Annotated in this window: 52 protein-coding genes and 3 tRNA genes (1 of these 55 running past the window's edge); 41 read left to right on the top strand and 14 right to left on the bottom strand. The window is 59.7% G+C overall.

Translation table 11 applies throughout. The features are described from left to right. The 6 genes from speB to HGP12_RS30775 all read right to left on the bottom strand — a co-directional run. Window positions 1-98, bottom strand: the 5' end (the start) of a protein-coding gene (gene speB / locus HGP12_RS30800; RefSeq protein WP_168843735.1) for an agmatinase. Its footprint begins 856 nt before the window's first position; the window shows 98 of its 954 coding nt (coding positions 1-98); it begins with the start codon at window positions 96-98; its stop codon lies off the left edge, out of view. Beyond that, window positions 79-456: an antibiotic biosynthesis monooxygenase gene (locus tag HGP12_RS30795; protein ID WP_168843734.1), complete on the bottom strand. Its 378-nt coding sequence runs from the start codon at window positions 454-456 to the stop codon at window positions 79-81. Before HGP12_RS30795 ends, speB begins: the two co-directional genes overlap by 20 nt. 467 nt (window positions 457-923) lie before the next feature. Beyond that, a complete protein-coding gene (gene rpsI / locus HGP12_RS30790) occupies window positions 924-1,391 on the bottom strand; it encodes a 30S ribosomal protein S9 (RefSeq protein WP_168843733.1) in 468 nt (155 codons plus the stop codon). Window positions 1,392-1,393: 2 nt separating this feature from the next. Further along, window positions 1,394-1,858, bottom strand: a complete 465-nt coding sequence (rplM, locus tag HGP12_RS30785; protein WP_168843732.1) for a 50S ribosomal protein L13 — start codon at window positions 1,856-1,858, stop codon at window positions 1,394-1,396. A 237-nt stretch (window positions 1,859-2,095) separates the two neighbouring features. After that, a complete protein-coding gene (locus HGP12_RS30780) occupies window positions 2,096-2,932 on the bottom strand; it encodes an EamA family transporter (protein WP_168843731.1) in 837 nt (278 codons plus the stop codon). 836 nt (window positions 2,933-3,768) lie between these two features. Further along, window positions 3,769-4,095, bottom strand: coding sequence for a hypothetical protein (locus HGP12_RS30775; protein ID WP_168843730.1), 327 nt, complete (start codon window positions 4,093-4,095; stop codon window positions 3,769-3,771). Between the two features lie 111 nt (window positions 4,096-4,206). Between HGP12_RS30775 and HGP12_RS30770 the strand changes: the two genes are divergently transcribed. The 7 genes from HGP12_RS30770 (at window position 4,207) to pstB (ending at window position 10,629) form a co-directional block, all read left to right on the top strand. Beyond that, window positions 4,207-4,635 carry a CoA-binding protein gene (locus HGP12_RS30770; RefSeq protein ID WP_112344184.1) on the top strand — a complete coding sequence of 143 codons (429 nt, stop codon included), beginning with the start codon at window positions 4,207-4,209 and terminating at the stop codon, window positions 4,633-4,635. Window positions 4,636-4,801: 166 nt separating this feature from the next. Beyond that, window positions 4,802-6,085 carry an O-acetylhomoserine aminocarboxypropyltransferase gene (locus HGP12_RS30765; protein ID WP_168843729.1) on the top strand — a complete coding sequence of 428 codons (1,284 nt, stop codon included), beginning with the start codon at window positions 4,802-4,804 and terminating at the stop codon, window positions 6,083-6,085. Window positions 6,086-6,225: 140 nt separating this feature from the next. Further along, on the top strand, window positions 6,226-6,570 hold the full coding sequence (locus tag HGP12_RS30760) for a cupin domain-containing protein (protein ID WP_168843728.1): 345 nt from the start codon (window positions 6,226-6,228) through the stop codon (window positions 6,568-6,570). A gap of 255 nt (window positions 6,571-6,825) precedes the next feature. Continuing rightward, entirely contained in the window at window positions 6,826-7,851 is a 1,026-nt protein-coding gene (gene pstS, locus HGP12_RS30755) for a phosphate ABC transporter substrate-binding protein PstS (RefSeq protein ID WP_168843727.1), read from the top strand. A gap of 75 nt (window positions 7,852-7,926) precedes the next feature. Continuing rightward, window positions 7,927-8,898: a phosphate ABC transporter permease subunit PstC gene (pstC, locus tag HGP12_RS30750; protein WP_168843726.1), complete on the top strand. Its 972-nt coding sequence runs from the start codon at window positions 7,927-7,929 to the stop codon at window positions 8,896-8,898. 10 nt (window positions 8,899-8,908) lie between these two features. Next, window positions 8,909-9,763 (top strand): phosphate ABC transporter permease PstA, encoded by an 855-nt coding sequence (pstA, locus tag HGP12_RS30745; protein WP_168843725.1) that lies wholly within the window; start codon window positions 8,909-8,911, stop codon window positions 9,761-9,763. A gap of 107 nt (window positions 9,764-9,870) precedes the next feature. Next, entirely contained in the window at window positions 9,871-10,629 is a 759-nt protein-coding gene (gene pstB / locus HGP12_RS30740) for a phosphate ABC transporter ATP-binding protein PstB (protein ID WP_205926741.1), read from the top strand. Between the two features lie 126 nt (window positions 10,630-10,755). Here the strand turns inward: pstB and HGP12_RS30735 are convergent, their stop codons facing one another. Then, on the bottom strand, window positions 10,756-12,009 hold the full coding sequence (locus tag HGP12_RS30735) for a GGDEF domain-containing protein (RefSeq protein WP_312862957.1): 1,254 nt from the start codon (window positions 12,007-12,009) through the stop codon (window positions 10,756-10,758). Window positions 12,010-12,412: 403 nt separating this feature from the next. Here HGP12_RS30735 and clpP point away from each other — a divergent pair, with 403 nt between their 5' ends. The 4 genes from clpP to hupB all read left to right on the top strand — a co-directional run bounded on the left by clpP (window position 12,413) and on the right by hupB (window position 17,937). Further along, window positions 12,413-13,045 (top strand): ATP-dependent Clp endopeptidase proteolytic subunit ClpP, encoded by a 633-nt coding sequence (gene clpP, locus HGP12_RS30730; RefSeq protein ID WP_120663582.1) that lies wholly within the window; start codon window positions 12,413-12,415, stop codon window positions 13,043-13,045. A 295-nt stretch (window positions 13,046-13,340) separates the two neighbouring features. Beyond that, complete coding sequence (gene clpX, locus HGP12_RS30725) at window positions 13,341-14,618, top strand: ATP-dependent Clp protease ATP-binding subunit ClpX (protein WP_015339478.1); 1,278 nt, start codon at window positions 13,341-13,343, stop codon at window positions 14,616-14,618. Between the two features lie 420 nt (window positions 14,619-15,038). Continuing rightward, a complete protein-coding gene (lon, locus tag HGP12_RS30720) occupies window positions 15,039-17,459 on the top strand; it encodes an endopeptidase La (protein ID WP_168843722.1) in 2,421 nt (806 codons plus the stop codon). A 202-nt stretch (window positions 17,460-17,661) separates the two neighbouring features. Beyond that, window positions 17,662-17,937, top strand: coding sequence for a DNA-binding protein HupB (hupB, locus tag HGP12_RS30715; RefSeq protein WP_015339480.1), 276 nt, complete (start codon window positions 17,662-17,664; stop codon window positions 17,935-17,937). A gap of 169 nt (window positions 17,938-18,106) precedes the next feature. Here hupB and HGP12_RS30710 read toward each other — a convergent pair whose 3' ends face one another. Beyond that, window positions 18,107-18,748, bottom strand: coding sequence for a dihydrofolate reductase family protein (locus HGP12_RS30710; RefSeq protein ID WP_168843721.1), 642 nt, complete (start codon window positions 18,746-18,748; stop codon window positions 18,107-18,109). An 89-nt stretch (window positions 18,749-18,837) separates the two neighbouring features. On the opposite strand from HGP12_RS30710, the gene HGP12_RS30705 reads away from it, so the two are divergent. Further along, entirely contained in the window at window positions 18,838-19,356 is a 519-nt protein-coding gene (locus HGP12_RS30705) for a helix-turn-helix domain-containing protein (protein WP_168843720.1), read from the top strand. Window positions 19,357-19,508: 152 nt separating this feature from the next. Here the strand turns inward: HGP12_RS30705 and HGP12_RS30700 are convergent, their stop codons facing one another. Next, window positions 19,509-20,246, bottom strand: coding sequence for an SDR family oxidoreductase (locus HGP12_RS30700; RefSeq protein WP_168843719.1), 738 nt, complete (start codon window positions 20,244-20,246; stop codon window positions 19,509-19,511). Window positions 20,247-20,320: 74 nt separating this feature from the next. Beyond that, window positions 20,321-21,307: an aldo/keto reductase gene (locus HGP12_RS30695; RefSeq protein ID WP_168843718.1), complete on the bottom strand. Its 987-nt coding sequence runs from the start codon at window positions 21,305-21,307 to the stop codon at window positions 20,321-20,323. A 224-nt stretch (window positions 21,308-21,531) separates the two neighbouring features. On the opposite strand from HGP12_RS30695, the gene HGP12_RS30690 reads away from it, so the two are divergent. Next, window positions 21,532-22,767 carry a DNA repair exonuclease gene (locus HGP12_RS30690; protein WP_168843717.1) on the top strand — a complete coding sequence of 412 codons (1,236 nt, stop codon included), beginning with the start codon at window positions 21,532-21,534 and terminating at the stop codon, window positions 22,765-22,767. Between the two features lie 2 nt (window positions 22,768-22,769). Then, window positions 22,770-26,225, top strand: coding sequence for a YhaN family protein (locus tag HGP12_RS30685; RefSeq protein WP_168843716.1), 3,456 nt, complete (start codon window positions 22,770-22,772; stop codon window positions 26,223-26,225). A 22-nt stretch (window positions 26,226-26,247) separates the two neighbouring features. Here the strand turns inward: HGP12_RS30685 and HGP12_RS30680 are convergent, their stop codons facing one another. Next, window positions 26,248-26,670 carry a glycosyltransferase family 2 protein gene (locus tag HGP12_RS30680; protein ID WP_246703603.1) on the bottom strand — a complete coding sequence of 141 codons (423 nt, stop codon included), beginning with the start codon at window positions 26,668-26,670 and terminating at the stop codon, window positions 26,248-26,250. Between HGP12_RS30680 and HGP12_RS30675 the strand changes: the two genes are divergently transcribed. Further along, a complete protein-coding gene (locus tag HGP12_RS30675; protein ID WP_246703602.1) occupies window positions 26,663-27,304 on the top strand; it encodes a hypothetical protein in 642 nt (213 codons plus the stop codon). The two genes, HGP12_RS30680 and HGP12_RS30675, sit on opposite strands and share 8 nt — an antisense overlap. A gap of 343 nt (window positions 27,305-27,647) precedes the next feature. Here the strand turns inward: HGP12_RS30675 and HGP12_RS30670 are convergent. Then, window positions 27,648-27,723, bottom strand: a tRNA-Val gene (locus HGP12_RS30670). Between the two features lie 392 nt (window positions 27,724-28,115). Here HGP12_RS30670 and HGP12_RS30665 point away from each other — a divergent pair. The 25 genes from HGP12_RS30665 to HGP12_RS30545 all read left to right on the top strand — a co-directional run bounded on the left by HGP12_RS30665 (window position 28,116) and on the right by HGP12_RS30545 (window position 52,390). After that, window positions 28,116-28,192: transfer RNA gene (locus HGP12_RS30665), tRNA-Asp, on the top strand. Between the two features lie 51 nt (window positions 28,193-28,243). Continuing rightward, window positions 28,244-28,320, top strand: a tRNA-Asp gene (locus HGP12_RS30660). A 257-nt stretch (window positions 28,321-28,577) separates the two neighbouring features. Continuing rightward, window positions 28,578-28,943, top strand: a complete 366-nt coding sequence (locus tag HGP12_RS30655; protein ID WP_112344271.1) for an NADH-quinone oxidoreductase subunit A — start codon at window positions 28,578-28,580, stop codon at window positions 28,941-28,943. Beyond that, a complete protein-coding gene (locus tag HGP12_RS30650) occupies window positions 28,934-29,515 on the top strand; it encodes a NuoB/complex I 20 kDa subunit family protein (protein ID WP_168843715.1) in 582 nt (193 codons plus the stop codon). The genes HGP12_RS30655 and HGP12_RS30650 overlap by 10 nt, the downstream gene beginning before the upstream one ends. An 18-nt stretch (window positions 29,516-29,533) precedes the next feature. Further along, on the top strand, window positions 29,534-30,136 hold the full coding sequence (locus HGP12_RS30645; protein ID WP_168843714.1) for an NADH-quinone oxidoreductase subunit C: 603 nt from the start codon (window positions 29,534-29,536) through the stop codon (window positions 30,134-30,136). Between the two features lie 67 nt (window positions 30,137-30,203). Next, entirely contained in the window at window positions 30,204-31,394 is a 1,191-nt protein-coding gene (locus tag HGP12_RS30640; RefSeq protein ID WP_168843713.1) for an NADH-quinone oxidoreductase subunit D, read from the top strand. Continuing rightward, window positions 31,394-31,711: a hypothetical protein gene (locus HGP12_RS30635; RefSeq protein WP_168843712.1), complete on the top strand. Its 318-nt coding sequence runs from the start codon at window positions 31,394-31,396 to the stop codon at window positions 31,709-31,711. The genes HGP12_RS30640 and HGP12_RS30635 overlap by 1 nt, the downstream gene beginning before the upstream one ends. Window positions 31,712-31,726: 15 nt before the next feature. Then, on the top strand, window positions 31,727-32,863 hold the full coding sequence (locus HGP12_RS30630; RefSeq protein ID WP_168843711.1) for an NADH-quinone oxidoreductase subunit E: 1,137 nt from the start codon (window positions 31,727-31,729) through the stop codon (window positions 32,861-32,863). A gap of 10 nt (window positions 32,864-32,873) precedes the next feature. Next, a complete protein-coding gene (gene nuoF, locus HGP12_RS30625; protein WP_149636600.1) occupies window positions 32,874-34,178 on the top strand; it encodes an NADH-quinone oxidoreductase subunit NuoF in 1,305 nt (434 codons plus the stop codon). Between the two features lie 6 nt (window positions 34,179-34,184). Then, window positions 34,185-34,943: a 5' DNA nuclease gene (locus HGP12_RS30620; protein ID WP_409526873.1), complete on the top strand. Its 759-nt coding sequence runs from the start codon at window positions 34,185-34,187 to the stop codon at window positions 34,941-34,943. Between the two features lie 241 nt (window positions 34,944-35,184). After that, window positions 35,185-37,266 carry an NADH-quinone oxidoreductase subunit NuoG gene (nuoG, locus tag HGP12_RS30615; RefSeq protein WP_168843710.1) on the top strand — a complete coding sequence of 694 codons (2,082 nt, stop codon included), beginning with the start codon at window positions 35,185-35,187 and terminating at the stop codon, window positions 37,264-37,266. 12 nt (window positions 37,267-37,278) lie between these two features. Then, window positions 37,279-38,322 (top strand): NADH-quinone oxidoreductase subunit NuoH, encoded by a 1,044-nt coding sequence (gene nuoH, locus HGP12_RS30610; RefSeq protein WP_168843709.1) that lies wholly within the window; start codon window positions 37,279-37,281, stop codon window positions 38,320-38,322. A 39-nt stretch (window positions 38,323-38,361) separates the two neighbouring features. Beyond that, on the top strand, window positions 38,362-38,853 hold the full coding sequence (gene nuoI, locus HGP12_RS30605; RefSeq protein WP_112803099.1) for an NADH-quinone oxidoreductase subunit NuoI: 492 nt from the start codon (window positions 38,362-38,364) through the stop codon (window positions 38,851-38,853). A gap of 151 nt (window positions 38,854-39,004) precedes the next feature. Next, window positions 39,005-39,619 carry an NADH-quinone oxidoreductase subunit J gene (locus tag HGP12_RS30600; RefSeq protein ID WP_168843708.1) on the top strand — a complete coding sequence of 205 codons (615 nt, stop codon included), beginning with the start codon at window positions 39,005-39,007 and terminating at the stop codon, window positions 39,617-39,619. Between the two features lie 31 nt (window positions 39,620-39,650). Beyond that, window positions 39,651-39,959: an NADH-quinone oxidoreductase subunit NuoK gene (gene nuoK / locus HGP12_RS30595; protein WP_120703848.1), complete on the top strand. Its 309-nt coding sequence runs from the start codon at window positions 39,651-39,653 to the stop codon at window positions 39,957-39,959. Between the two features lie 7 nt (window positions 39,960-39,966). Beyond that, entirely contained in the window at window positions 39,967-41,961 is a 1,995-nt protein-coding gene (nuoL, locus tag HGP12_RS30590; protein ID WP_168843707.1) for an NADH-quinone oxidoreductase subunit L, read from the top strand. After that, on the top strand, window positions 41,961-43,472 hold the full coding sequence (locus HGP12_RS30585; protein WP_168843706.1) for an NADH-quinone oxidoreductase subunit M: 1,512 nt from the start codon (window positions 41,961-41,963) through the stop codon (window positions 43,470-43,472). Before nuoL ends, HGP12_RS30585 begins: the two co-directional genes overlap by 1 nt. Window positions 43,473-43,490: 18 nt before the next feature. Next, window positions 43,491-44,933, top strand: coding sequence for an NADH-quinone oxidoreductase subunit NuoN (gene nuoN, locus HGP12_RS30580; RefSeq protein WP_168843705.1), 1,443 nt, complete (start codon window positions 43,491-43,493; stop codon window positions 44,931-44,933). Beyond that, on the top strand, window positions 44,933-45,697 hold the full coding sequence (locus HGP12_RS30575; protein ID WP_168843704.1) for a biotin--[acetyl-CoA-carboxylase] ligase: 765 nt from the start codon (window positions 44,933-44,935) through the stop codon (window positions 45,695-45,697). The genes nuoN and HGP12_RS30575 overlap by 1 nt, the downstream gene beginning before the upstream one ends. Window positions 45,698-45,711: 14 nt before the next feature. Further along, complete coding sequence (locus tag HGP12_RS30570) at window positions 45,712-47,385, top strand: ribonuclease J (protein ID WP_168843703.1); 1,674 nt, start codon at window positions 45,712-45,714, stop codon at window positions 47,383-47,385. 30 nt (window positions 47,386-47,415) lie between these two features. Next, window positions 47,416-47,820, top strand: coding sequence for a methylmalonyl-CoA epimerase (gene mce / locus HGP12_RS30565; protein WP_168843702.1), 405 nt, complete (start codon window positions 47,416-47,418; stop codon window positions 47,818-47,820). Between the two features lie 201 nt (window positions 47,821-48,021). Next, the gene (locus tag HGP12_RS30560; protein WP_168843701.1) at window positions 48,022-48,297 is read left to right on the top strand and encodes a DUF1467 family protein; all 276 of its coding nucleotides are present in this window, start codon (window positions 48,022-48,024) and stop codon (window positions 48,295-48,297) included. 624 nt (window positions 48,298-48,921) lie between these two features. Continuing rightward, window positions 48,922-50,244 (top strand): proline--tRNA ligase, encoded by a 1,323-nt coding sequence (gene proS, locus HGP12_RS30555; RefSeq protein WP_168843700.1) that lies wholly within the window; start codon window positions 48,922-48,924, stop codon window positions 50,242-50,244. A gap of 137 nt (window positions 50,245-50,381) precedes the next feature. Then, entirely contained in the window at window positions 50,382-51,692 is a 1,311-nt protein-coding gene (locus HGP12_RS30550) for a lipoprotein-releasing ABC transporter permease subunit (protein ID WP_168843699.1), read from the top strand. A gap of 14 nt (window positions 51,693-51,706) precedes the next feature. Beyond that, entirely contained in the window at window positions 51,707-52,390 is a 684-nt protein-coding gene (locus HGP12_RS30545; RefSeq protein WP_168843698.1) for an ABC transporter ATP-binding protein, read from the top strand. A gap of 108 nt (window positions 52,391-52,498) precedes the next feature. On the opposite strand, the gene HGP12_RS30540 is transcribed toward HGP12_RS30545, so the two are convergent. Both HGP12_RS30540 and HGP12_RS30535 read right to left on the bottom strand, forming a co-directional pair. Then, window positions 52,499-52,966 carry a DUF5680 domain-containing protein gene (locus HGP12_RS30540; RefSeq protein WP_168843697.1) on the bottom strand — a complete coding sequence of 156 codons (468 nt, stop codon included), beginning with the start codon at window positions 52,964-52,966 and terminating at the stop codon, window positions 52,499-52,501. A gap of 78 nt (window positions 52,967-53,044) precedes the next feature. After that, window positions 53,045-53,638, bottom strand: coding sequence for a hypothetical protein (locus HGP12_RS30535; RefSeq protein ID WP_168843696.1), 594 nt, complete (start codon window positions 53,636-53,638; stop codon window positions 53,045-53,047). Window positions 53,639-53,994: 356 nt separating this feature from the next. On the opposite strand from HGP12_RS30535, the gene dnaE reads away from it, so the two are divergent. Continuing rightward, a complete protein-coding gene (dnaE, locus tag HGP12_RS30530) occupies window positions 53,995-57,489 on the top strand; it encodes a DNA polymerase III subunit alpha (RefSeq protein ID WP_168843695.1) in 3,495 nt (1,164 codons plus the stop codon). Window positions 57,490-57,671: the final 182 nt, after the last annotated feature.

Genomic DNA, 57,671 nt, shown 5'->3' with positions numbered 1-57,671 from the left:
CGGCGCATGAAGGAGAGGGCGCCTGCGAAGGTCGGGTCGCTGGCGGCCGAAGTCAGGCTGGTCGCCGTAAAGGCATGATCAATCGACGTGCTCGGCAAGAGTATCTCCTTTGCTTGCCTGAAAGTCATAGTCTCGTTCTACCCGTGCTATGCGAACCTTATATTGTTCGTACCAACGTTCGCGCCCGAGTTTTTGGGCGGCCAGATGCGCGACGACGTTCTTCCAGGCAAGGATGCTCTCCTCGTCCCGCCAGAAGGAGTTGGTGATGCCGAAGCCATCGGCGCCTCTTGCGCTCTCAAGCCCGAGACAGCCGTCTTGCGCCAGCGCCAACGCTTCCATGCGCTCGCCCATGGCGCCGTAACCATTGTCTCCCTCCGTTCGGATCGAAGCGAAGGAAACGATGTAGTAGGGCGGCTCGGGAGTGACCGCAAAAGGAGATGCTCTGTGCGTGTTCATGGCGTGCCTCAGGGGAGCGAACGGAACTCCGATTCTATGAATCGCAGACAAGTGCGTTGATGCTTATTTGCCCGATGTGGCGGTGCATTGATATGCCTTTTTCACGCAGGCGATCTGCGGTGTCGAGCAATCGGCTCGCCCGTCCGTCACGACACAATAAGAGCAGCTGTCATTGAACTCTCGGCAATTCGGGTTCGCCTGAAGAAAATCCTTCATGCTCTGCATATCCGCCGCCCTTTCGGCTGGCTCGGCCGGTTTGGCATCGTCGCATAGAACCGGCGAGACGCTGACGATCAAGAGCAGAAGCGAAAAGATGAATCTATGCATGGAATTCCCCCGATGCTTGTGGTCGGACTTTGCCACAAAACATGCCTCTTGCCTTGGCGGAACTGCATCTTTTTCCAAAATTGCAAAAGAAAAAGGCCGGGAAACCCCGGCCTTTCCAATGTCCGATCTCGGATAAGCGATTAACGCTTGGAGAACTGGAACGAACGACGTGCCTTTGCGCGGCCGTACTTCTTACGTTCGACGACGCGGCTGTCACGCGTCAGGAAGCCGCCCTTCTTCAGGATCGAGCGCAGGCCCGGTTCGAAGTAGGTCAGCGCCTTGGACAGGCCGTGGCGAACGGCACCGGCCTGGCCGGAAAGGCCGCCGCCGGCAACGGTTGCGATGATGTCGAACTGGCCGTCACGGGCAGCAGCGACGATCGGCTGACGCAGGATCATCTGCAGAACCGGACGGGCGAAGTAAGCCGTGTAGTCCTTGCCGTTGACGATGATCTTGCCGGAGCCGGCCTTGAGCCATACGCGGGCGACGGCGTCCTTGCGCTTGCCGGTCGCGTAGGAGCGGCCGAACGAGTCGACCTTGCGGACGTGAACCGGAGCAGCAACTGCTTCAGACGTGCCGAGATCCTTCAGGGAGGAGAGGTCAGCCATTATCAGGCGCTCCTTACGTTCTTCTTGTTCAGCTTGGCGACGTCGAGGACGGCGGGCTGCTGGGCTTCGTGGGGATGGTTCGAGCCGGCGTAGACACGCAGGTTCTTCATCTGGCGACGGCCGAGCGGGCCGCGGGGAACCATGCGCTCGACGGCCTTTTCAACGACGCGCTCCGGGAAGCGGCCTTCGATGATCTGGCGAGCCGTGCGCTCCTTGATGCCGCCGGCGTAACCGGTGTGCCAGTAGTAAACTTTGTCTTCATACTTCTTGCCGGTGAAGACGACCTTATCGGCATTGATGACGATGACGTTGTCGCCGTCGTCGACGTGCGGCGTGAAGGTAGCCTTATGCTTGCCGCGCAGACGCATTGCGATGATAGAAGCGAGACGGCCAACGACCAGCCCTTCGGCGTCGATGAGAACCCACTTCTTCTCCACCTCTGCAGGCTTCTGGGAGAAGGTTGCCATGTTGCATACTCTCTTTTGGAACCCTTGGCCCGAAGGCGTATGGGCGTTTCTTGTTGCTTGGTTTGACGCGCATGGATGCGTGCCAAAAAGAAAGCAGCCCGGTGAGGCTGCGATCTGTGGCGGCTTATAGAGTGATTAATCGCGAGGGTCAATATTGCAGAATTGGATGCCTTAAAAAAATAGCGATAAAAATCAATAGTTTACTTATGTGGTATAATAAAACCACACATTTTGCCGTCAACCCAGCCGCAAAACCAGCACTCCGGCGGCGATAATTGCGCCGGCAATATAGCGCCAGACGCTGGATCGCTCCTTCAAGACGACGACGGATATGACCAGCGCAAAGAGGATCGACGACTCGCGCAGGGCGGCAACCATTGCCACCGGCGCCTTCGTCATCGCCCACAATGCCAGTCCATACGAGGCGATCGAGCCGCCGCCGCCGATAAGACCGCGCCACCAGTTATAACGGATATGGGCGGCGACCGGCCCGATGCCGCGTTGCGAGATCGCCCAGATAAACAGAAGGACCGGCGGCAGAAGCGCCATCCACAGCGTATATGAGACCGAATTGCCTGAAATCCGTGCGCCGATACCGTCGACATAGGTATAGGTCGCGATGACGACGGCATTGGCAAGCGCAAGAATGATGGCCCTCCGTCCACCCTTTCGTGCCTCGAAGGCCAGCGTCAATATGCCGGCGCAGATCGTCATCGTACCGATCAGCGCGCCGCCCGAGAGCGTCTCCTTGAGGATGAAGCTGCTTGTCGAGACAATGATGAGCGGCGCCACGCCGCGCATCAGCGGATAGACGAGCCCGATGTCCCCAGCGCGATAGGCGGCGGCGACAAGCTGGAAATAGGCAAATTGGAGGATAGCGGAAGCGCCGATGAACGGCCAAGCGGGAGCGGCCGGCAATGGAAGGAACGGCAGCAAGGGCAGGGCCGCAACCGCGCCTCCGGCCGAGACCAGCGCCGCATCGAGCGATTTATCGGTTCCGGCCTTGATGATCGCATTCCACGTCGCATGCAGCAAGGCGCCAAAAAGGACGAGCGCGATAACGTCGAAAGACACGGAAAACCTCAAGAAATGGCGGATCAGGCCCGGATGCTTGGCATTTTGTGGGAGTCAGGCTTTCATATGATCCGCAATACATCAAAAAGCAACGAAATATACTCTGTCATGGAGACTTGCCTCATTTGGCGAAATACGCGCAGTCGGCATTTGGAATGGGTTCTTTCTATGTTCCAAATCCTGCTTTTGCGCATTATAAATAGCTAATTTATTGGGGTATGAAGCGCGAACAAATATCGCATGTCCTGTGAACGCGGGAGTAGCATTAGACATCACTTACTTAAAAACGACAGCGCGCTCCGCTGGCGGAAAGCTTGAGGGAGCCGTGCGGCAGAAAATCGCGGCCAAAAGCCTCACATACCGTCGATCAGATCGCCGAATATAGTGGATAATTCTGCAAATAGGGAAAAATATTTCAATCTGAAATCGCCCTGAATGCAGGGCGAAGTATGGAAAAACTCTCCGGTGCCCCAAGTATAGAGCCGTAAAGAAGACGAATTTCCGGGTATATCTCCGCGCGATCGTGCAAGTTATTCTGTGGAAAATTTATGAAATATCATATTTTTCATGTTCACAATCGGTTCTCATTTCAGACCTCAATCCATAAGTCATTTCTAATTTATATGCGAATAAATAGAGAACAAAGATTGCATTTCCAGAGAACGCAACTTCGTGGTATAGGCGAAATCCATGCAAGCGCTTTGAAAACGGCCTCAAATGGAAGCGCATGACAGGACGCGCAAGGCCGCGATGTCGATAGCATGCCATGCCTCGGACAATCAGTAGTCGTATCGAGCGGCCTCAATCGTCTTCGATAACCAGCCATGAGGCTGCGATCAACGTCGGAAAATCAACTCGTCGTCATCGAGGTCGGTGCTCGGACGGCATGTAAAGACAGGGCAGGAGGCTCGGTCCTTGGTAGGAAGGTAATCCTGATAGGCATAGTAGCCGACATCGCATGAGTCGGCGTTTGAGACATAACGATCATAAAGCGTCATGTTGGGTGTCCTTCTGGCCGGATAGCGCATAATGACCGCACGCTCGCGGTTGATGACGGCTCGCGCTTCGGCGCAGGTCATGGACATGGAATTATATCGAGAAATGGCGAGAGCCGGGGTGGCGACGGAAGCAATTGCCAGGCCCAGCAGCACGATTTTTTTCATCGGAGCAATCCTCCCTAAAGTTGTTATAATACAGTATATACGCGGATATGGTCGCTGCGGTTTCCATATTTGCGAGAAAACGCAAGTGTGATCGAAGTGGGAGGCTTCGTGATGAACCACGACAATTATGACGATTCCTACATTGCCGATATCCTTCTGTCCGTTAGGACCATTGCGCTTGTCGGCGCTTCGCCCAATCCTGCGCGCCCAAGCAACGGCGTGATGGCCTATCTTTTGAACAGGGGCTATCGCGTCATCCCGGTCAATCCCGGGCAGGCAGGCAAGGAAATCCTCGGGCAATGGGTCTATGCGCATCTGGCCGACATTCCGGAGCCCGTCGATATGGTCGACGTTTTCCGGGCGCCCGAATATCTCCGGTCCGTGGTCGAGGAAGCCATCATGATCGACCCCCGGCCTCCGGTCATCTGGGGACAGCTCGGCGTGCGCGACGACGCGGCGGCGGCAAGAGCCGAGGCGGCGGGCCTCAGGGTCGTGATGGACCGTTGCCCGGCCATCGAATACCCGCGTCTGGTCGCCTGATCGGGCAAGGGCGGCTGCCGCCATTCGGCCGATTATCGCGCGAACTCACTGAAATATGGCAAGTTTTTTCCGCGAGCCGGAAAGCACGGCAAAGTTCGCGGTTAACTTTCATATCCCCGCCGCTATGATCGTCCCATCAGAATAGGCTTTGGTGGGAGGGAAGATCATGCCGACGAACAATCCTGGCTTTGACACGCTGGCAATCCATGCGGGCGCGCAGCCGGATCCGACGACCGGCGCCCGCGCGACGCCGATCTACCAGACGACATCCTTTGTCTTTCAGGATGCGGATCACGCGGCTGCTCTGTTCGGATTGCAGCAATTCGGCAATATCTATACCCGGATCATGAACCCGACGCAGGCGGTGCTCGAAGAGCGGGTGGCGGCTCTCGAAGGCGGAACGGCAGCCCTTGCGGTTGCCTCGGGTCACGCGGCGCAGTTGCTGGTCTTCCACGCCATCATGCAGCCGGGCGACAATTTCGTCGCCGCCAAGCGGCTTTACGGCGGTTCGGTCAATCAGTTCGGCCAATCCTTCAAGAATTTCGACTGGCGCGTTCGCTGGGCCGATCCCGCGGATCCCGCCACCTTCGAGGCGCAGATCGACGGGCGCACCCGCGCCGTCTTCATCGAAAGCCTTGCCAATCCGGGCGGCACCTTCGTCGACATTGCCGCGATCGCGGCCATTGCCCACAAGCATGGCCTGCCGCTGATCGTCGACAACACCATGGCAAGCCCCTATCTCATCCGGCCGCTGGAGCATGGCGCCGATATCGTCGTGCATTCGCTGACGAAATTCCTCGGCGGCCATGGCAATTCCATGGGCGGCATCATCGTCGATGGCGGTACGTTCGATTGGTCCGCCTCGGGCAATTATCCCATGCTGTCCTCGCCGCGGCCGGAATATAACGGCATCGTGCTGCATGCGACCTTCGGCAATTTCGCTTTCGCGATCGCCTGCCGCGTCCTCGGTCTGCGCGATCTCGGTCCGGCGATCTCGCCGTTCAACGCCTTTCTGATTCTCACGGGGATCGAGACGTTGCCGCTGCGCATGCAGCGCCACTCCGATAATGCGCTTGCCGTCGCGCGCTGGCTAAAGGGCCAAGAGAAGGTAGCCTGGGTCAATTATGCCGGTGTGGAGGATGATCCGAACCATGTCCTGCAGCAGCGCTATTCGCCAAAGGGAGCCGGCTCCGTCTTCACCTTCGGCCTGAAGGGCGGATACGAAGCGGGCAAGGGGCTGGTGGAGGGGCTGGAACTCTTCTCGCATCTCGCCAATATCGGCGACACGCGTTCGCTCGTCATTCATCCCGCCTCGACGACGCATAAGCAGCTGACAGACGAGCAGAAGGTCGCGGCCGGCGCCGGTCCGGATGTCGTGCGCCTGTCCATCGGCATCGAAGATGTGAAGGACATCATTGCCGACCTGGAGCAGGCCCTGGCAAACGTCTGAAGGCCGGACCGGCAGGAAGCCGAAAAAGCTCATCGGCCTCTTTGATAGCAGCGCATTTCATGCTTGTCTCGGTCCGCGATCGCCAAAGAGTGGTCGCGGATTTTTTTTCGTTGGCGAAGCGCGTTCGACGGGGGACTTAAGTGGCAACCTATCTGCAACTGAATGTCGATGGCGTCGAGCCCGAGGCAGGCGCGCCCGCAGCGGATCGTCTCATTTCGGGAGCCCCGATTTTCCAAACCTGGAACCTCGACGAGGCCGATGGCGGCCTTTATGCCGGTGTCTGGGAAGCGACACCGGGCAAATGGAGGATCGTCTATGACGAATGGGAGTACTTCCACATCCTCTCCGGCTATTCCATTGTGACAGCCGACGACGGTGAGGTCTTTCATCTGCGCGCAGGCGACCGCCTCATCTTAAAGCCGGGCTTCAAGGGTACCTGGGAAGTCATTGAAACGACTCGCAAGGACTATGTGATCCGTCTCTGACGACGTTGTTGAATCAAAACATGAAGTTCGCGTTCGCCTGCTGCCCGGAGCGGCCCGTTCCATGCGGTTCCGCAATGACCGCGATGATTGCCACAGGTTGTGTCACTGCCGCTTCATTAAACTGTCATCAAACTGAAACAATGCGGCATTAGAGCCATCACTGTCGCCAGGAGATTGGGGGGTCATTTAGCATGGGTACCTCGTGCCGATCTTCTGCTCGCCATCCTTTCATTCACTTGAGGAAGTGAGTCTATTATGCTTAACCTGAAAATCCGTTCCCTTTGCCTGACCGCCGGCCTGGTTGCCGCCATGGCTGCTTCGGCCTCGGCTGCCGACATTACGGGCGCCGGCTCGAGCTTCATTGCGCCGGTTCTGTCCAAGTGGGCCGAAGGCTACAAGGCTGCGACGAACAATGTCGTCAACTATCAGTCGGTCGGTTCGGGCGCCGGCATCAAGCAGCTCCTCGACAAGACCATCGTATTCGGCGCTTCGGACAAGCCGATGAGCGACGCTGACCTCGAGAAGAACGGCATTGCCCAGTTCCCGATGATCTCCGGCGGCATCGTCGTTTCCTATAACATCGAAGGCGTAAAGCCGGGCGAACTCGTTCTCGACGGCAAGACTCTGTCCGACATCTTCCTCGGCAAGATCACCAAGTGGGACGACGCTGCCATCAAGGCGCTGAACGCCGACGTGAAGCTGCCTTCCACGCCCATCTCCGTCGTTTATCGCGCCGACAGCTCGGGCACGACCTTCAACTTCACCGATTACCTGGCGAAGGTTTCGCCGGAGTGGAAGGAAAAGGTTGGTTCGAACACGGCAGTTGAATGGCCGGTCGGCTTCGGTGCCAAGGGTTCCGAAGGCGTTTCCACCACCGTCAACCAGACGGCTGGTTCGATCTCCTACGTTGAATATTCCTACGTCGTCGCCAACCACATCGGTTTCGCGAAGATGAAGAACGCCGCAGGCAAGGTTATCGAGCCGAGCCTCGAGACGTTCAAGGCTGCAGCTTCCAACGCCGATTGGGCCAATGCCAAGAACTTCAACCTGATCATCACCAATCAGCCGGGCGAAAAGAGCTGGCCGATTGCAGCTTCGACCTGGGTTCTGCTCTACAAGAAGCCTGCCGATGCTGCTAAGAACGAAGAAGCGCTGAAGTTCTTCAAGTGGTCCTATGAGCACGGTCAGAAGGACGCGACCGCTCTGTCGTATCTCGCGATCCCGGAAAATGTTGCCGAGGTTGTCGAGAAGTCCTGGAAGAAGGACTTTGGTACGAAGTAATTTGTGCTGAATGAAAAGTTGCGGCGGACAGGGTATGGCCCTGTCCGCCTTTCGTGACAGGACAAGGGGAAATCGATGGCTGACGCGACCCAGACGGCTGGCTTCCAGGCTGTGGATACCACCGCCATGACCAGAAAATTCCGGACACAGGATCGGATTTTCTATTTTATGACGCTTGGCTCGGCCACTCTCGTCGTGCTTCTGCTGCTGGCAATCCTTGCGGTTCTTGTCATTGATGCCTTGCCCACCTTCCAGACTTTCGGGTTTTCGTTCCTCTGGGGCACGAAATGGAGTGCTCCCGCCGATATCTATGGTGCTATTCCTGCCGTGGTCGGCACGCTGGTGAGCTCGTTCATCGCCATGCTGATTGCCATTCCCTTGGGCATCGGCATCGCCATCTTCCTCACGGAACTTTGCCCCGGCAGCCTGCGGCGGCCGATCAGTACCGCCATCGAGCTTCTGGCCGGCGTTCCCTCTATTATTTACGGCATCGTCGGTCTGTTCATTCTCGTGCCGCTGATGCAGACCTATATCCTGCCCTTCCTTATCATGACGATCGGCCAGGTGCCGTTGATCGGCCTGCTGTTCCAGCCGCCGGCGCCGGGCGTCGGCCTGTTGACGGCAAGCCTCGTGCTCGCCGTCATGATCCTGCCGTTCATCACCGCGATCTCCCGCGACGTGTTCAGCACCGTGCCGCCGATGTTGCGTGAATCCGCTTACGGCATGGGCATGACCACATGGGAAGTGGCCCGTCACATCCTGATCCCCTATACGCGTCGCGGCCTCGTCGGCGGTATCATGCTCGGCCTCGGCCGCGCGCTTGGCGAAACCATGGCCGTCACCTTCGTCGTAGGCTCGGTGAGCCGCCTGCAATCGTCGATCATCTCACCGTCCACCACCATTTCCGCTCAGATCGCGAACAACTTCGGCGATGCCGACGGTCTGCAATTGTCGAGCCTAATTGCGCTCGGCCTGCTTCTGTTCGTCCTTTCCTTCTGCGTGCTTGCAGCGGCGCGCTGGATGATCGGCCGCGGCGACTCGCTCTGAGGAAAAAACCATGGAAAATGCAATTCGTCAGAATCTCGTCTCGAGGCGCTATACGAAGAACCGGGTAATGATGGCCTTGTCCTTCATTGCGGCCATCCTCGGCATATTCTTTCTCAGTGTGATCCTCGTGACCCTGCTTTATCGCGGTGTGACGGCGCTCAGCCTCGACGTGTTCACCATGTCGATCCCGGCCCAGGGCTCGCGCGGTGGCCTGATCAACGCAATCTACGGCACCCTTCTGGTTACCGGCCTTGCCATTGTGATCGCCGCTCCAATCGGCATTCTCGCCGCCACCTATCTGGTGGAATATGCGAACGGCACCAAGCTTGCCGAGGCTGCCAAATTCATCAACGATATCCTGCTGTCCGCACCTTCGATCATCGTCGGCGTGTTCGTCTACGGCGCCGTGGTCGTGCCCATGCACGGTAACTCTGCCATTGCCGGCATTCTCGCGCTGGCGCTGATCGCCCTTCCGGTCGTCAACCGCACGACGCAGGATATGCTGTTGCTGGTGCCAAACGCACTTCGCGAGGCGACCGCCGCGCTCGGCGCGCCGCGCTGGAAGTCCATGACGATGGTGATCTATCGCTCCGCCTGGACGGGCATCCTGACCGGCATACTGCTGGCCATCGCCCGTATCAGCGGCGAAACCGCGCCGCTTCTCTTCACGGCCGGTTATAGCAAATTCATGAATACGAGCCTGACCGGTCCAATCGCCACGCTGCCGGTTGCCATCAACACGCTCGCAGCCGATGCAGGCGAGGATCTCAAACAACTGGCCTGGGCCGGCGCGCTGATCATCACCGTTGCCATCCTTGCCCTCAACATCCTTGCCCGTGTCTTGAGTGGGCGCCGCCACCAGTGACGCAGCCGCCGAACGATAGGAATGAGACCATGAACATGAGCGACAACAATTTCCAGAGCGTCAACGCACAGCCGGGGAAAGACGCCGTTTCCCAGTCAGATCTCGGCATGCTCGCGAAACTTGAGGTGAAGAACCTCGATTTTACCTATCAGAACGGCCATCGCGTTCTGAAGAGTGTGAATATGAACATCCGCAAAAATGCGGTCACCGCCTTCATCGGCCCTTCGGGTTGCGGCAAGTCCACGCTGTTGCGTACCTTCAACCGGATGTATGATCTCTATCCGGGCCAGACGGTTGCGGGCGAGATTCTGCTGGACGGCCGCAATATTCTCACCAAGGACGTCGATCTGAACGATTTGCGCGCCAAGGTTGGCATGGTGTTCCAGAAGCCCACGCCGTTCCCGATGTCGATCTATGAAAACGTCGCTTTCGGCATTCGCCTCTATGAGAAGATTTCCAAGGCGGAAATGGACGTCCGTGTCGAAGCGGCGCTGACGGAAACAGCTCTGTGGAGCGAAGTGAAGGAAAAGCTGCACCAGAGCGGACTTGGCCTTTCCGGCGGCCAGCAGCAGCGCCTCTGTATTGCCCGCGCCATTGCCATTCGCCCCGAAGTCCTGCTGCTTGACGAGCCGACCTCGGCTCTGGACCCGATCTCGACCGCCAAGGTCGAGGAGCTGGTCTCGCAGCTGAAGGGCGATTTCACGATCGTCATCGTCACGCACAACATGCAGCAGGCAAGCCGCATCTCCGACAGCACCGCCTTCATGTATCTTGGCGAACTGATCGAATACGGCGCGACCGAGCAGATCTTCCAGGCGCCGAAGGTCAAGCGCACGGAAGACTATATCACCGGTCGTTACGGCTGATACGGCCGGAGATAGCCGCACAATTTGTGAAGGCGCGCTGCGTTTGACGGTAGCTGCTTTGCTGGAGGACGGTGCGATCGGGTCATACCAAAAGCCTGTCGAATGGAACCGTACCGGGTAAGCCGTTCACATCCTGGCGAGCGTGCCCATGCGTCTCAGCGCGTATATCTGATCGTCGAGGGTCGGTACGAGTTCGCCGTCGTCGGCGCCCGGCGCTGTTTCGACCTCCTTCGCAGTTTCCAGTTCGTTGAAGACGATGGTGCGGTTCCGGCCGGCGCGCTTGGCGGCATAAAGCGCGCGATCCGCGAACGAGACCAGGCGATCCCAGCTGACGGTGTCGCGCGGCATGATCGAAACGCCGATGCTGACGGTTGCCGGCACCAACGTGCGTCCGGCAAGTAGCGGCACACGGCAGAAATCGGCGCGGATGGTTTCCGCCAGCGCTTCCGCCTGGGATTGATCGTCTATGGGAACGAAGGCGACGAACTCTTCCCCGCCCATCCGGCCGAACGCGCCGCTGCGTGGCACGAATTGACGGGCGATACGGGCAAATTCGACCAGAACAGCATCGCCCGTCTGGTGACCGTGACGATCGTTGATCTTCTTGAAGTGGTCGAGGTCGAACAGCAGCGCGGCGAGTTTCTGCGGCTGCTGCTGTCCTTCTCCCGCAAGGATGTCATAGCTTTCCTGTAACCCGCGGCGGTTCAGAACTCCCGTCAGCGTGTCGGTGATGGAAATCGCCCGCCAGCGACGCTCGGCGCGCTCCATCAGCAACTTGCCGTTCAGAACGACGGCGACGATGATGAGCAGTCCATAGCCGAGCGCCATGTAGCCGCGATAGATCATGGCCTCTTCCAGCGAGGGGCCCACGAGCACCATCCAAATAGCCGAGCCGAAACAGAAACAGGCGAGTGCCACGAAGACGATGCCGAGCTGCCCGCGCGCCGGTTCGCGGCGGCCATCGGCCGGATGGACCGCAAAGGCGAGCAAGGTCGCGCCGACGGCACCGGCAAGATCGTAGACGATGATGCGATTGGCAAAGTTGCCGCCGACCCATGGCAGGCTGACACCGATCACCCATATGGCAGGGGGCAGGAGTGCGGACCATTCCAGCTTGCGCTTGTCCATCAGGCGGAACCCGGCGATCCATGCGCTTTCGCCGAGCAGCGCCACGGCATTGCCGATCCGGATCGACCATATGTCGGGAACGACGCCGCGAGCCGCCACCAGGGCAAACCCGACCGCGCTGACGGTAAATCCGATGGCCCAGATCAGGTAGGCGGGCGACTTGCGATCGTGCCTCCAGGCGAAAAGCAATACGGTCGCCAGGGTGATGGCTTCCGAGCACCAGATGGTCAGACCCGTGGTCATGTTCAGCACGATGGGTGTTTCTCCGCTGCCTTCGGACCGTCGGCATAGACAGCGCAACGATTTTCGCGATTGGTCCATCCTCGCCGAATAAGATGGTAAGTTCGTTAAATGAGTTGGTAAATTTTGCTTGTGTCTCCGATCTCCGCCTGATCGCCATGGCTTTCATGCTTCCTTCACCTTGCGGGTGGGAAATGCAGTGGGTAGCCAATGGCGCGACGCCATGGCGTCTTGGCATTCCAGGCGCGGTGTTTAGAAATGCTTTGTCAACGCCTCCTCGGGCATTACTGCTTTTTGACGATATGCTTTTGCGCGTCTTGAAGTGAAGGGCAGGGACACTCTATGTAGGAGTAAAGGATTTTTACTCCGATTCCCGGCGTTTCCGTCGCCGGGGCAAGTTTGATAAAGGACGCACATGAGAAATCCAGTCGATACAGCTATGGCTCTGGTGCCGATGGTTGTTGAGCAGACCAACCGTGGGGAACGGTCTTACGACATCTATTCCCGCCTGCTGAAGGAACGCATCATTTTCCTGACCGGGCCGGTTGAAGACCATATGGCGACGTTGGTGTGCGCCCAGCTTCTCTTCCTCGAGGCCGAAAACCCGAAGAAGGAAATCGCGCTCTACATCAATTCGCCGGGCGGTGTCGTGACCGCCGGAATGGCGATCTACGATACGATGCAGTTCATCAAGCCGGCCGTTTCGACGCTTTGCATCGGCCAGGCGGCGTCCATGGGCTCGCTGCTGCTTGCTGCCGGCGACAAGGACATGCGTTTCGCAACGCCGAATTCCCGCATCATGGTTCACCAGCCCTCGGGCGGGTTCCAGGGCCAGGCTTCGGATATCGAGCGCCATGCGCGCGACATCATCAAGATGAAGCGCCGCCTGAACGAAGTTTATGTCAAGCATTGCGGTCGGACCTACGAGGAAGTCGAGCAGACGCTCGATCGTGACCATTTCATGTCCTCCGACGAGGCCAAGGAATGGGGTCTTATCGACAAGGTGCTGACGTCGCGTACCGAAATGGAAGGTGAAAGCGCCTCGTGATTTATCCACGAGGCGGTGACTTCTACGCCACAGTTCTATCCCATTTGTGATCGAATAGGGGTTTAATGTGGAGCGGAACGCGGTAATAGTAAGATTCATGCTATGTAGCGTTTTTGTGACATGGCATTCGGCATTCGAAGGGGGATCGTTGCCACGCAGTTCCGGTCGTTGACTGGTCTGCGTTCAGTACCCTGAAGGGCGCCGCGATCTGCAAACGAGGGGCAGGTCCGGCGGGCGCATTGAGTGGACCGCGATTTCGATCTGGAAATTGGCGGCGTGCTGGAAGGAAAGTGATATGAGCAAAGTCAGCGGCAGCAACGGCGGCGACTCCAAGAACACGCTTTATTGTTCGTTCTGCGGTAAGAGCCAGCATGAAGTCCGGAAGCTGATTGCCGGACCGACCGTCTTCATCTGCGACGAGTGCGTCGAGCTATGCATGGACATCATCCGCGAGGAAAACAAATCCTCGATGGTCAAGTCCCGTGACGGCGTTCCGACTCCGCAGGACATCATCAAGGTTCTCGACGAATACGTCATCGGCCAGCGGCAGGCGAAGAAGATCCTCTCCGTTGCCGTTCACAACCATTACAAGCGTCTCGCACACGCATCGAAGAACGGCGACGTCGAGCTGGCGAAGTCGAACATCATGCTCGTCGGCCCGACCGGTTGCGGCAAGACCTATCTGGCTCAGACGCTCGCGCGCATCATCGACGTGCCCTTCACCATGGCCGACGCGACGACGCTGACCGAAGCGGGCTACGTCGGCGAAGACGTCGAAAACATCATCCTCAAGCTGCTGCAGGCCGCCGATTACAACGTTGAGCGCGCACAGCGCGGCATCGTCTACATCGACGAAGTCGACAAGATTTCCCGCAAGTCGGACAATCCGTCGATCACGCGCGACGTTTCGGGCGAGGGCGTGCAGCAGGCGCTCCTGAAGATCATGGAAGGTACCGTGGCTTCTGTTCCCCCGCAGGGCGGTCGCAAGCATCCGCAGCAGGAATTCCTGCAGGTGGATACGACCAACATCCTCTTCATCTGCGGCGGCGCCTTCGCAGGCCTCGACAAGATCATCTCCGCCCGCGGCGAGAAGACCTCGATCGGCTTCGGCGCGACCGTCAAGGCGCCGGACGATCGTCGCGTCGGTGAAGTGCTGCGCGAGCTGGAGCCGGAAGATCTGGTGAAGTTCGGCCTGATCCCGGAATTCATCGGCCGTCTACCCGTTCTGGCGACGCTCGAAGACCTGGATGCGGATGCACTGATCCAGATCCTGTCGGAGCCGAAGAACGCGCTCGTCAAGCAGTACCAGCGTCTGTTCGAGATGGAAGACGTCGAGCTGACCTTCCACGAGGATGCGCTGCGCGAGATCGCCCGCCGGGCGATCGTCCGCAAGACGGGCGCTCGCGGTCTACGCTCGATCATGGAGAAGATCCTGCTCGACACCATGTTCGAGCTGCCGGCGCTGGAAGGCGTGCGCGAAGTGGTCATTTCCGAGGAAGTGGTCCGCGGCTCTGCCCGCCCGCTTTACATCTATGCCGATCGGCAGGAAGAAAAGGCCAACGCAACGGCCTGATGTCCGTATCTGCGATCACGAATCGGGGGCTCGTCGTCGACGGGCCCCTTTCTGTTTGAAAAATCGTGCAGTTTGCTGATAAAGTCTTGGATAAGCTTATGGGAACGCGGTCGAAACCGGTTGTGAAGAGCCCCTGCTGCAGCCATCATGGAGTGATTCTGGAGCATCTGGCGAGTTGGGCACGAGCCCGGTGTTTTTCTTCGGATTCCGCTTCGCCGGCATTTGTTTGAGTGGCCGGGCTTCGGTGTTTGTTGTTGCGTTCCTCCTCGTGAATAGACGGGGCTGCTGTCTGACGGCGGCGCGTCCCGCGTGACTTGAAATAGGTAGTGTGAAGCTCCACTTGTTTACCAAGTGAGAAAGCCGGCTAATCCCTCCCAGCCGGCAGAGAGCCCGGGAACGGGACGACGGAAAGGAAATAAGATGAGTAAGAAAACGTCTGCGGCACACGAGAGCATTGCCTATCCGGTATTGCCGTTGCGCGACATCGTGGTTTTCCCCCACATGATCGTGCCTCTGTTCGTCGGACGGGAGAAATCCATTCGGGCGCTCGAAGAGGTTATGGGTTCGGACAAGCAGATCATGCTGGTCACCCAGATCAATGCCAGCGATGATGATCCCGCGCCGGACGCCATCCACAAGGTCGGTACCGTTGCCAACGTTCTGCAGCTGTTGAAACTGCCTGACGGCACCGTGAAGGTGCTGGTCGAAGGCCGTGCGCGCGCAGAGATCGACGACTACACCGGCCGCGAGGATTTCTATGAAGCCCTCGGCCATGTGCTGCACGAGCCCGAGGAAGACCAGGTCGAACTGGAAGCGCTGAGCCGCTCGGTCGTCTCGGAATTCGAGAGCTATGTGAAGCTCAACAAGAAGATCTCGCCGGAAGTGGTTGGCGCCGCCAGCCAGATCGACGATTATTCGAAGCTGGCCGACACTGTCGCCTCGCACCTGTCGATCAAGATCACCGAAAAGCAGGAAATGCTGGAGACCACCAGCGTCAAGGCTCGCCTCGAAAAGGCGCTCGGCTTCATGGAAGGCGAGATTTCGGTTCTCCAGGTCGAGAAGCGCATCCGCTCGCGCGTCAAGCGCCAGATGGAGAAGACGCAGCGCGAATACTACCTGAATGAGCAGATGAAGGCGATCCAGAAGGAGCTCGGCGACGGCGAGGAAGGCCGCGATGAGATGGCCGAACTGGAAGAGCGCATCTCCAAGACCAAGCTCTCCAAGGAAGCCAAGGAAAAGGCCGATGCGGAGCTGAAGAAGCTGCGTCAGATGAGCCCGATGTCGGCGGAAGCCACCGTCGTGCGCAACTATCTCGACTGGCTGCTGGGTATTCCCTGGCACAAGAAGTCGAAGATCAAGGCCGATCTGAACAATGCCGAGAAGATTCTTGAAGCGGATCATTTCGGCCTGGAGAAGGTCAAGGAGCGCATCGTCGAATATCTGGCCGTCCAGGCACGCGCCACCAAGATCAAGGGACCGATCCTGTGCCTCGTCGGCCCTCCGGGCGTCGGCAAGACCTCGCTCGCCCAGTCGATCGCCAAGGCGACCGGCCGCGAGTATGTCCGCATGGCGCTTGGCGGCGTTCGTGACGAAGCCGAAATCCGCGGTCACCGCCGCACCTATATCGGCTCGATGCCCGGCAAGGTCATCCAGTCGATGAAGAAGGCCAAGAAGTCCAATCCACTCTTCCTGCTCGACGAAATCGACAAGCTGGGCCAGGATTATCGCGGCGATCCGTCTTCGGCCCTGCTTGAGGTGCTGGACCCGGCGCAGAACTCGACCTTCATGGATCACTACCTGGAGGTCGAATATGACCTGTCGGACGTGATGTTCATTACGACGGCGAACACGCTGAATATCCCGGCACCTCTGATGGACCGCATGGAGATCATCCGTATCGCCGGCTACACCGAAGACGAGAAGCGCGAAATCGCCAAGCGGCACCTGCTGCCGAAGGCCATCAAGGAACATGCGCTGCAGCCGAATGAATTTTCGGTCAGCGACGACGCCCTGATGGCCATCAGCCAGCAATACACCCGCGAAGCCGGTGTGCGTAACTTCGAGCGCGAATTGATGAAGCTCGCCCGCAAGGCGGTCACCGAGATCATCAAGGGCAAGACCAAGTCCGTTGCGGTCACCGCTGCGAATATCGACGAATATCTGGGCGTTCCGCGCTTCCGCCATGGCGAAGCCGAACGCGAGGATCAGGTCGGTGTCGTGACCGGTCTCGCCTGGACCGAGGTCGGCGGCGAGCTGCTGACGATCGAAGGCGTGATGATGCCGGGCAAGGGCCGCATGACGGTCACCGGCAACCTGAAGGAAGTCATGAAGGAATCGATTTCGGCGGCGGCGTCTTACGTTCGTTCGCGCGCTGTCGATTTCGGCATCGAGCCGCCGCGCTTCGACAAGAGCGACATCCACGTGCATCTGCCGGAAGGCGCGACGCCGAAGGATGGTCCGTCGGCTGGTGTCGCCATGGCAACCGCGATCGTCTCGATCATGACCGGCATCCCGGTTTCCAAGGATGTGGCCATGACGGGTGAAATCACGCTGCGTGGCCGCGTGCTGCCGATCGGCGGCCTGAAGGAAAAGCTGCTTGCAGCGCTTCGCGGCGGCATCAAGAAGGTGCTGATCCCGGAAGAAAACGCCAAGGATCTGGCGGAGATTCCGGACAACGTGAAGAACAGCATGGAAATCATCCCCGTGTCTCGCATGGGCGAGGTGATCAAGCATGCGCTTGTTCGCCGGCCCGAGCCGATCGAGTGGGATGGCACCGTGGAAACGCCTGTAATTGCTACAGTTGAAGGTGTTGACGACGTGGGCTCGACTATCGCTCATTGAAGCTCTTCGCCTCAATTCTGTCGAATTGATCCAAAAGGCGAAAAGACCGGCAATTTTGCCGGTCTTTTTTTGTGAAAAGCGCACGGCGGCGCTTGCTTTTCCTTGATTTGCAGGGCTTTTGGGGTTGCGGCGGGTAAGAGCATTCCTATTTTGCGCCCCGCTTACTGATAAGTCGTTTCATACCAAAGAAAGGGGTGGAAACATGAACAAGAATGAGCTCGTGTCCGCAGTGGCCGAGAAGGCCGGTATCACGAAGGCTGACGCTGCTTCCGCTGTTGACGCTGTTTTCGATACTGTCCAGGCTGAACTGAAGAAGGGCGGCGACATTCGCCTCGCCGGTTTCGGCAGCTTCACCGTTTCCCACCGTGCAGCCACGAAGGGCCGTAACCCGTCCACCGGCGCTGAGGTCGATATTCCTGCTCGTAACGTACCGAAGTTCACGCCCGGCAAGGGCCTGAAGGACTCGGTCAACAGCTAATTCGTTTTCACCCGCCGCGAGGCTTTTGCCTAGCGGGTGGATACATTGGGGCCCGCTTTTGCGGGCCCTTTTTATGGTCTCATACAGTAATTGTGTGCGGAAGGTTCATGTGTGGCTCTCGGATCGCTCAACGGCCACAAATGACGGCAAGGCCGGGCTTCACCGGACCTCATTTCCTCAAAACGATGTGAGCAGCCTTCTCCGTTGCCTCATGGGCAGCGACCCGAAAGCCGAGCGAAGGCAGATCGATGCCGGCAAACATCGCTTCGCCTTTTCCGAGCACAACTGGCGAAATGGCATAGTGTATCTCATCGACCAAGTTCGCTTGAAGATACTGGCGCACCGTGCTGACACCGCCTCCGATCTTGATATCTTTGCCTCCAGCGACGGCCTTGGCCCGCACGAGCGCCTCCTCAATCCCGCCTGTGACGAAATGGAAAGTTGTGCCGCCTTCCATGACGATTGGCTCGCGCGGATAGTGCGTCAGGATGAAGGTCGGTGCATGATAGGGCGGATTGTCACCCCACCAGCCTTTCCAGTTTTCATCGGGCCATTCGTCGCGAATAGGGCCGAACATGTTACGGCCGAGGATGAATGCGCCAAAACCGGTATTTCCAGACGCCGCGTATTTCGCGTCGGCACCTTCCGATTCTCCCTCCTTGCCGAACATCGCCTGGAATGTCTGGGTCGGGAAAAACCACTCAAACAATTCCGGACCGCGCTTGCCTAAGGGGTTATTCAGGCTTTGCTCCACTCCGGCTCCGAAACCATCTATGGAGAGCGAGAATCCTGCAACGCGAACTTTCGACATGATTTTCTCCATCTAATTGCAATTTGCAACTGGTTGCGTATTAACACGCCAGATCCTACATTGCAATTGATTCATTGAAGGACGTGAATATGGATATCGAACGGCGGTCGGGATGCCCGATCAATCTGACGATGGAGGTGTTGGGGGACCGGTGGAGCCTGGTCGTCATCCGGGACATCATGTTCGGCAATCGCCGGCATTTTCGCGAGTTGCTCAATCGGTCCGAGGAGGGGATTGCCTCCAACATACTCGCCGCACGCCTAAAACGTCTCGTCTCCCTCGACCTGATCACCAAGCTGGACGATCCCACTCACGCCCAAAAAGCGATTTACAGTCTGACAGAACCGGCGATCCAGCTTGTGCCGATGATCGCCATGATCGGCGCCTGGGGCCGGCGGCATCTGCCTGTCAGCGAGGACCTGAGCATCCGCGCCGAACTGCTTGAGAATGGCGGCCCGGCTCTTTGGGACGACTTCATGAACGATCTTAGAAACATTCACATTGTGGACCCGATCGGCGGAGCAAATGGCAGTGTCAGATCGCCTGTCTTGATAAATCTTACCAACGCCTTTCTCGAGGTCCGCGCAAGAATGCAACGCAAAGAGTAAGATCATTTTGTGCCGATAACGACAGGAATGTTTCGGTTCGGTGACTGCGCGCAAGAAACCGTAATGTCTGCCAATGGTACAAGATAGCAGCAGGCACCATCGTCTCGGTGCGAGTAGTCTGTTATCGATCCGTTTTCGCGGCTTTGATGATCTCAGAGAAGCGTGCGCCCGCCGTTGACCGCGAATTTTTGACCCGTCAGGAAGTCCGCCTTGTTCGAGGCGAGGAATACCACCATGTGGGCTATATCCTCTGGCGTTCCGAAATGTCCAAGCGGGGTTTGAGAGAGATAGTCATCGATCGACCGCTGAGACGCCCCGGCATGGCGTTCGACGGGAATCCAGCCAGGTGCGACCAGATTGACCGTGATACCTTCGGGTGCCAATTCCCTGGCCCAGGAGCGGGTCATGGAAAGCATGGCGCCTTTTGCCGACGCATAGTTTCCGACACCGGGATTGCCGAGCTCTGCTATTTCTGAGCCGATGTTGACTATTCTTCCCGACTTGCGTGCGCGCCAATCCGGCAGCACCGCCTGAAGCAGTTCGAGGGGTGCTTTCACGAAGAACTCAAGCTGATCGAGATAGGTTCGCCAGGATTGCTCCATCAATGGCATGCTCGGTTGTGGACCCGTTGCGTTGTTGACGATCAGGTCGACCGGACCGAGCTCGCTCCTGATTGCATCCAAACCCTCGGTCAGCCGAGCCTTGTCGATTACGCTGAATTTCGCCGCATAGGCTTGGCCGCCCCGCTGTCGGATCGCTTCAACCACCGCGTCCGCTCCAGCCGTATCGTTCGAATAATTGACCGCTACGGCCCAATCCGCCTCGGCCAGTTCGCGCGCGATGACCGCACCAAGTCCGCGGGACGCGCCCGTCACAAGAGCCACTTTCATTGAATTCTCCTGCAGGGTCTCTTTTCGTGGCCGGGTCTGTACCCGGCCATCAGTTTTCCGGACGCCCGTTGCTCTTACCAGCGATGATGGACGTGCGGCGCGATCAGCCGCTCGTAGATCTCGCGCGTCGCCGCCATGACGTCGGCCGAAAGCGGAGCAAGGTCGGCTGCGGCGGCATTGGCCTTTGCCTGCTCGGCATTGCGGGCACCGGGAATGACGACGGTGACGGCGTCGTTCATCAGGATCCAGCGCAGCGCGAAGGCCGCCATGCTGGCGCCTGATGGTACCAGCTTGCGCACCTCTTCGACGGCCTGGAGGCCGACTTCGAATGGGACGCCGGCAAAGGTCTCGCCGACATCGAAGGCCTCGCCATGACGATTGAAGTTGCGGTGGTCGTCGCTGGCAAACTGAGTGTCACGGGTGATCTTGCCGGAAAGCAGGCCGGAGGCGAGGGGGACGCGGGCGATGACGGCCACGTTCTTGCGCTTGGCTTCCTTGAAGAACAGGTGGTCGGGACGCTGGCGGAAGATGTTGTAGATGATCTGGATGCTCAGCACACCCGGATATTCGATCGCCTTCAGCGCCTCCTCGACCAGCGCGACACTGACGCCGTATCCCCTAATCTTGCCGGCCTTCTGCAGTTCGTCGAGACCGGCGAAAACTTCGGGCCGATAGAGGACTTCGGTCGGCGGGCAATGAAGCTGTACGAGATCCAGGCTTTCGACGCCGAGGTTCTTCAGGCTGCGATCGATGAAACCTTCGAGGTTGGCCTTGGTGTAGCCGTCGGCCACATGCGGGTTCAGCCGGCGGCCGGCTTTCGTCGCCACCATCGGGCGCTCGCCGCCGCGCGCCTTCAGGACGTCGGCGATGATCTTTTCCGAGCGGCCGTCGCCGTAGACGTCGGCGGTATCGATGAAGGTCATGCCGGCATCGAGAGCGGCGTTCAGCGCTGCGCGGCCGTCGGCCTCGCTGACATCACCCCATGCACCGCCGATCTGCCAGGCCCCGAAGCCGACATCCGTCACGATAAAGGGCGTTCGTCCGAAAGCATGATGTCTCATGAGATGTCTCCTCGCTTTTGCTGGTAGAATGATAGCGCAGTAGCAGCCGTCCGACAGGGCCACAAGCGCACATCGGCGATCGAGGATCGCAATCGCGTGACTGAGAAACATGACAGGCTCGGCCTGACTTACGAAACCATTGGATGAAGCCACTGGCGCGGTATTCACAGCGCCTCCATTTCCTTACAAAGGAAAGACCGGACATCTGACTGCTATCGGAGCCCATGCCTTCTTTCAGCTTCATTCACGCCGCCGATCTGCACCTTGGCAGCCCATTTCAGGGCCTGGCTCTAAAGGATGCCGCCGTCGCCGCGGTCTTCGTCGAAGCCAGCCGCAAGGCCTTCTCGACGCTTGTGGGCTTGGCGATCGAGAAGAGCGTCGATTTCTTTGTCATTGCCGGCGATGTCTATGATGGCGACTGGAAGGACAACAAGATCGGCCTCTTCTTCAATCGCGAGATGGCGCGGCTGGAGCGGGCGGGCATTCCGGTCTACCTGCTGCGCGGTAATCACGATGCGGCAAGCGTCATCACCAAGACCATCACATTGCCGCCAAACGTCCATGAATTCCCGACCGGCAAGCCGGGCAGCGTCAGGCTGGAGGCGCTGCAAGTGGCGCTGCATGGCCAGGGCTTCGCCGAACGCTCCGCCAATGACAATCTGGCGGTTACCTATCCCGCTCCCGTCTCCGGCTGGTTCAACATCGGCATTCTCCACACCTCGCTGACCGGCCGCGAGCCGCATGCGCCCTATGCGCCGTGCTCGGTCGATGATCTGCGCTCGCGCGGCTATGACTACTGGGCGCTGGGCCATGTGCATGATTTCGAAGTGGTGGCGCAGGACCCGCTCGTCATCTTTCCCGGCAATCTGCAGGGTCGCAATATTCGCGAGCGCGGTGCCAAGGGCGCGGTGCTGGTGACGGTCGAAGACGGGCGGATCGAACATGAGCGCATCATCGTCGACGAGGCGCGTTTCGCGCAGGCCGATATCCTTGTTGGTCCAGAGGACGATCAGGCGGCGATCCTTCGTCGCGTGGAGCACGCGGTGCAGCCTTTGGCCGACGAGACGTCCGGACGCATGACCGCGCTGCGCGTCCGGCTTTCCGGTGTGACGCCCCTGCACGGCGCGATCGCCGCCAGCCGCCAGCAATGGCGAGACGAAGTGGAAGCCGCCTGCCACCGGGTGCATGAGGATATCTGGCTGGAAAAGCTGGAACTGCGGCTGGAACCGCCGCCCGAGAAACTGGCGGATGCGGACGGCGCGCTCGATCTGCGCCAGCTCTTGGCCGAACATGTCGGTGATGCCGATATCGCGGCGGAAGCGGGCCGCCTGATCGACGAGATTGCCGTGCGCCTGCCAGGTGGCCTCGGCGCGGCGGAGCAGCCGCTGGACGAAAGCTTGGAGGCGCTTATCGAGGAGGCGCGGCAATTGCTGCTGACGCGCGGGCAGAGGGCGGACTGACCATGCGCTTTACCCGGCTCGATATTCTCCGCTACGGCGCACTGACCGATCGCACGCTCGATTTTCGCCCCGGTGCGCGATTGCACGTGATTTATGGTCCGAACGAGGCGGGTAAATCCTCGGCTCTGAGCGCGATCTCCGATCTTCTTTTCGGTTTTCCAACGGCGGCCGAGCAGAGTTTCCTGCATGAACCCGGGACCTTGCGGATCGGTGCCGATATCAGCGCGCGCGATGGCGCAAAGCTGAGCTTTCGTCGCCGACGCGGACGCAAGGGAACGCTTCTAGCTCCGGATGATAAGGAAACGTCGCTGGCCGAGGATGCTCTCGCGCCCTTCCTTGGTAATTTGAGCCGTGATGTCTTCGAGCGCGCCTTCGGTCTCGACTCGCAACGGCTGCGGCAAGGTGCGATCGCAATGCTGCGCAGCGGCGGCGAGATCGGCAGCCTGCTGTTTTCGGCCGCTTCCGGTCTGACAGGCCTGTCGCGACTGCGCCAGTCGCTCGACGCCGAGGCCGACGGCATCTACGCAGCCAGACGCTCCAAGGATCGCGGCTTCTACCAGGCCCTCGACCGCTACGAAGATGCCCGTAAGACAGAACGGGAAAACGAGCTGAAATCCGGCGACTGGAAGAAGCTCCTTGCCGAGGCGGCCGAGCTGGAGACGGAACTGGGGCGCTTGCAGGCAGAGCGTCGCGGTACGCGCGAGGCGCTGGATCAGCTCAAGCGGCTGAAGACCTTGCAGCCCTTGCTATCAGAAATCGATGCGGAAGCCCTTGCACTCGATGGCCTTTCCGATCTCGCCGCCATACCGGATGGCTTTGCCGACGGGCTTGAACAGAGATTGCGCGATAAACACGCGAGCGAAGAGGAACTGCGACGGGCGCGGCAGGCCGTTCTGCGCGCCGAGGAAGACCTTTCGCGCGTCCATGTGGATGAAGCGCTGCTGCAGATGTCGGGCGATATCATGCAGCTCTTTGCCGATACCGGCAACTACCGCGCCCAGCGTCACGACCTGCCGCGCGTCGATCAGGAGCTCGCCGGTTACGACACCACGCTTTCGCAGCTTGCCCGCCGTCTCGGCCTTGCCGAACTCGAGCTGGAGCGGCAGCAGCCGAGCGATATCGACCGTGCGCGCCTGTTCGAGCTGGTGGAGGAGGGCGGGCGGCTTACGCGGCAGATGCAGTCTCTGTCAGAGCAAGCCGAGAGCGAGCGCAGGCAGCTCGCGGCGCTTGAGAGGGATGGTCTTACGGGCCGGCTGATCGATCCGAGACCCTACATCGATCAGCTCGAGGCACTGTCTAGCGACCTCTCGGCCTTGAGTCGACTTGATGGCCTGGAAACGCAGATACGCCGCATCGAAGCCGATCTCAATGAAGCCGCCGTACGGCTGCAGCCACCGGTCGGTGACATCGATATGCTGTTCTCGGGGCCGCTGCCGGAAATGACGGAGATTGCCGGACATCGCGACGCCATCGACGCGGCGCGATCGAAGGTGCGCGAAGCCGCCGGCAAAGTGCAGAACAATGACGAGCAGCTGGCGGAGATAGAACGAACGCTCGCGGATGCCGAGCGTAGCGGGCCGATCGTCACGCGCGAACAGATCATCGCCGCGCGTGAAGAACGCGATGCGCAATGGTCTTCCATCCAGCAAAGATGGTCGGACGGTGCGGCTCCGGAAGCCAAGCTGCTAGCGGCATTGACCGTTGGGCTGGCCGAGGCGGACCGTCTGGCCGATGCCGCCTTGAGCGATGCGGATCGTGTCGCGCGCCACGCCGACTATCGCTTGCGTCAGGTGCGCCTGCTGCAGGAGCGCGAAGAGGCCTCCGGTCGGCTCAAGGGCTGTGAGAAGGTCCTGAAGGATGCCCAGGCAACCTTCTCCGCCCTTTTCGAACCCTGCGGTATCGATGCTCTCGATCCTTCGACCATGCTGGAGTGGCGGCGCGGGGTGGAGTTGCTGCGACGCGAGCGCAAGGCGCTACGGGATTTACTGGACGAACGGGATGAGAATGCGCTGGCCGAGGGCCGCGTCTTGCCCGCCTTGCAAGATATCGTCGAGGCGACCGGCTACAAGAGCGGCCGTCTTCCGCCGGCCGCGATTGCGGAAGGCTTGCGCAAGCATCTGCGCCTTCTTTCGGAACGCTGGAGCGAAAGCCGCACGCGGGAAGGGGAGATCGGTGCGACACGCGACCGGCTGACACGGTTCGAGGACCAGCAGCGGATGTTGGAACGGCAGCATGCCGACTGGCGCGGTGCATTTACCAAGGCCGTTGAACTGCTCGGCCTGCCATCCGACACGACCCTGGAGATGGCGGCCGCCGCCCTGAAGGCATGGCAGGAGCTGCCGGATGTCCTGGCGGAGCGCGAAAACCGCTTCCGTCGCGTCAATGGCATGCGGCGCGACATGGCGGATTTCGAACGGCGACTGGCGACCCTTGGCGCCAATAGCGGCTATGAACTGGATCATCTGCCGCCGGATGCCGCCGCCGAGGCACTGCATACCCGCGTCAACGCCATGCGGGGCGAGCTGAAGAAGCGCGACAGCCTCGAAGAGGAGCGGCAACGCGGGGAAGCGCTCGTGACACGCCAGGAGGCAGCGCTTGCCGCCATCGCTATCGATCTCGACCAGCTGACTGCGGATCTCGGCGGTGTCGACGATCTGCCGGCACTGCTTTCGCGGCTACGCGAACGCACGCGTCTCGCCGCACGGCTCGTCGAAAGTCGCGACCGCTTCCGCCAGCAAGCCGACGGCAAGGCCGAAGAGGAGCTTCGCGCCGAACTTGCCGGCTTCGAACGGGTCGCCGCCGATCTCGAAATCGAGCGCTTGACCGAGGAAGATCAACGGCAGTTCGCCATGCATGGCGAGCTTTCGGCGCGGCTCGCGGAAAACCGCCGCCAGCGGCAGGCTTTGGAAACAGGCGTGAGTGCCGAATATGCCGTTTTTGAAAAACTCTCGGCCGAGCAGGAGGCAAAGGACCTTGCGCGGCAATGGGTCGTCCTCAAGATCGCAGCGCGCATGCTGGCGGGTTCGATGGAGGCCTATCGCGAAAAACAGGCTGATCCCGTCATCAGGCGGGCGGGGGAGTTGTTCTCGCAGCTGACCGGCGGCCGTTTCTCCCGCCTTGTCGAAGCCCATGATGAAAACGATGCGCTGCAGCTGCTGGCGGAACGTGCTGCGGGCGAACGCGTGCCACTGGATGGCTTGAGCGAAGGTACGGGCGACCAGCTCTATCTCGCTCTGCGACTGGCATTTCTCGAAGATTATTCGGCGCGCAACGAGCCGGCGCCGCTGATCGTCGACGATATCTTCCAGACGTTCGACGACGAGCGCGCCCGCGCCGGACTGCAGGTTCTGGCCGCAACGGCCGAGCGCTTCCAGACTATCCTCTTCACCCACGAGATGAGCGTGGTCGACATCGCCAAAAGCGAGATTGGCGGGGATCTGGATTTTATTCAACTCTGACCGATATAGCCCGCGGATCGCGTTACGACATCGATGGGATATGCAGTCGCGTCGGTATCACGATCTTCGGGTCCGATTTGTCGCGGCTGTAAGCCGGGTTGAGCGCGCGATCGATGAAATCCTGCGTGGCGTGCAGCCGGCGCAGATTCTGCTTTTCCTGCTCGAATCGTTTCTTTCGTTCGCCGGATTTGTCCGAGCCGCGCGAAAGCGATTCATGGTGATAGAGGCAGGCAAACGGCGTCCAGACGATGCGATAGCCGGCCTTGTGCGCCCGCAAGCAGTAATCCACGTCATTATAGGCGACCGCGAAATTCTCCTCGTCGAAGAGGCCGATCGATCGCCGGCAATCGCCCGAAATCAGCATCACTGCCCCGGTCACGCAGGTCATGCCATTGCGGACATGCAACCGGTTCATCGGCCCGCCGAACTCCTTCGGCTTGTTCATATACCAATGGCCGGCTAGCCCGCCGAAACCGACCACCACGCCGGCATGCTGTTTCCAGCTGCGGGCGCACTCGCCCTTTCATCAGCAGCAAGATGCGATCAGGCTGATTCTCCGATCCTTCGCGGAAAATGCCGCGCCGGAAACGCATATCGTCCTGAAACTCCATCCACTCGACAACGGGCTCGTGGACTGGAGGGCCTATGTTGACGGTATCGGCGCTTCCTGCGGATTGTCCTCTCGTGTCCATTTCACGGATGGCGGCGATCTCGACCGGCTGATGGCCGCCAGTCAGGGAATGGTAACGGTCAATTCCACGGCAGCACTTGCGGCACTGCGGGCCGGCAGGCCGGTCAAAGTGCTCGGGGCGGCGGTCTACGATATTGTGGGCCTGAGCGACCAGGGGACCTTGGATCGATTCTGGCATGAGCCGAGGCCGCCATCGCCCGAGCTGCGCGAAGCATTCTTCAAGTTGCTTGCTGCCGCCATACAGGTACGCGGCAATTTCTGCTCCGGGGAGGGCGCGCGCGCCGCCGCCGCCGAGATTGCCGAGAGGTTATTGTCGCGAACCGTCAATCTGCCTGATGGCTATGTTGACCTCCCGCGACGGCGGCCATCCAAGATTGACGTGCCGTGAACACGGCGAAAAATGGAATCGGTCGCTTGAAGGGTCTCTGAAATTGACAATATGGCGACTTACATGTGGACTATAGCTGAACTTGGCGCAGCGATTCGATGCCAGGAAAGCGAATAACGGTTTGCCGGGAGCAAACATCATGGATGACAGCAAGATGGAAAGGTTCATGCTGAAGGAGCTGCTGATGATCATCGCGGCCCTCGTGCTTGTTTCCGTGGTGCTCCTGGCGGTCATTATTTTCGGCAATTATTGAACGGGCGCGTATCGGACGCGTAAAACCGACGGTCGAGAACGAAAAACATCGCTCTTACCTAAGAATCTACCATTTTAAGTCTGGAAAGAATGGTGGGCGATGAGAGACTCGAACTCCCGACATCCTCGGTGTAAACGAGGCGCTCTACCAACTGAGCTAATCGCCCTTCAGCCAAGCGAGTCATTGGCCCGCCGCATTCGGTGGCCGTGATCTATGCGGAACAGGGAAAAACCGCAAGAGTGTTTGTGAAGATTTTTTGATTTTTTTGGATTTTGCGCATCCCGGGGCATACGCCGTCCACATGCGCAAATGCCAAGACGCGCCGATTGGCGCGGTACATATCAGAGGCCGATGAAATGCGTGAGGCGGGAACCTGCCATGCCAAATCGACGGAACGGAAAATTGCGGACAGGCTTGTCCATAACAATTCGCACTCTGTCATCGATTTGTATTCAAACCTGCTTGACACCCAAACACGAACCCCGTAGTTAGCCGCTCATCGAACGGCGAGGGCCGCTTTGATGGGTGCGAAAGCATCCGGAATGCTTGAAATGAAATGCGGGTGTAGCTCAGTCGGTTAGAGTGCCGGCCTGTCACGCCGGAGGTCGCGGGTTCGAGCCCCGTCACTCGCGCCATTTTCAAGGCAAGTTCCGGATCTTGCGCTCGGCCGAAAGGCCAAGCAATGCGCGGGTGTAGCTCAGTCGGTTAGAGTGCCGGCCTGTCACGCCGGAGGTCGCGGGTTCGAGCCCCGTCACTCGCGCCATTTCTCCAAGCCCTTACAATCAAACGTCAATTTATTGCGATTGCGAACGAGCCCTTTCGCGTTTGCGCTGATTTGTCGCGTTGCCGTCGCAACACATTGATATCTACCGCTCGACAGTACCTCGAACGACAGATTCAAAAGGCTTGCGCGCGCGCTCCGCCTGCGCTAACCACGGCTTTGTTGCAACGCTCTTTCGCTTGCTGGGCATTTGCTCAAATGCGCCGCCCCGGCGCTGATCGCAAGCAGGGATGGACATGATGACTGGACTGCTCAGTTCCTATATTCCGATAGCGATTTTCATTGGTATTGCCTTGGTGATTGGCCTGGCGCTGTTGATCACGCCATTTGCCGTAGCCTTCAAGGCGCCTGACTCGGAAAAGCTGTCGGCCTATGAATGCGGCTTCAATGCATTCGATGACGCCCGCATGAAGTTCGATATCCGCTTCTACCTGGTATCGATTCTCTTCATCATCTTCGATCTGGAAGTCGCCTTCCTCTTCCCGTGGGCCGTCTCCTTCGGCGCGATCGGCTGGTTCGGATTCTGGTCGATGATGGTGTTCCTGCTGGTGCTGACCATTGGCTTTATTTATGAATGGAAGAAGGGAGCCCTGGAATGGGAGTAGCCCCAAGCAACACGACGCTCGTGGCGCCGCAGCCGAAGGGGATCGTCGATCCCGCGACCGGCAAGCCGATCGGCAGCAACGATCCGTTCTTCGGCGAGATCAACAACGAACTCGCCGACAAGGGTTTTCTGGTCACCTCCACCGATGAGCTGATCAACTGGGCCCGCACCGGCTCCCTGATGTGGATGACCTTCGGTCTCGCCTGCTGCGCCGTTGAAATGATGCAGGTTTCCATGCCGCGTTACGACGTCGAGCGCTTCGGCTTTGCGCCGCGTGCCTCGCCGCGCCAGTCGGATGTCATGATCGTCGCCGGCACCCTCACCAACAAGATGGCGCCTGCTCTGCGCAAGGTCTACGACCAGATGCCCGAGCCGCGTTATGTCATCTCGATGGGCTCCTGCGCCAACGGCGGCGGCTATTATCACTATTCCTATTCCGTCGTGCGCGGCTGCGACCGTGTGGTGCCGATCGACATCTATATTCCGGGCTGTCCTCCCACGGCGGAGGCGCTGCTTTACGGCGTGCTTCTGCTGCAGAAGAAGATCCGGCGCACCGGCACGATCGAACGGTAAGGCAGGGGACAAGGTATCATGAGTGAAGCCCTGAACGAGCTCGCCGCTTATCTCACGGAAGTTCGCAGCGCCCTGATCTCCTCGAGCGAGATCAAGTACGGTGAACTGAATGTGACGACGACGGCCGAAAACGTTATCGCCCTGCTGACCTTCCTGCGTGACGACGCCAAGTGCGGCTTCGTCAACATAACGGATATCTGTGGCGTCGACTGGCCGCAGCGCGCCGAGCGCTTCGATGTCGTCTACCATCTTCTGTCGCCGAAGAAGAACCTGCGCATCCGCGTCAAGGTTCCTGTCGGCGAGGATCAGCCTATTCCCTCCGCTTGTGGCCTTTATCCCGGCGCCGATTGGTTCGAGCGCGAAACCTGGGACATGTACGGCGTTCTTTTCACGGGACACCCGGATCTGCGCCGTATCCTGACCGATTATGGTTTCGAGGGTCACCCGCTGCGCAAGGATTTCCCGACGACCGGTTTCGTCGAGGTTCGCTACGACGATGCTGCCAAGCGCGTCGTCTATGAGCCTGTGGAGCTGAAGCAGGAATTCCGTAACTTCGACTTTCTGTCTCCCTGGGAAGGCACGGATTACGTGCTGCCGGGCGACGAAAAGGCGAAGGCATAATTTGAGGGCGTGTGGTGGGCTCCAGCCTGCCATTCTCTGAATATCTGACAACGCGAGCATCGCCGCCATGACAGAACATAACGTTCGCAACTTCAACATCAATTTTGGTCCGCAGCATCCGGCTGCGCACGGCGTTTTGCGTCTTGTCCTCGAATTGGACGGCGAAATTGTGGAACGCGTCGATCCCCATATCGGCCTGCTACATCGCGGCACGGAAAAGCTGATCGAATCGAAGACCTACCTTCAGGCCGTTCCTTATTTCGACCGCCTCGACTACGTGGCGCCGATGAACCAGGAACATGCCTACGCGCTGGCGGTCGAAAAGCTGCTCGGCATCGATATCCCGATCCGCGGCCAGCTGATCCGCGTCCTCTACTCGGAAATCGGCCGTATCCTTTCGCATCTGCTGAACGTGACGACGCAGGCCATGGACGTTGGCGCGCTGACGCCGCCGCTCTGGGGCTTCGAAGAGCGTGAAAAGCTGATGGTGTTCTACGAGCGCGCCTCCGGCTCGCGCATGCACGCAGCCTATGTCCGTCCCGGCGGCGTTCACCAGGATCTGCCGGAAAAGCTCGTTCAGGATATCGGCGACTGGTGCAATCCCTTCCTGAAGGCGCTCGACGATATCGACGATCTTCTGACCGGCAACCGTATCTTCAAGCAGCGTAACGTCGATATCGGCGTGGTTTCGCTGGAAGACTGTTGGGCCTGGGGCTTCTCGGGCGTGATGGTCCGCGGCTCCGGCGCCGCCTGGGACCTGCGCAAGGCGCAGCCCTATGAATGCTATTCCGATCTCGAATTCGACATTCCGATCGGCAAGAACGGCGATTGCTACGACCGTTACCTCATCCGCATGATCGAAATGCGCGAATCCGTCCGCATCATGAAGCAGTGCGTCAATCGCCTGCTGGGGGATGCCAAGGTCGGGCCGGTCTCCTCGCTCGACGGCAAGGTCGTGCCGCCGAAGCGTGGCGAGATGAAGCGCTCGATGGAAGCGCTGATCCACCACTTCAAGCTCTACACCGAAGGTTATCACGTGCCGGCCGGCGAGGTTTACGCAGCCGTCGAAGCGCCGAAGGGCGAATTCGGCGTCTATCTCGTCTCCGATGGCTCCAACAAGCCTTATCGCTGCAAGATCCGTGCGCCGGGCTATGCGCATCTGCAGGCCATGGATTTCATGTGCCGCGGCCATCAGCTCGCCGACGTCGCGGCGGTGCTTGGTTCGCTCGACATCGTGTTCGGTGAGGTGGATCGCTGATGCGAGCCTGGCAGGTTGCTATTCCTGTGATCCTGTTTGTCGGTGGCGCTTCCGCGCAGCAGACGGGCAATACACTGGCCCTGCCGAACATCAACATGCAGGGTTCGACCGCGATCGGCGGGAAGTCTGCGAAAGGCGGAAACGAGGTACAGGCGAGCGGGGCTTCCACGATCGCCGACCTCCTTTCCCGCGGTTACCAAATCAAGGCCGCTGTGCCGAACGGCGGCAAGTTTGTTGTGTTTATGCAGAAAGACCAGTCGGCTTATGCCTGCGAATTTTCGTCCCTGACGAATACGCGGTGTGGGTCCTTAAACTGAGATAAGGCGTGAAAGATGTCCGTTCGTCGACTTGCCGAAGATCAATTCCAGCCTGCCGCATTCGCCTTCAACAAGGAGAATACGGTCTGGGCTGATAAGACGATCAAGAAATATCCCGATGGTCGCCAGCAGTCCGCGATCATCCCGCTGATGATGCGTGCGCAGGAGCAGGAAGGTTGGGTCACCAAGGCCGCGATCGAAACGATAGCGGACATGCTCGACATGGCCTATATTCGCGCGCTTGAGGTCGCGACCTTCTACACGCAGTTCCAGCTGCATCCGGTCGGCACGCGTGCCCACGTCCAGGTTTGCGGAACCACGCCTTGCATGCTGCGCGGCGCAGAAGGGCTGATCAAGGTCTGCAAGAGCCGGATCCATGACCACGCCTTCGAGCGCAATGCCGATGGCACGCTTTCTTGGGAAGAGGTCGAATGTCAGGGCGCCTGCGTCAATGCACCGATGGTGGTGATCGGCAAGGATACCTATGAGGATCTGACGCCGGCACGTCTCGAAGAGATCATCGATGCATTCGCCGCAGGCAAGGGCAGCGAAGTTCCGACCGGCCCGCAGATCGATCGCGTTTTCTCCGCTCCGGAAGGTGGTCTGACGAGTTTGCTGTCGGATGAGGGGAAGGCAAAGAGCGCTGCAGGCAAGGCCAAGGCGGCTGCCGAGGCCGTTTCGATCCCACCGTCCGAAGCCGGACGCGCCAAGAGCACGGATGCCGAAACCAATCAGAGCCTGAAGACGCCGGCAACGGCGCCGAAGGAAGCAGCCAAGAATGCCAAGGCCGCTGAAACGCAGCCGCTTTCGGGAACCGCAGCATCTGCGGCGGTATCGGAAAAGGCCGGCAGCGCTCAGAAGCCGTCGCTGACGGACAAGGATCGTCCCGCCGCGGTCGAAAAGCCCGCGCAGCCGGATGATCTGCAGTTGATTTCCGGCGTCGGTCCGAAGATCGAGTCGATCCTGCATGAAATCGGCATCTTCACCTTCGCGCAGGTCGCGAGCTGGAAGAAGGCCGAGCGCGAATGGGTCGATGGCTACTTGAATTTCAGGGGCCGCATCGAACGTGACGACTGGATCAAGCAGGCGGAGGCACTCGCTAAGGGTGGCGAAGCGGAATATATCAAGGTCTTCGGCAAGAAGCCGCGGTAAGAGGTGAAGCATGTTACAGGATCAGGATCGCATCTTTACCAATATCTACGGCCTCAAGGACAAATCCCTGAAGGGCGCGATGTCGCGCGGCCATTGGGACGGCACGAAGCAAATCCTCGAAAAGGGTCGTGACTGGATCATCAACGAGATGAAGGCTTCCGGCCTTCGTGGTCGTGGCGGCGCAGGCTTCCCGACGGGCCTGAAGTGGTCCTTCATGCCGAAGGAAAGCGACGGCCGTCCGCACTATCTCGTCGTCAACGCTGACGAGTCCGAGCCGGGCACCTGCAAGGACCGCGACATCATGCGCCACGATCCGCATACGCTGATCGAAGGCTGCGTCATTGCCGGTTTCGCCATGGGTGCAAACGCCGCCTATATCTACGTTCGCGGCGAATACATGCGCGAACGCGAAGCCCTGCAGGCGGCAATCGACGAATGCTACGATGCTGGATTGCTCGGTAAAAACAATAAGCTCGGCTGGGACTTTGATGTTTACGTTCATCACGGCGCTGGTGCTTACATCTGCGGCGAGGAAACCGCACTTCTCGAAAGCCTGGAAGGCAAGAAGGGCCAGCCGCGCCTGAAGCCGCCGTTCCCGGCCAATATGGGTCTCTACGGCTGCCCGACGACCGTCAACAACGTCGAATCCATCGCCGTTGCCCCGACGATCCTGCGCCGCGGCGCCGGCTGGTTCTCCTCCTTCGGCCGTCCGAACAATGTCGGCACGAAGCTGTTCATGCTCTCCGGTCACGTCAACCGTCCTTGCACGGTCGAGGAGACGATGGGCATCACCTTCCGCGAGCTGGTCGAAAAGCATGGCGGCGGTATTCGCGGCGGCTGGGACAATCTGCTTGCCGTCATCCCGGGCGGCGCATCGTGCCCGGTCGTTCCGGCCGCCGACATCATCGACTGCCCAATGGATTTCGACGGCCTGCGCGAAGTCAAGTCGTCCTTTGGTACGGCGGCTGCGATCGTCATGGACAAGTCGACCGATATCATCAAGGCGATCGCCCGCATCTCGGCCTTCTTCAAGCATGAAAGCTGCGGCCAGTGCACGCCGTGCCGCGAAGGCACGGGCTGGATGTGGCGCGTTCTTGAGCGTATGGCTCGCGGCAATGCTCAAAAGCGCGAGATCGACATGCTGTTCCAGGTGACGAAGCAGATCGAAGGCCATACTATCTGTGCGCTCGGTGACGCAGCCGCATGGCCGGTGCAGGGCCTGATCCGCAATTTCCGTCCGGAGATCGAAAAGCGCATCGACCAGTACACCGCCAATGCGACGAGCCACGGCGCGGTGCTGGAAGCAGCCGAGTAAGGTCCGATGATGGCGAAGACCAAGGATATCAGGCAGGGCAGCGGAGCGACCGATCACACGTCGGCGGATTTCGGCCGCGTCGCCGCCGATATGCTGCGGAATTCGCCAGCCATGCCGATCCATCCGCTGATGGCGCATCCGGCGGCGGCGTTTGCCGCCGCGGCGGCCATAGGTTTCGGCGTGACATCGCAGATCGCCGGCGCATTCTTCGGCGCGCTGCAGGGTGCGGTCGAAGCGGCAAGCAAGCGTGCCGCCGAGCCGGGCGAAGAGGATGATGTCGTTGCCGCCGCCAAGCCGGCAGCAAGAAAAGAAGGGGCAGAGGAGGCGAAGCCGGTCAAGGCATCGCCCGCTGCCAAGCCGGTTGTTTCGAAGCCGCCGGTCGTGTCGAAGCCTGTGACTGCCAAGCCAAAGCCCGCGGTCGCAAAGAAGGTAGAACCGAAGCCGGTTGCTGCTGCATCGATCGTGACGACGCCTGCCAAGAGCAAGGCTAAAGTCGAGATTCCCACGCCGGTTGCCGTACAGCCGGTACCTGCCCGTAGCCGCAAGGTCACCGCGAAGGTCGACGACCTCAAGCGTATTTCCGGCATCGGCCCAAAGCTGGAGCAGGTGCTGAACGGACGCGGCATCAAGCGCTTCGCCGATATCGCCGCCTGGAGCGATGCCGATATCGAGCGGGTCGATGTGGAGCTCGGCTTCGACGGCCGCATCCGGCGCGACGATTGGGTCGGCCAGGCGAAGGCGCTGCTGCCGAAGGGCAGAGGTTGAGATCATTCCTCGGCTGCATCGGCGGCCGGGGAGGGTGAATGACGGCGACGGAGACACTGCGGGCATGATCCGTGTGGCTTGGTCGCAAAGCTGGTCTTGTGGGGACAAGGCTTGGCAAAGCTTATTGTGAGCAAACCGGTGCCACGCGGTTTCATGCCGCGCCGTTGGCAGTCCGGTTTGCGATCATGAAATTGTCTGCGGCCAGGTTGGGCTGAGGACGTGATATAGGACTGAGTGGACGATGGTAAAACTGAAGATTGACGGTAAAGAGATCGAAGTTCCGGATCACTTCACGCTTATCCAGGCGTGCGAGGAAGCCGGCGCCGAAGTCCCGCGCTTCTGCTTCCATGAACGACTGTCGGTGGCCGGCAATTGCCGCATGTGCCTCGTTGAGGTAAAGGGCGGTCCGCCGAAGCCGCAGGCTTCCTGCGCCATGGGCGTTCGCGATATCCGCGGCGGCCCGAACGGCGAGCTTCCGGAAGTCTTCACCAACACGCCGATGGTCAAGAAGGCCCGCGAAGGCGTGATGGAATTCCTGCTGATCAACCACCCGCTGGATTGCCCGATCTGCGACCAGGGTGGCGAATGCGACCTACAGGACCAGGCCATGGCCTTCGGCATCGATAGTTCGCGCTATCAGGAAGACAAGCGCGCCGTCGAGGACAAATATATCGGCCCGCTCGTCAAGACGGTGATGAACCGCTGCATCCACTGCACGCGCTGCGTCCGCTTCACGACGGAAGTTGCCGGTATCTCCGAACTCGGCCTCATCGGCCGTGGCGAAGACGCCGAAATCACGACCTATCTCGAGCAGGCGATGACCTCCGAGCTGCAGGGCAACGTTGTCGACCTTTGCCCGGTCGGCGCGCTGACCTCGAAGCCCTTCGCCTTCACGGCTCGTCCGTGGGAACTGAACAAGACCGAATCGATCGACGTCATGGACGCCCTCGGCTCGGCGATCCGCGTCGACACACGCGGCCGCGAAGTCATGCGCGTGCTGCCGCGCGTCAACGAGCAGATCAACGAAGAGTGGATCTCCGACAAGACCCGCTTCATCTGGGACGGCCTGAAGACGCAGCGCCTCGATAAGCCCTATGTCCGCAAGGACGGTCGCCTGCAGCCGGCAACCTGGAGCGATGCTTTCGCCGCTATCAAGTCGGCCGTTTCGGCGACCAGCGGCGACAAGATCGGCGCCATCGCCGGCGATCTTGCTTCGGTCGAGGAAATGTATGCTCTCGGCGAACTGCTGAAATCGCTCGGATCGGAAAATCTCGACTGTCGCCAGGACGGGACGGCGCTTGATCCGTCGCTCGGCCGCGCAGGCTACATCTTCAACCCGAGCATCCAGGGTATTGAAGCTGCCGATGCGCTGCTGATCGTCGGCGCCAATCCGCGCTTCGAGGCGGCTGTCATGAATTCGCGCATCCGCAAGCGCTGGCGCCGCGGCAAGTTCCCGATCGGCGTGATCGGCGAAGCTGCCGACCTTCGCTACTCCTATGATTATCTCGGCGCCGGCCCGGATACGCTCGCCGATATCGTCAGCGGCTCGCATAGCTTTGCGGACGTTCTGAAAAATGCCCAGAAGCCGATGATCATCATCGGCCAGGGAGCGCTGATCCGCGAAGACGGTGCCGAAGTGCTGGCGAATGCCGCCAAGCTCGCCGCTGCCGTCGGGGTCGTCAAGGAAGACTGGAACGGCTTTGCCGTCCTGCATACGGCGGCTTCGCGCGTCGGCGGCCTCGATCTCGGCTTCGTGCCGGGCGCAAAGGGCGTCAACGCTGCGGCGATGCTGTCGTCGATGGACGTCCTCTTCCTGCTGGGCGCCGATGAGCTGGATTTCAGCCGCAAGGGCGCGAAATTGACGGTCTATATCGGCTCGCACGGTGACAACGGTGCACAGAGCGCCGACGTCATCCTTCCGGCAGCCGCCTACACCGAAAAGTCGGGCACCTGGGTCAACACAGAAGGTCGCGTTCAGATGGGCAATCGCGCCGGTTTCGCACCGGGCGACGCCCGCGAGGACTGGGCGATCATCCGTGCTCTTTCCGACGTCCTCGGCAAGAAGCTTCCCTTTGATTCGCTGAGGGAATTGCGCGCGAAGCTCTATGCAGCCTTCCCGCATTTCGCCGGCATCGACGAGATTGCCGAAGCTGATAGCGCCCAAATTGCCGCACTTGCGAAAAAAGCCGGCGCAATGGGCAAATCGGCATTTGCTTCGCCGATCAAAGACTTCTATTTGACGAACCCGATAACGCGCGCATCGGCTGTCATGGCCGAGTGCTCGGCATTGGCCCGCAACAATTTCCGCGTTGCGGCAGAGTAAGGGCAGAGAACTATGGATTCATTCGTTTCGACCTATCTCTGGCCGGCGCTGATCATGATCGGCCAGTCCCTGCTGCTCCTGGTCTGCCTGTTGATTTTCATCGCCTACATCCTGCTTGCCGACCGCAAGATCTGGGCAGCCGTCCAGCTGCGCCGTGGCCCGAACGTGGTCGGCCCTTTCGGCCTGTTCCAGTCCTTCGCCGACCTGCTCAAGTTCATGTTCAAGGAGCCGATCATCCCGGCCGGCGCCAACAAGGCCGTGTTCCTGCTGGCGCCGCTGGTTTCCGTGGTGCTGGCGCTCTCCACCTGGGCCGTCGTGCCGGTGGCGCAGCACTGGGTCATCGCCGACATCAATGTCGGCATCCTCTACATTCTGGCGATCTCGTCGCTGGAAGTTTACGGCATCATCATGGGCGGCTGGGCTTCGAACTCGAAGTATCCGTTCCTCGGCGCGCTGCGCTCAGCAGCGCAGATGGTGTCCTACGAAGTCTCGATCGGCTTCGTCATCGTCACGGTGCTGCTCTGCGTCGGTTCGCTGAACCTGACGGATATCGTGCTCTCGCAGCAGACCGGCCTCGGCACCAAGCTCGGCCTGCCGGCCTCGTTCCTCGATTGGCACTGGCTGTCGCTGTTCCCGATGTTCATCGTATTCTTCATCTCGGCGTTGGCTGAAACCAACCGTCCGCCCTTCGACCTTCCTGAAGCGGAATCGGAGCTGGTTGCCGGCTTCATGGTCGAATACGGTTCTTCGCCCTACATGATGTTCATGCTCGGCGAATATGCGGCCGTCGTCCTGATGTGCTCGCTGACGACGATCCTCTTCCTTGGCGGCTGGTTGCCTCCGGTCGACATCTGGATCCTGAACTGGGTTCCGGGCATCATCTGGTTCCTACTGAAGTCGTGCTTGGTTTTCTTCATGTTCGCGATGGTCAAGGCCTTCGTGCCGCGCTACCGCTACGACCAGCTCATGCGCCTTGGCTGGAAGGTTTTCCTGCCGCTGTCGCTCGCCATGGTCGTTATCGTTGCATTCGTGCTGAAGCTGACGGGATGGGCGTGATGATGTCTTTCCCCGCTTCTGGCAGTTTTGGAGGTTAAGATGGCCGGTTTGTCCAACGCCGTCAGCTCGCTGTTCCTCAAGGAATTCGTCGGCGCATTCTTTTTGTCGATGCGTTACTTTTTCAAGCAGAAGGCGACGATCAATTATCCGTTCGAAAAAGGGCCGGTCAGCCCTCGCTTCCGCGGCGAACATGCGCTGCGCCGGTATCCCAACGGCGAAGAGCGCTGCATCGCCTGCAAGCTCTGCGAGGCCATCTGTCCTGCCCAGGCTATCACCATCGAAGCCGGGCCGCGCCGCAACGACGGTACCCGCCGCACGGTGCGTTATGACATCGACATGGTGAAGTGCATCTATTGCGGCTTCTGCCAGGAAGCATGCCCGGTCGACGCTATCGTCGAAGGGCCGAACTTCGAATTTGCCACCGAGACCCGCGAAGAACTCTACTTCGACAAGGCGCGGCTTTTGGACAATGGCGACCGCTGGGAACGCGAAATCGCGCGAAACATCGCGATCGATTCGCCATACCGCTGAGCGGAATTTTGAATATGCCGTGACAGGCGACCACGATTGTCGCCGTTGCGGTTGAAACTAGACCGGGGCTTTGCCGGACTTATCGTCCGGTCGAGCTCCATCGGGCAGGGAAACTCCCGGCTGCCCGGGGGAAGACGAAAAAGGCACCAACATGGGTCTGCAGGCTCTTTTTTTCTATATCTTCGCCTTTGTCGCTGTGGCGTCGGCGTTCATGGTCATCTCGGCGCGGAATCCGGTCCATTCGGTCCTGTTCCTCATCCTGGTTTTCTTCAACGCGGCCGGCCTCTTCCTGCTGATGGGGGCTGAATTCCTGGCGATGATCCTGCTGGTCGTTTATGTCGGCGCCGTAGCGGTTCTCTTCCTCTTCGTCGTCATGATGCTCGACATCGACTTCTCCGAGCTCAGGGCAGGCATTCTGGAATATGCCCCGATCGGAGCGCTGATCGGCATCATCCTCGCCGCCGAGCTGATCGTCGTCATCGGCGGCAGCGTGATTTCGCCCACTATCGCCAAATCCGTCGCCATGCCGATTCCGGCGCCGGCGACCCGGACGAACACCGCCGCCCTCGGCGACGTGCTCTATACCAACTACGTTTACTTCTTCGAGATCGCAGGCCTCGTTCTGCTGGTCGCGATGATCGGCGCGATCGTGCTGACGCTCAGGCATCGCACGCATATCAAGCGCCAGAATATTTCCCAACAGGTCGCCCGCACGCCCGCGACCGCCGTCGAGGTGGTCAAGGTCAAGCCGGGGCAGGGCGTCTGAGGCGAGGCACGGGGATCAAAGGAACAAGAACATGGTCATCGGACTTTCCCACTACCTCACGGTCAGCGCCATCCTCTTCGTGCTCGGCGTTTTCGGTATCTTTCTCAACCGCAAGAACGTCATCATCATCCTGATGTCCATCGAGCTCATATTGCTCGCGGTCAACATCAACATGGTCGCGTTCTCGTCGTTCCTCAACGACATCGTCGGCCAGGTTTTCGCTCTGTTCATTTTGACCGTCGCCGCCGCCGAGGCTGCCATCGGTCTTGCAATTCTCGTCGTCTTCTACCGTAACCGCGGTTCCATCGCCGTCGAAGACGTCAACATGATGAAGGGCTGATACAGCTATGTTTTTATATAAGGCTATCGTCTTTCTTCCCCTGATCGGTGCGATCATCGCCGGCCTTTTCGGCCGCGCGATCGGCGCCAAGGCTTCGGAATATGTTACCACCGGCCTGATGATCGTCGCCGCGGTTCTTTCCTGGGCCGTCTTTTTCACCGTGGCCCTCGGCCATACCGACGGCGCTATCAAAGTCGAGGTGCTGCGCTGGATCCAGTCCGGCGGCATCGACGCCTCCTGGTCGCTGCGCGTCGACACGCTGACCTCGGTGATGCTGATCGTCGTGAACTCGGTTTCGACCCTGGTTCACGTCTATTCGATTGGATACATGCATCACGATCCGCATCGTCCGCGCTTTTTCGCCTATCTCTCGCTCTTCACCTTCGCCATGCTCATGCTGGTGACCTCCGACAATCTCGCCCAGATGTTCTTCGGCTGGGAAGGCGTCGGTCTGGCCTCCTATCTGCTGATCGGCTTCTGGTTCAAGAAGCCGTCCGCCTCCGCGGCGGCGATTAAGGCCTTCATCGTCAACCGCGTCGGCGACTTCGGTTTCGTGCTCGGCATTGCCGGCGTCTTCGTCCTCTTCGGCTCGATCAATTTCGATGTCATCTTCGGCAACGCACAGAGCTTTGCCGCAGGGCAGGGCGGGCAGCCGGGCGACATCGTGCTCAATTTCTTGGGCATGCATCTCGATCGCGGCCATGCGCTGACGGCCGTCTGCCTGCTGCTCTTCATGGGCGCGATGGGCAAGTCGGCGCAGTTCCTGCTGCACACCTGGCTGCCGGACGCCATGGAAGGGCCGACGCCGGTCTCCGCACTCATCCATGCTGCAACCATGGTCACCGCCGGCGTCTTCCTCGTCGCCCGCATGTCGCCGATCTTCGAACTGTCGCAGGATGCGCTGACCGTCGTCACCATCATCGGCGCGATTACGGCCTTCTTCGCCGCAACCGTCGGCCTCGTGCAGAACGACATCAAGCGCGTCATCGCCTACTCGACCTGTTCGCAGCTCGGCTACATGTTCGTCGCCCTCGGCGTCGGCGCCTACGGCGCCGCGATCTTCCATCTGTTCACCCACGCCTTCTTCAAGGCTCTGCTCTTCCTCTGCGCCGGCTCGGTCATCCACGCCGTCGACGGCGAGCAGGACATGCGTCATATGGGTGGCCTGCGCCCGCATATCCAGAAGACCTTCTGGATGATGGTTATCGGCACGCTGGCCATCACCGGCGTCGGCATCCCGCTCACGCATATCGGCTTTGCCGGCTTCATCTCGAAGGATGCGATCATCCTTGCGGCCTTCGCCTCGCACAATGCAGCCGCAAGCTTCGCCTTCACGCTGCTCGTCATCGCCGCGATGTTCACTAGCTTCTATTCCTGGCGCCTGATCTTCATGACCTTCTTCGGCAAGCCCCGCGCTTCGCACGAGGTCATGCATCACGTGCATGAATCGCCGAATGTCATGCTGATCCCGCTCTACCTGCTGGCGATCGGCGCCGTCTTCGCCGGCATGTATTTCAACGCCGATTTCGTCGGCCATGCCTACGAGGAATTCTGGAAGCATGCGCTGTTCACGCTCCCGGACAACAAGATCCTCGAAGAGATGGAACATGCGCCTTTGTGGGTTGAGCTCAGCCCCTTCATCGCCATGCTCCTCGGCCTCGTCACCGCCTGGTATTTCTACATCCAGTCGCCGGAAACGCCGCGCCGGCTCGCCCAGCAGCAGCGCGTGCTTTACGAGTTCCTCTTGAACAAGTGGTATTTCGACGAGCTCTATGACTTCCTCTTCGTCCGTTCCGCCAAGGCGCTTGGCCGCTTCCTCTGGAAGAAGGGCGACATCGGGGTCATCGACACCATCGGCCCGAACGGCATCGCCGCGCGCGTCGTCGATGTCACCAACCGTGTCGTGCGCCTGCAGACCGGCTACCTCTATCACTATGCCTTCGCGATGCTGCTCGGCATTGCCGCCCTCGTTACCTGGATGATGCTCGGGAGTTCCCTCTGATGACCGATTGGCCTATTCTTTCAACGGTCACGTTTCTGCCGCTGGTCGGTGTCCTTCTCCTGCTGTTCACGCAGGAGAACGGGGCCAACGGTCGCCGAAATATCCTGAACATCTCGCTGGCGACGACCATCGTCACCTTCATCGTGTCGCTGTTCGTCTGGATCTGGTTCGACAATGCCAATCCGGGCTTCCAGCTGATCGAAAAGCACGAGTGGCTGACCGGCGGCATCAGCTATCACATGGGCGTCGACGGCATCTCCATGCTGTTCGTCATCCTCTCGACCTTCCTGATGCCCTTCTGCGTGCTGGCAAGCTGGCTCTCGGTCGAAAAGCGGCTGAAGGACTATATGATCGCCTTCCTCGTCCTCGAGACGATGATGGTCGGCGTGTTCACGTCGCTGGATATCGTGCTGTTCTACGTCTTCTTCGAAGCCGGCCTCATTCCGATGTTCCTGATCATCGGCGTCTGGGGCGGCAAGGATCGCGTCTACGCCAGCTACAAGTTCTTCCTCTACACGCTGCTCGGCTCCGTGCTGATGCTGCTCGCCATCATGGCGATGTACTGGCAGTCCGGCACGACCGATATCCCGACGCTGCTGCAGTACAAGTTCCCGCCGCAGATGCAGACATGGCTCTGGCTGGCCTTCTTCGCCTCTTTCGCGGTGAAGATGCCGATGTGGCCGGTCCATACATGGCTCCCCGACGCGCACGTTCAGGCGCCGACGGCCGGCTCGGTCATCCTGGCGGGCATCCTTCTGAAGCTCGGCGGCTACGGCCTCATCCGTTTCTCGCTCGGCATGTTCCCGAACGCTTCGGAATATTTCGCGCCGCTCGTCTTCGCGCTTTCGGTCATCGCCATCATCTACACCTCGCTGGTTGCGATGATGCAGGATGACATCAAGAAACTGATCGCCTATTCGTCCGTCGCCCACATGGGCTACGTGACCATGGGCATCTTCGCTGCCAACCAGCAGGGCGTCCAGGGCGCGATCTTCCAGATGCTGTCGCACGGCATCGTCTCGGGCGCGCTCTTCCTCTGCGTCGGCGTGATCTACGACCGTACCCATACCCGCGAGATCGCGGCCTATGGCGGCCTGGTCAACAACATGCCGAAATACGCCGTCGCCATGATGGTCTTCACCATGGCCAATGTCGGCCTGCCCGGCACCTCCGGCTTCATCGGCGAATTCCTGACCCTGATCGGCGTTTTCCGCGCCAATACCTGGGTTGCGCTTTTCGCCGCGACCGGCGTGATCCTGTCGGCCGCCTATGCGCTCTGGCTCTACCGCCGCGTCATTTTCGGCGCGCTGGAGAAGGAAAACCTGAAGAAGCTTCTGGATCTGTCGCCGCGTGAACAGCTGATCCTCTATCCGCTGATCGCGCTCACGATCTTCTTCGGCGTCTATCCGGCTCCGATCTTCGATGCCACGGCCGCTTCGGTGGATCTGCTGGTGAACAACTATACCGCTGCCCTGCACGCTGCGCAGAATGTTGCGCTGTCGATGAATTGATGACGGGACTTATTCGACATGACTGCTGACACAATTCTTGCAAGCCTGCATCTTTCCATTCCGGAGCTTATCCTCGCGGTCGGTGCGCTTGCGCTGCTCATGATCGGCGTCTTCTCGGGCGAACGGTCGGGACCCATGGTCACCGGTCTTGCCATCGCGCTTCTCGCGGTGGCCGGTCTCTGGATCATCTTCGTGCCGGGTGAGGGGCTGGCCTATGGCGGCGCCTATCTCGCCGACGGCTTCTCCCGCTTCATGAAGATCGTAGCGCTGGTCGGTTCGATCGTCGCCATGTTCATGAGCATGGGGCATGCGCGCGAGCAACAGCTCGATCGCTTCGAGTTCCCGGTTCTGCTTGTGCTCGCGACCCTCGGCATCCTGCTGATGATCTCGGCGCACGACCTGATCTCGCTCTATTTGTCGCTGGAACTGCAGTCGCTGGCGCTTTACGTCGTCGCCGCCATCAACCGCGATAGCGTCAAGTCGACTGAAGCCGGCCTGAAGTACTTTGTCCTTGGCGCGCTGTCTTCCGGTATGCTGCTGTACGGCATGTCGCTGGTCTACGGCTTCACCGGCCACACGACCTTCGACGCCATCGCGACGGCGCTCAACGCCGAGACCCGTTCGCTCGGCCTCGTCTTCGGTCTGGTCTTCGTGCTTGCCGGTCTGGCGTTCAAGATCTCCGCCGTGCCGTTCCACATGTGGACGCCCGATGTCTATGAAGGTGCGCCGACCCCGGTCACCGCCTTCTTCGCGGCGGCACCCAAGGTTGCCGCCATGGCGATCCTGACGCGCATCGTCGTCACCGCCTTCCATCCGGTGCTTGCCGACTGGCAGCAGATCATCGTGTTCATCTCGATCGCCTCGATGCTGCTCGGCGCCTTCGCCGCGATCGGCCAGCGCAATTTCAAGCGACTGATGGCCTACTCTTCGATCGGCCACATGGGCTATGCGCTCGTCGGCCTCGCCGCCGGCACAAAGACTGGCGTCTCCGGCGTCATGCTATATATGGTCATCTACATGGTCATGACGCTCGGCTCCTTCGCCATCATCATGGCGATGCGCCGCAAGGATGGCCGTCAGGTCGAGAACGTCGACGATCTCGCCGGCCTTTCCACGACTAATCCCTTTATGGCGGTCGTGCTGACGGCGCTGATGTTCTCGCTGGCCGGCATTCCGCCGCTCGCCGGCTTCTTCGGAAAGTATTTCGTCTTCGTCGCGGCCATCCAGGCGCATCTCTATGCACTCGCCATTATCGGCGTGCTGGCCTCCGTCGTCGGCGCTTACTACTACCTGCGCGTCATCAAGGTGATGTGGTTCGATGAGGCCACGGACGAGTTCACGCGCACCGCCGGCTCGCTGCGCCTCGTCTTCGGTCTTTCCGGCCTGTTCGTCATCACCTATGTCTTCTTCGGCGGCGTAATCGGCGGGGCTGCCGATCTGGCCGCCGCGACGCTGTTTTGATGGCGTCTGACATGAACAGCCGGAAGTCGCTCGCCGACTTCCGGCATGATGCCCTTCAAGAGACTTCGTCCACAAACAGCGTGTGCCTCGAACGTGCGCGCGCAGGCGACCCCGGGAACCTTTGGGTAACCGCCGAGCGCCAGACGGGCGGCCGCGGCCGCCGCGGGCGCCCCTGGGTGTCGGAACCGGGCAATCTTTATGCATCTCTCCTTCTGGTCGATCCCGCTCCCATGGACCGCCTCGGCTCCCTGCCACTCGCGGTCGCGGTCGCCGTGCATCAGGCCGTTCGTAGCGTGCTGCCGTTGGCTGCCGAGCCAGTCGAGATCAAGTGGCCGAACGATATCCTGATCGGCCGCAAGAAGACCTGCGGTATCCTGATCGAAGGCGAGGCCTTGCCCGACGGCCGTTACGCGCTCGTCATCGGCATCGGCATCAATATCGCTGTAATGCCTGAAAATCCGATGTATCCCGTCACCTGCCTCAGGCAGCAGGGCTCGATAGTTTCGCCGGAGGAATTGTTTGCCCATCTTTATGCCGCTATGTCCGAAGCGCTCGATGTCTGGAACCGCGGCAAGGGCATTCGCGAGATCACCGCGCGCTGGCGCGAAGTCGCATGCGGGATCGGGGAAAAGATCACGGTAAACTTGCCGGATCGCTCGATTTCGGGCCATTTCTCCGGAATCGATGATAATGGCTTGTTAATGCTCGAGACCGAGGACGGCAGGATCATGCCGATCGCCGCGGGCGACGTTTTTTTTAGATGATGGTTGGGGATCAGATGGCGAAGCAAGACGAATTGGTGTTTCTGCCTCTCGGCGGCGTCGGCGAGATCGGCATGAATCTCGCCCTCTACGGCTATGGTCCTGCGGAGCAACGCCAGTGGATCATGGTCGATTGCGGCGTGACGTTCCCTGGGCCGGATCTGCCTGGTGTCGACCTCGTCTTGCCGGATATCCGCTTCCTCGCCAAGGAACGCAAGAACCTCAAGGGCATCATCATCACCCATGCGCACGAGGATCACTACGGCGCGCTGAACGACCTTTGGCCGGGCCTTAATGTTCCGATCTATGCGTCCGCCTTCACCGCCGGGCTTCTCGAAGCCAAGCGCGACTATGAGAAGTCGATGGGCGAGATCCCCGTGACGCTCTTCAAGGCCGGCGATCGTATCAATGTCGGCCCCTTCGAGATCGAAGGCGTGGCCGTCAACCACTCAATCCCCGAGCCGATGTCGCTGATGATCCGCACGCCGCTCGGCAATGTCGTCCACACCGGCGACTGGAAGATCGATCATGAGCCTTCGCTCGGGCCGCTGACCGACGAGACCCGTTTCCGCCAGCTTGGCGAAGAGGGCGTGCTGGCACTGATGTGCGATTCCACCAACGCTCTGCGCGATGGTGTTTCGCCTTCGGAAAAGGATGTCTCCGAAAGCCTGCGCAAGATCATCGAAGACGCCGAGGGCAGGGTGGCGATCACGACTTTCTCATCGAACGTCGGGCGTATCCGCACCATTGCCGAGGCCGCCGAAGCCGCCGGCCGCGAAATACTGCTGCTCGGCAGTTCGCTGAAGCGTGTCGTCGATGTCGCCCGCGATATCGGCATCATGGAAGGCATCAAGCCCTTCATCGCCGAAGACGAATATGGCTATATCCCACGCGACAAGGTCGTGGTGATCCTGACCGGCAGCCAGGGCGAGCCGCGGGCCGCGCTTGCCAAACTTTCACGCGACGAAATGCGCAATGTCGCATTGGCATCAGGCGATATCGTCGTCTTCTCCTCGCGCGCCATTCCCGGCAACGAGAAGGCGATCCAGGACATCAAGAACGGCCTGATCGAACAGGGTGTGCATGTGGTGACGGACGCGGAAGCGCTCGTGCATGTCTCCGGCCACCCCAGGCGCAACGAATTGCAGAAGATGTATGAATGGACGCGCCCGAAGGTCGTCATCCCCGTCCATGGCGAGGCGACGCATCTGACCGCGCATAAGGAGCTGGCTGAGCAAAGCGGCATTGCCACCGTGCCCCGCGTGCGCAACGGCGATGTCGTGCGTCTTGCGCCGGGTCCGGTCGAAGTGATCGGCGAGGCGCCGCATGGTCGCATTTTCAAAGACGGCATATTGATCGGCGATTTCGACGAGATGGGCATCGGCGAGCGCAAAAAGCTTTCCTATGTCGGCCATGTCGCCGTCAACGTCGTGCTCGATGCCCGTTATGATATCGTCGGCGATCCCGATCTCGTGTCGATCGGCCTGCCTGCCTATGATGACGAAGGCGAGGAGATGGAGGATACGCTCTTCGACGCCATCGTCAGTGCCATCGAGAGCATTCCCCGTGCTCGCCGCAAGGATCTGGGCATGATGCAAGAGGCCACGCGTCGTGCGGTGCGTGCTGCCGCCAATCAAGGTTGGGGGAAGAAGCCTCTCGTGACCGTGTTCATCACACGCACCGGCGGCTGAGTCTCGCGGGCTGATCGGGGAGGAGGTATCATGCTTGGACGCATCAATCATGTCGCGCTCGCCGTTCCGGATATAGAAAAGGCTTCCAAAGCCTATCGTGATATGCTGGGCGCGACGGTGTCTGCGCCGCAGGCACTGCCGGAGCACGGGGTGACCGTCGTTTTCGTCGAGTTGCCGAACAGCAAGGTCGAATTGCTGGAACCGCTGGGCGAGGCCTCGCCGATTGCCGCTTTTCTTGCGAAGAGCCCCGATGGCGGCATGCATCACATCTGCTACGAGGTTGGCGATATTCTGGCGGCTCGCGATCGGCTGATTGCCCAGGGCGCGCGCGTGCTCGGCAATGGTGAGCCGAAAATCGGTGCGCATGGCAAGCCGGTACTCTTCCTGCATCCGAAGGATTTCTTCGGCACGCTCATTGAGCTTGAGCAGGTGTGACATTACAGCGCCGCGCGTCGGATGCGACGCGTTGAACGCCCTGTAATGCCATAAATTTGCTGCATAATTTTTCCTTAAACCAATCCGAAGCTAAGGAACTATGCAGTAAAACCCCGATCGGCGCTTTGAAAGACGATTGCTTTGCCCCTATAAGCAGCTTGGAAGAGGAGGAGACGAGTAAGTCGTCTCGAAGGGAGTACAATGGCCCAGCAGATCGTCGCCAGTTTCGCCATTTATTTCGTCATCTGGTGGATTACGCTTTTCGCCGTCCTGCCGTTTGGCCTGCGCACCCAGGCCGAGGACGAGCATGTAGTTCTCGGTACTGTCGAAAGCGCGCCGACGAAATTTCGTGCCTGGCGGGTAGTTCTCGTCACGACACTGGTGTCGGCTCTCATCTATGGCGCCTGGTATGTTGCCTCGCATTACTTCGGGGTGAGTATAGATTCCATTCCCCAGATTGTTCCAAGCTATAAGTGATCTATAGAAATAGTAGAGTAAAAGTTGCGCCGAGACGGGCGCCCTGCAATCGCCATCAATTCGTCACACGCCTGTCATGTGGGGGGAGCAAAGAGGTTCGGCTCGCGCTTGTGGCATCTCGGCTGAAGGCCGGTAAAACCTTCGTCGCGAGCGGGCACCGTCGATAGAAGATCGGGCCGAGAAAGCAAAAAAAAACAAGGCTATAAGCCTTGTTTTAAAGTATCGCGTGATCCTTATCCGTTACCGGGGCAGCGAACGAGCGCGCCTAAGATCTGATCCTCCCAAGACTTGACCGCGAAACGACAAGAATTTAGCCTTCCTGCCTCTTTTGTGAGCTAAAATTAGCTCAAAGATTGAGCTTTGTCATCCTTTTTTTTGCTTTTTTGCTACAGTCGCGCAGAATTTTTCTGTTGACAGATTTCCGTCGTAAATCCTTATAAACGTGCGCTTTTTCGAAACATCGGAAATTGGCTGTATCGCCTGTATTTCCGGGCGTTTGCCAAATTCTTCTATTGCGAATGCGGGTTTCCTTCCAACGCCGAAGCAGTTATGAACTGCCTCCAGTACATAATTTGCTAACGATTCCGCGGGAAGCGGAACGTCAAACCATCTGGAACAAGCGTCATGCGTCTGTCTCGTTACTTCATGCCCATTCTGAAGGAAAACCCCAAGGAGGCTGAAATTGTTTCCCATCGGCTCATGCTGCGCACCGGCATGATCCGTCAGCAGTCGCAGGGCATCTATTCCTGGCTGCCATTGGGCAAGCGCGTGCTGGACAAGGTCAACAAGATCATCCGCGAGGAGCAGAACCGTGCCGGCGCCATCGAGCTGTCGATGCCGACGCTGCAATCCGCCGAGCTTTGGCAGGAAAGCGGCCGCTACGACGCTTACGGCAAGGAGATGCTGCGCATCAAGGATCGGCAGGACCGTCCGATGCTCTACGGCCCGACCAACGAGGAGATGATCACCGACATCTTCCGGTCCTCCGTCAAGTCCTACAAGGACCTGCCGCTGAACCTCTATCATATACAGCTGAAGTTCCGTGACGAAATCCGCCCACGTTTCGGCACGATGCGCTCGCGCGAATTCATGATGAAGGATGCCTATTCCTTCGATCTGACGCTGGAAGGCGCGGTTCACGCGTATAACAAGATGTTCGCCGCCTATCTGCGCACCTTCAATCGCCTCGGTCTCAGGGCGATCCCGATGCGCGCCGATACCGGCCCGATCGGCGGCAATCTCAGCCACGAATTCATCATTCTCGCCGACACCGGCGAGTCTGAAGTCTTCTGCCACAAGGATTTCGTCAATTTCGACATTCCCGGCGAAGATACGAATTTCGATGATGTTGCCGGCCTCAAGGGCATCTTCGACAAGTGGACCTCGCTTTATGCGGCCACCTCCGAAATGCACGACGAAGCCGCCTTCAATGCCATTCCCGAAGGCGAGCGCCTCTCCGCGCGCGGCATCGAGGTCGGTCATATCTTCTATTTCGGCACGAAATATTCCGAGCCGATGGGGGCAAAGGTGCAGGGTCCGGACGGCAAGGAACATGCTGTCCACATGGGATCTTACGGTATCGGCCCGACCCGCCTTGTTCCCGCCATCATCGAAGCATCGCATGATGAGAACGGAATCATCTGGCCGGATTCGGTCGCGCCGTTCGATGTCGTGGTGATCAACATGAAGGCCGGCGATCAAGCTTGTGATGACGCTTGCGAAACGGTCTATGCCGCGCTGTCGAAGGCCGGCAGCGACGTGCTCTACGACGATCGCGACGAGCGCGCCGGAACGAAGTTCGCGACGGCCGATCTGATCGGCGTGCCCGTGCAGATCATCGTCGGCCCGCGTTCGATCGCGAGCGGCGAAGTGGAAGTGAAGGACCGCAAGACCGGCGCTCGCGAGACGATGACGGTCGAGGCAGCGATCAAGCGGCTGGCCGACTGACTAGAGCATGATGCCGAAAAGTGTGTGCGGTTTTCGGACGACATCATGCTCTACTTCTCTGATTGTAGAGCCGGATGATTTCAGATCGGATCGACCTAAAATCATCCGGCTCTAGCGACAAATAGGATGGAAGGCGAATGGCGGTGAGCGCGGCAGTGGAACAGCAGGAAAATTCGTTCAAGGCCGGCCCATCGTCTCGACCGTTTTCCGGTTTCGAACGGCTCGTCGCCTGGCGCTATCTGCGCTCCCGGCGCAAGGAAGCCTCGATTTCGGTCATTGCCGGCTTCTCGCTGGTCGGCATCATGCTGGGCGTCGCGGCACTGATCATCGTCATGGCCGTCATGAACGGTTTCCGTGCAGAACTCTTCAAGCAGATTCTCGGCTTCAACGGCCATGTCGTTGTGCAGCCCATCGATTCGCCGCTGAATGATTATGCCGAGCTGGCAAAGAAGTTTTCCGTCGTACCCGGCGTCACCATGGCCCTGCCGCTCGTCGAGGGGGAGACGCTTGCTTCCGGACGCGGTGGCTCCGGCACCGGCGCCCTGGTGCGCGGCATCCGCGCGGAGGATCTGACGAAGCTCAAATCCGTTTCCGATCACATCGTTTCCGGTGACATGGTCGGCTTCGCGTCCGGGCAGGGCGTGCTGGTCGGCAGCCGTCTCGCGCGGCAATTGGGTCTGACGGTCGGCGACCAGATCACGCTGACGGCGCCGGACGGCGATGTCACACCCTTCGGCGTCAATCCACGTGTCAAGGCATACACGATCGCGGGTATCTTCGAAGTCGGCATGTCGGAATATGATTCCTCCGTCGTCTTCATGCCGCTGGAGGAGGCGCAGGTCTTTTTCAACGCGGAAGGCATCGTCGAGAAGATCGAGCTCTTCATCGCCAATCCCGATGATGTCGATCAGTTGCGGCCAAAGATCGAGGAAGCGGCTGGGCGGCAAATCTTCTTGACCGACTGGCGGCAGGTCAACGCTACCTTCTTCTCGGCGTTGCAGGTCGAGCGCAATACCATGTTCATGATCCTGACGCTGATTGTCCTCGTCGCAGCCCTGAACATCATTTCCGGCCTGATCATGCTTGTGAAGGATAAGGGCAGCGATATCGCCATCCTGCGCACCATGGGTGCGACGTCCGGCGCCATCATGCGCATCTTTTTCATGACGGGCGCGGCCATCGGTGTCGTCGGTACGCTTGCGGGTGTGATCCTCGGCGTTGTGGTTTGCCTGAACATCGAGTCCATCCGTCAGTTCTTCTCCTGGATTTCGGGCACCGTGATCTTCAACCCGGAAGTCTATTTCCTCAGCAAATTGCCGGCCCAGATGAATCTCGGCGAGACCGTCTCGGTTGTGGTGATGGCGCTCACGCTTTCCTTCCTTGCTACGATCTTTCCGGCCTGGCGTGCCTCTCGGCTCGATCCGGTGCAGGCGCTGCGCTACGAATAAGGAATCCGCATTTGATGAAAGGCAACGTCGTTCTCCAGCTTTCGGGCGTGGAGCGTCATTACGGGCAGGGTGAGACGCGGCTGTCGATCCTGAAGGGGGCCGATTTCGCCTTGCGCAGCGGCGAGATCGTCGCGCTGGTTGCCCCTTCGGGCACGGGCAAATCGACGCTGCTGCATGTCGCCGGCCTGCTTGAGCACCCGGATGGCGGTGAGGTGGTCGTCAATGGCCAGGCTTGTGAAGCCTTGTCCGACGACAAGCGCACGGCCGTACGCCGCGGTGAGATCGGCTTCGTCTATCAGTTCCATCACCTCTTACCCGAATTCTCGGCGCTCGAGAACATCATGATGCCTCAGCTCATTTCCGGGCTTTCGCGCAAGGATGCGAGCGAGCGTGCCGCCCAGCTCCTCGACTACATGCGCATCGGTCACCGCGCCGATCACCGCCCGGCCGAGCTGTCCGGTGGCGAGCAGCAGCGTGTCGCGATCGCCCGCGCCGTCGCCAACGCGCCGCTGGTGCTGCTGGCGGATGAGCCCACCGGCAACCTTGATCCGGCGACCGCGCATTATGTCTTCGATGCATTGGAAGCGCTGGTGCGCCAATCGGGCCTCGCGGCCCTGATCGCCACGCACAATCACGAACTCGCTGCCCGTATGGATCGGCGCGTCACGCTGAGCGAAGGCAAGGTGGTCGAGGTCTGATCGCTCGTTGGAGCAATTCCAGGAAAAGTGCAGAGCGGTTTTCCGTCCGGAGTTGCGTAAAACAATGAGATAGAGCGGCTCAGCGATTCCGTGAAAAGCCGAACCGCTCTAAGGGACGATCAGGCCGCCGCGATAGTCCAGCTCATAAGCCTTGCGCTCCCCGACCATGATCGCCTCATGGCCGATGAAATGGTCGCAGCTGCCAGTGCTGCGATCGATATAGCGACCAAATGCGTGCTCGAATACGAAGCCGCCGAGAAAGCGCTTTTCATCCAGATAAAGACGCAGCAGCGCCGCTTTGATCACCATGCCGGCGCGTCTGCCGTCGATCAGATCAGGCTCGACGATATGGCCGAAATAATTCATGGCCCAGACTGGCTCCTCGTCATGCCAGACCAGTTCCTGTCCGGCGAAATCCGTGCCGCCGAAATAGCTGTCGAGATAGCGCCAGCGGCCGCTTGCGTAGCCGATGTCATGCGAGCCGCTACGGCAGGACGGCAGCCTCTCGCCATCGCCGACATAGGTCTCCGCCTTGGCGATGACAATAAAATCGTTCAGCTCGGCAAGATCCGGCATGACCCTCTCCATTTTGGTGAGCGGGCACGATGCCATTTATCGCGCAGCTTGTAAAGAACAAATAGAGAACAGACTTGATTAATGGCCGTTTTCGCAGGCCTTCTGGCCGAAATCATCCTGCCAGTCCTGAATGCTGACGGTCCTTGCTTCGGCCTTCAGCGTCTTCCCGTCTTTCGTCACCTTGCCGGTCAATACGTTATAGTCACAGCTGTGACTGTTGTCCGGTTCGAGCGTATCGAAGGAGTCGTAGGTATAGCCGGCCACGACGAAGTTGTTGCTGCGATAGGCAAGCGTCAGCGTCTGTTGCCAGCGATCACGCCCGATGGCGTCGTTCTGCGAGACGATCGCGATCGAACCGTTCGGCAAGGCTGAGATCGAGGGCTCCTGGCCGACGGTGCCGCCGGGCTCGACGCTGCCCCATATCTTGTTCGGGGCGCTTGCGGCGAGCTTCAGCAGGGAGTGTTCGTCGTCGCGCAGGTAGATATCGATGCCGATCTGATTGTCGGCCTGATCGCCCGAGGCGGGCGCCATCAGAAGGGCAAGATCCGGCTTGCCGTCCTCGTTCCAGTCACCGATCGCGGCATCGATGATGCGGCTGGTAGCGGCGGCGTCTTCGGCGCGGGCCGCGCCTGCAAGAGAAAGCAAAATGAGAACGCAGGCAAGTGATCTCATCGTGGTCTCCCTGTTCGCATCTCAATAGCGCCGGGCTCTTCCGGCGTCTATCGGAGAACGAAAAAGTCGCATGATGAAATTTATTGATGCTCCTATTGACTCTCGAACAAAAATAGAACAAAAAGAAAACATAACGAGTAAGGAGCGCGTAAATGACCGATATCATTCGAGACGTTGCAGCATTCACCTCCATCGTCATGTTCGTTGCCAGCTTTTCCCTCATCATGATGGCGATGTAAGTTTTATCCCTCATATGCACATGCTGTTCCCATATTTGATGGGGACAACTTCTGGACTTTACGATCCGCAATGCCGAAAATGCTACCGATTCATTTGGGCATGCGGAAGGGTTTGAGATGGCGGATATGGGTGACAGCGGCGCAGCAGCGCCGGTCGGCGAAATGCCGGAATTCGTGCACCTCAGGGTTCATTCCGCCTATTCCCTGCTAGAGGGCGCACTGCCGCTCAAGAAGATATTGGCCAAGGCTGCCAGCGACAGCCAACCGGCCATCGCCATCACCGATACCAACAATCTCTTTGTTGCCCTCGAATTCTCGCAGAAGGCGATGGACGAAGGTCTGCAGCCGATCATCGGCTGCCAGGTATCGATCGACATGGAAGATGGCGGCGAGGGCGAGAGGCGAGGGCCGCAGCAGGCGCTCGCCAAGCTGCCGTCCATCGTGCTGCTTGCCGCCACGGAGCGGGGCTATGAGCGGCTCGTCGATCTCGTTAGCCGCGCCTATCTCGGCGGCGAAGGCAACAGCGCTGTTCACATCACCAGTTCATGGCTGGATGAGATCGGCACGGAAGGCATCATCGCGCTCACCGGCTCGTTGAGCGGGCCGATCGATATGGCGCTGAAGGAGGGACATGCCGCGCAGGCGCTCTCCCGTCTGCTGACCCTGAAGCGGCTGTTCGGCGACCGGCTCTATCTCGAATTGCAGCGCCATGGCACCTATGATCGCCGCCACGAGCAGAAGATGATCGCGCTCGCCTACGAACATGGGATTCCGCTGGTTGCGACCAACGAAGCCTTTTTCCCGACGCGTGACGATTACGATGCACATGACGCGCTGATGGCAGTGGCTCATAACGCCATCGTCTCGGACGATACGCGGTTCCGCCTGACGCCGGACCATTATCTCAAGAGCCGCGCCGACATGGCGAAGCTTTTCGCCAATCTTCCGGAGGCGCTGGAGAATACGGTCGAGATCGCCCGCCGCTGCTCCTTCATCCTGAATACGCGCAAGCCGATCCTGCCGCGTTTCACCGGCGCTACCGATGATGCGGAGGAGGCCGAGCGCGCCGAGTCGGCGGAACTGCGCGCCCAGGCGGTCGAGGGGCTCGACCAGCGTCTCGCCTCTCTCGGCATGGCGCCGGGCTACGAGGAGAAAGAATATCGCGAGCGGCTGGAATTCGAACTCAGCGTCATCGAGCGCATGAAGTTCCCTGGCTACTTCCTGATCGTTGCCGACTTCATCAAATGGGCCAAGCGCCATGATATCCCGGTCGGCCCTGGCCGTGGTTCAGGCGCGGGCTCGCTGGTCGCCTATGCGCTGACGATCACCGACGTCGATCCGCTGCGCTTCTCGCTGCTGTTCGAGCGCTTCCTCAATCCGGAACGCGTCTCGATGCCGGACTTCGATATCGACTTCTGCCAGGACCGGCGCGAAGAGGTGATCCGCTACGTGCAGGCCAAATATGGCCGCGAGCAGGTGGCGCAGATCATCACCTTCGGTTCTCTGCAAGCGCGCGCCGCGCTTCGCGACGTCGGCCGCGTGTTGGAAATGCCCTATGGCCAGGTCGACAAGATCTGCAAGCTCGTGCCGAACAATCCTGCCAATCCGACGCCGCTCAGCAAGGCGATCGAGGAGGAGCCGCGCCTGCAGGAGGAGGCGGACAAGGAGCCGGTCGTCGCCCGCCTTCTCGACATCGCCCAGAAGATCGAAGGCCTCTATCGTCACGCCTCGACGCACGCCGCCGGTATCGTCATTGGCGACCGCCCGCTTTCGAAGCTGGTCCCGATGTATCGCGACCCGCGTTCCGACATGCCGGTCACGCAGTTCAACATGAAATGGGTGGAGCAGGCCGGCCTGGTGAAGTTCGACTTCCTTGGCCTCAAGACGCTGACAGTCCTGAAGACGGCCGTCGATTTCGTCGCCAAGCGCGGCATCTCGATCGATCTCGCCAGCATCCCGCTCGACGACAAGACGACCTACGACATGCTCTCGCGCGGCGAGACGGTCGGCGTGTTCCAGGTGGAAAGTGCGGGCATGCGCAAGGCGCTGATCGGCATGCGCCCGGACTGCATCGAGGACATCATCGCGCTGGTTGCGCTCTATCGTCCCGGCCCGATGGAGAACATCCCGGTCTATAACGCCCGCAAGCACGGCGAGGAGGAGATCGAATCGATCCACCCGAAGATCGATTACCTCCTGAAGGAGACGCAAGGGGTTATCGTCTACCAGGAGCAGGTGATGCAGGTCGCCCAGGTGCTCTCTGGCTATTCGCTCGGCGAAGCCGATCTTCTGCGCCGCGCCATGGGCAAGAAGATCAAGGCGGAGATGGACCAGCAGCGTGAGCGCTTCGTCGATGGCGCCATCAAGAACGGCGTGTCGAAGGGGCAGGCCGATGTCATTTTCGATCTGCTCGCCAAGTTCGCCAATTACGGCTTCAACAAGTCGCACGCCGCCGCCTACGCCATCGTTTCTTACCAGACCGCCTATATGAAGGCGCATTATCCGGTGGAGTTCCTCGCAGCGTCGATGACGCTCGATATGTCCAACACCGAAAAGGTCAACGACTTCCGCCAGGATGCCAAGCGCTTGGGCATCGAGGTCATCGCGCCCTCGGTGCAGACCTCGTTCCGTCATTTCGAGACGGGTGACAACCGCATCTATTATGCGCTGGCCGCAATCAAGGGCGTCGGCGAATCCGCCGTGGACCATATCGTCGAAGTGCGCGGCGACCAGCCCTTTGCCGGTATCGAGGATTTCTGCCTGCGCATCGATCCCAAGCAGATCAACCGCCGCGTTCTGGAAAGCCTGATCTGCGCTGGCGCCTTCGACTGCTTCGAGATCGATCGCGCGCAGCTGATCGCGGGTCTGGACCGTGTCATGGGCTATGCCCAGGTGGCGCAGGAAAATAAGCGCAGCGGCCAGCACGACATGTTCGGAAGTGCTGCGTCAGGCCCGGAGAAGATCGTGTTCCCGACCTATACGCCCTGGCTCGCTTCGGAGCGGCTGTTGCGCGAATTCCAGGTGTTGGGCTTCTATCTGACGGCGCATCCGCTCGACACCTACAAGAGCGTGCTCGACAAGATGCGCGTGCAGCCCTTCGCCGATTTCTCGGCTGCGGTGAAACAGGGCGCCAGCAACGGGCGTTTGGCCGGCACGGTAATCTCCAAGCAGGAGCGCAAGACGCGCACCGGCAACAAGATGGGCATCTTCGTTTTCTCCGATGCGTCGGGACAGTTCGAAGCCGTGCTCTTCTCGGAGACGCTCAACCAATATCGCGATGTGCTCGAAGTCGGAAAATCCTTCGTCATCACAGCCCAGGCGGATGAGCGTCCGGAAGGTATCAGCCTGCGTCTGCAGACGGCGCAGTCGCTGGAGGAAAAGTCACTGCAGATGCAGAAGGCGCTGCGCGTCTATGTCCGTGATTCCGGACCGCTGAAGGCGGTTGCCGCGCATCTGAACGCCAGGGGCGACGGCCTCGTCTCCTTCATCGTCATCAAGGAGGAAGGGTTGCGCGAGGTCGAGGTGGCGCTGCCCGAGAAATATCGGATCACGCCGGAGATCGCGGCCGCCTTGCGCACGGCACCGGGCGTGATCGATGTGGAGCTGGTCTGAAGCAATTCCAGGAAAAGTGTATAGCGGTTTTCCGTCCGGAATTGCGTAAAAACAAAAAGGCTCTAGGAGGTGTGGACTCTTGGGTTTCCAAGGCTGAGCGAATCAGATTCAAGACTGTCTTTTGGAGGCAGTCATGGGTGTTTTGGATCGTCTGATCCTTCGGGACGAACAGTGGGCGCGGA

The organism is Rhizobium sp. P28RR-XV, assembly GCF_012641385.1.
Lineage (GTDB): Bacteria > Pseudomonadota > Alphaproteobacteria > Rhizobiales > Rhizobiaceae > Rhizobium.
The sequence above is the reverse complement of the archived record's forward strand: the minus strand, read 5'-3'. Positions and strand labels throughout refer to the sequence as shown.

Coding starts and splice junctions, on each gene's coding strand:
- rplM (WP_168843732.1), bottom strand. CDS start 1,858: ATGGCAACCTTCTCCCAGAAGCCTGCAGAGGTGGAGAAGAAGTGGGTT.
- mce (WP_168843702.1), top strand. CDS start 47,416: ATGCTTGGACGCATCAATCATGTCGCGCTCGCCGTTCCGGATATAGAA.
- HGP12_RS30710 (WP_168843721.1), bottom strand. CDS start 18,748: ATGTCGAAAGTTCGCGTTGCAGGATTCTCGCTCTCCATAGATGGTTTC.
- HGP12_RS30765 (WP_168843729.1), top strand. CDS start 4,802: ATGCCGACGAACAATCCTGGCTTTGACACGCTGGCAATCCATGCGGGC.
- HGP12_RS30795 (WP_168843734.1), bottom strand. CDS start 456: ATGAACACGCACAGAGCATCTCCTTTTGCGGTCACTCCCGAGCCGCCC.
- HGP12_RS30635 (WP_168843712.1), top strand. CDS start 31,394: ATGCGAGCCTGGCAGGTTGCTATTCCTGTGATCCTGTTTGTCGGTGGC.
- nuoK (WP_120703848.1), top strand. CDS start 39,651: ATGGTCATCGGACTTTCCCACTACCTCACGGTCAGCGCCATCCTCTTC.
- HGP12_RS30630 (WP_168843711.1), top strand. CDS start 31,727: ATGTCCGTTCGTCGACTTGCCGAAGATCAATTCCAGCCTGCCGCATTC.
- HGP12_RS30700 (WP_168843719.1), bottom strand. CDS start 20,246: ATGAAAGTGGCTCTTGTGACGGGCGCGTCCCGCGGACTTGGTGCGGTC.
- HGP12_RS30655 (WP_112344271.1), top strand. CDS start 28,578: ATGACTGGACTGCTCAGTTCCTATATTCCGATAGCGATTTTCATTGGT.
- HGP12_RS30545 (WP_168843698.1), top strand. CDS start 51,707: ATGAAAGGCAACGTCGTTCTCCAGCTTTCGGGCGTGGAGCGTCATTAC.
- HGP12_RS30620 (WP_409526873.1), top strand. CDS start 34,185: ATGATGGCGAAGACCAAGGATATCAGGCAGGGCAGCGGAGCGACCGAT.
- HGP12_RS30550 (WP_168843699.1), top strand. CDS start 50,382: ATGGCGGTGAGCGCGGCAGTGGAACAGCAGGAAAATTCGTTCAAGGCC.
- pstB (WP_205926741.1), top strand. CDS start 9,871: ATGCTCGCGAAACTTGAGGTGAAGAACCTCGATTTTACCTATCAGAAC.
- HGP12_RS30775 (WP_168843730.1), bottom strand. CDS start 4,095: ATGAAAAAAATCGTGCTGCTGGGCCTGGCAATTGCTTCCGTCGCCACC.
- nuoH (WP_168843709.1), top strand. CDS start 37,279: ATGGATTCATTCGTTTCGACCTATCTCTGGCCGGCGCTGATCATGATC.
- nuoG (WP_168843710.1), top strand. CDS start 35,185: ATGGTAAAACTGAAGATTGACGGTAAAGAGATCGAAGTTCCGGATCAC.
- HGP12_RS30570 (WP_168843703.1), top strand. CDS start 45,712: ATGGCGAAGCAAGACGAATTGGTGTTTCTGCCTCTCGGCGGCGTCGGC.
- rpsI (WP_168843733.1), bottom strand. CDS start 1,391: ATGGCTGACCTCTCCTCCCTGAAGGATCTCGGCACGTCTGAAGCAGTT.
- pstS (WP_168843727.1), top strand. CDS start 6,826: ATGCTTAACCTGAAAATCCGTTCCCTTTGCCTGACCGCCGGCCTGGTT.
- pstA (WP_168843725.1), top strand. CDS start 8,909: ATGGAAAATGCAATTCGTCAGAATCTCGTCTCGAGGCGCTATACGAAG.
- pstC (WP_168843726.1), top strand. CDS start 7,927: ATGGCTGACGCGACCCAGACGGCTGGCTTCCAGGCTGTGGATACCACC.
- HGP12_RS30645 (WP_168843714.1), top strand. CDS start 29,534: ATGAGTGAAGCCCTGAACGAGCTCGCCGCTTATCTCACGGAAGTTCGC.
- dnaE (WP_168843695.1), top strand. CDS start 53,995: ATGGCGGATATGGGTGACAGCGGCGCAGCAGCGCCGGTCGGCGAAATG.
- HGP12_RS30770 (WP_112344184.1), top strand. CDS start 4,207: ATGAACCACGACAATTATGACGATTCCTACATTGCCGATATCCTTCTG.
- HGP12_RS30540 (WP_168843697.1), bottom strand. CDS start 52,966: ATGCCGGATCTTGCCGAGCTGAACGATTTTATTGTCATCGCCAAGGCG.
- HGP12_RS30535 (WP_168843696.1), bottom strand. CDS start 53,638: ATGAGATCACTTGCCTGCGTTCTCATTTTGCTTTCTCTTGCAGGCGCG.
- HGP12_RS30695 (WP_168843718.1), bottom strand. CDS start 21,307: ATGAGACATCATGCTTTCGGACGAACGCCCTTTATCGTGACGGATGTC.
- HGP12_RS30640 (WP_168843713.1), top strand. CDS start 30,204: ATGACAGAACATAACGTTCGCAACTTCAACATCAATTTTGGTCCGCAG.
- nuoN (WP_168843705.1), top strand. CDS start 43,491: ATGACTGCTGACACAATTCTTGCAAGCCTGCATCTTTCCATTCCGGAG.
- lon (WP_168843722.1), top strand. CDS start 15,039: ATGAGTAAGAAAACGTCTGCGGCACACGAGAGCATTGCCTATCCGGTA.
- HGP12_RS30705 (WP_168843720.1), top strand. CDS start 18,838: ATGGATATCGAACGGCGGTCGGGATGCCCGATCAATCTGACGATGGAG.
- HGP12_RS30560 (WP_168843701.1), top strand. CDS start 48,022: ATGGCCCAGCAGATCGTCGCCAGTTTCGCCATTTATTTCGTCATCTGG.
- hupB (WP_015339480.1), top strand. CDS start 17,662: ATGAACAAGAATGAGCTCGTGTCCGCAGTGGCCGAGAAGGCCGGTATC.
- HGP12_RS30685 (WP_168843716.1), top strand. CDS start 22,770: ATGCGCTTTACCCGGCTCGATATTCTCCGCTACGGCGCACTGACCGAT.
- HGP12_RS30690 (WP_168843717.1), top strand. CDS start 21,532: ATGCCTTCTTTCAGCTTCATTCACGCCGCCGATCTGCACCTTGGCAGC.
- HGP12_RS30650 (WP_168843715.1), top strand. CDS start 28,934: ATGGGAGTAGCCCCAAGCAACACGACGCTCGTGGCGCCGCAGCCGAAG.
- HGP12_RS30680 (WP_246703603.1), bottom strand. CDS start 26,670: ATGAACAAGCCGAAGGAGTTCGGCGGGCCGATGAACCGGTTGCATGTC.
- HGP12_RS30575 (WP_168843704.1), top strand. CDS start 44,933: ATGGCGTCTGACATGAACAGCCGGAAGTCGCTCGCCGACTTCCGGCAT.
- nuoI (WP_112803099.1), top strand. CDS start 38,362: ATGGCCGGTTTGTCCAACGCCGTCAGCTCGCTGTTCCTCAAGGAATTC.
- clpX (WP_015339478.1), top strand. CDS start 13,341: ATGAGCAAAGTCAGCGGCAGCAACGGCGGCGACTCCAAGAACACGCTT.
- HGP12_RS30600 (WP_168843708.1), top strand. CDS start 39,005: ATGGGTCTGCAGGCTCTTTTTTTCTATATCTTCGCCTTTGTCGCTGTG.
- nuoF (WP_149636600.1), top strand. CDS start 32,874: ATGTTACAGGATCAGGATCGCATCTTTACCAATATCTACGGCCTCAAG.
- proS (WP_168843700.1), top strand. CDS start 48,922: ATGCGTCTGTCTCGTTACTTCATGCCCATTCTGAAGGAAAACCCCAAG.
- nuoL (WP_168843707.1), top strand. CDS start 39,967: ATGTTTTTATATAAGGCTATCGTCTTTCTTCCCCTGATCGGTGCGATC.
- HGP12_RS30585 (WP_168843706.1), top strand. CDS start 41,961: ATGACCGATTGGCCTATTCTTTCAACGGTCACGTTTCTGCCGCTGGTC.
- clpP (WP_120663582.1), top strand. CDS start 12,413: ATGAGAAATCCAGTCGATACAGCTATGGCTCTGGTGCCGATGGTTGTT.